This is a genomic window from Microbacterium sp. SMR1, assembly GCF_003289625.1.
Classification (GTDB): Bacteria; Actinomycetota; Actinomycetes; order Actinomycetales; family Microbacteriaceae; genus Microbacterium; species Microbacterium plantarum.
In genome coordinates this window covers 1-54,230 of record NZ_QMBN01000002.1, presented here as the reverse complement: position 1 = coordinate 54,230, position 54,230 = coordinate 1, and the positions used below count along the sequence as shown (strand labels likewise).

The window sequence follows — 54,230 nt, the reverse complement described above, 5'->3', positions numbered from 1 at the left end:
CGCCGTATCAGCATCGATCAGCGCACCCCCGACGGCTTCGGCGGGGTTCTCGTCACGCCCCATCAGCGTCTCTGCGGTGACGGCGACTTGCACGCGTGCCCGGATGGCGCCGAGCCCACCGGCCCGGTCGGTCCCATAAGTGGGGTCGACGACGGGTGCTCCGCCGAGGACGAGGTCTCCGAGGATGTCGGCCCGCAGCTGATCCATCGTCCGCGTGTCGGGGTCCGCGGCCAAGCCGGCGGCATCCGCCCCACCAGCATCCGCCGGGTCACCGGCACCGGTACCAGCACCATCCGACCCGCCCTCCGGACCAGTCGTGACCCGGGCATCCTTCACCGACTGCCCCATCTGCGTGAGCCGGTCGAGCATCCCTGTGGCGATCACCGTCGGGAGGTTCGCGACGAGGTTCGACATCCCGTCCGTCCCGTGGAACACCCGCACGCACCGTTCGGCGGCGGCAGCCTTGTGTCGCTCGGTAAACGTCTGCGGGTGCAGCCGGGCCGCCAGAGCTTCCAGCGTCCCGCGCACCCGGGAAGGCACATCCCGCTCGCACACCCCGATCGCGGCCTCCGCGAACGACTCCCGCACCTCATCCGGCACCCCCGCGCCGACCCGCACGACCACATCGACGTGGCCGCGTTCGATCCGCCGCTGCACCCACGCATCGAACACCGCGGGATAGTCGTCGATGACCGTCATCGCGTGGTCGATTTCACCCTGCAGGCGACGATCCGTCAGCCGCGCCATCCCCGCTGCCTCGGCCGCGACCGACCGCAGCTCCATGTCCGACGCCATCCCCTGCACGCCGTCACGCCGCGCCTCACGCAACGCCGACCGGCCCAGCTCCGCCAACGCCCGAACCCGCGCGACATCCCCGGCGTGGACCAGGTCGAGCGCCTCAGCGAACCCCGCGAAAGCCGCGGCGTGCGACGACCCACCCGAGGCGCCGTCACCCCCGAGCCCGCTACCGCTGTTCGATGTCATGTTCCCATGATGTCAGCACCCTCCGACATTCATGGCAAACATATGTTCGATGGTGGATAAGGCGCTGAGGACGCGAATTGTGCAGGAAACTCCTGACCCGCCGACGGCGGAAACCACGAAAAGGCGGCACGCCGCGCTGACCCATCGCGCTGTCAAGAGGATGCGGCCGGGGCGCCGCCGCGGGCACCATCGCACCATGAGCGACGACGACGACCAGACGCGGCACGACTTCCGCGACGCTGTGAACATGAGCCCCGCCGAGCTCGAGAAATGGCTCGAGACCGACGAGTCGAAGGAGGTCGGTCAGAAGGACGGCGGCGGTGAATCGACGGGCCACCAGTCGGGCCGGCGCATCGTCGACCTCCTGCGCACCAAAAAGGACGACCTCACCGAATCGGACCTGAAGCACATGCGCAAGGTCGTCGGCTACGTCAACCGGCACCTCGCACAGCGCCCCTCGGGCGACATCACCGAGACCGCCTGGCGCTACTCACTCATGAACTGGGGCCACGACCCCGCGAAGAAGTGACCGCCTCCGCCGAGCAGGCCTCCGCTGAGCGGGAGAATGGAACCGTGAGCATCCCCGCGTCCTCCGGTCTGACCGAGCTGCCCGAACCGCGATTCGTCCTCGTGGGCGAGGACGGCCACCGCATCGCCACCTACTCGTGGGGAGAGGACGACCTTCCGACGGTGGTCGTCGTGCACGGCTTCGCGTCGAACACGAAGGACAACTGGGTCTCGACCGGTTGGGTGCGCGACCTGCAGCGCGCCGGCTTCCGCGTCCTCGGCCTCGATCAGCGAGGACACGGTGCGAGCGACAAGCCGCATCGTGCCGCCGACTACGACCTGCACCAGCTCGCCTCCGACGTCGAAGCGGTGCTCGACACCTACCTCGTCGACACGGCGATGTACGTCGGATACTCCCTGGGAGCACGCGTGGGCTGGGAGGTGCTGCAGGACTTCTCCGCGCGCATCACGCGCGGCGTGCTGGGCGGCGTGCCCGACGGCATCCCGCTCGCGCGCCTCGACATCGATCAGGTGCGCGCGCTCGTCGAGAACGGCACCGAAGTGACCGACCCGGTCACGCAGAACTACGTGCGGCTCACCGAGCGCGTCCCCGGCAACGACCTGCGCGCGCTGCTCGCGATCGCCGGCGGCATGCGCGCCTCGGGCACGGTGGACCCCGACCCCGCCAACGCGCCGGAGCAGCCCGTGCTGTTCGCCACGGGTTCTCGCGACGCGATCATCGAGGGATCGAAGGCCCTCGCCGAGGCGACCCCGCAGGGACGCTTCGTCGAGATCCCCGATCGGCATCACTTCAATGCGCCCGGGTCGCGGGTGTTCCGTCAGACCGCGATCGAGTTCCTCACCGAGGGATGACGCGGCGTCACGACGACGCCCGGCGGTAGGCGTCGCCGAGCCAGCGGTCGTAGGCCAGCCACGGGTCGGATGCCGCTGCCCGCAGCGTTTCGACGTGCTCGGTCAGCGGGCTCACGAGGGTGAACCACTCGCCGCCCTCGCGCAGTGTGGCGAACTCGCGGTGCCGCTGCTGCTCGAGCGACCGCCCTCCGCGCTCGAATGCGAGGAGCTCGTCATGCCGGATGGCGGCGAGCCGCTGCCGTGGCCGCTCGCTCGTACCGATCTTCACGCGGGCGCCGAATCGCAGGTAGTAGACGACGCCGACGACGGGGCGCGGGAGGTCGGCGTCGACAGCGTCGCCGAGTCGCCACCCGCAGCGCCCGCAGATCCAGTGCTCCGTCGCGGTGCTGACCTCGCCCACGCGCCCGCCGCAGACGCGGCACGGGAACGGCATCTCGGATATCGAGGAGGCGGGCACGTCTTCAGGATCGCGCCCGCCTCCGACATCCACGCCCGTCAGACCGTGACGACGATCTTGCCGCGGGTATGCCCCTCTTCCAGACGGGCATAGGCCGCAGCGGCGTCGTCGAGCGGGAAGGTCTCGGCGACCTCGACCCGCAGCGAGCCGTCGGCCGCAAGACGCGCGAGCTCGGCGAGCTGGGAGGCATCCGGGCGCACCCAGATGTAGTTGCCGCCGAACTCGGATGCCGCGCGCGGGTCGGCGATCGAGGTGACGACGCCGCCCTCGCGCAGCAGGTCGTTCGTGGAGTCGAGCGAGCTTCCGCCGGCGAAATCGAGCACGACGTCGACGCCCTCGGGAGCGATCTCGCGCACCCGGTCGGCGAGGCCGTCGCCGTAGACCACGGGCTCGGCGCCGAGCTCGCGGAGGTAGTCGTGGTTGCGCTCCGACGCGGTGCCGATCACGCGCGCGCCGCGCAGGCGCGCGAGCTGCACGCCGAACGAGCCCACGCCGCCGGCCGCGCCGTGGATGAGCACGGTCGACCCCTCGCCGACGGCCGACCGCTCGATCGCCTGCAGCGCGGTCAGGCCGGTGAGGGGGATCGCGGCGGCCGCGGTGAACTCGAGACCCTCCGGCTTGCGCGTGGCGGTGCGCACGGGAACAGCCATGTATTCGGCGACCGATCCGCCGCTCACGACATCGGCGCGCGCGTAGGCCAGCACCGGGTCGCCGACCTGGAACTCGGGAGTGTCCAGTCCCACCTTCTCCACGACGCCCGCGACATCCCAGCCCGGCACCGCCGGCAGCTGAACGTCGAGCAGGCCCTGGAGGTAACCCTCACGCACCTTGTAGTCGACGGGGTTCAGGCCCGCGGCCACCACGCGCACCACGAGGGTGTCGGGTCCGATGTGGGGCATCTCCCGCTCGGTGATCTCGAAGCGGTCGTTGCCGCCGAACTCGTTGTACGTCAGTGCCTTCATGCGCAGGACAAACGCCGGGGCGGCCGGCAGGATTCCCGACGGGATGCCGCTGACGGGCGCTCTCTCGGGGCGGACGCGTAGAATCGGGGGCATCCCGTTCTGAAACGCGAGAGTCCGCCGTGTCTGCAGCATCCGCCGCCCGCACCTTCGAGGTGCGGCATGTCCAGCTCGCGCGCGCCCTTTTCGCGGCCGTCGCCGCCGTCATGATCACGTTCTCGCCCGATCACTCCGCCGCCGTGGGCATGTCGGTGTTCGGCGGGTTCGCCACCGCGACGGCGATCGTCTTCTTCGTCGGAGCGTGGCTGACGCGCCACGCGGGCCGCCGTGCGCTGCCGATCGCCCTCGGGGCGGTCACCCTCGTCGCCGCGATCCTCGCCGGCATCCCGCCGTTGCGGACGACGACCGGCTTCTTCGTCATCGTCATCTCGTGGGCCGCGATCACGGGGGCCATAGAGCTGATCGGCGGCATCCGCGGTCGCCGCTCAGGAGCTCCGGCCGCGCGCGACGAGGTGCTCATCGGTGCGATCACCCTCCTGCTGGTGGTCGGCCTGCTGCTGGTCAACCCGGCCTACCGCCTCGATTACGTCATCGAGGAGGCCGGCGCCTTCACGCTCACCGGCATCACCATCGGCGTCGGGCTGTTCGGCGGCTACGCCGCGGTCGTGGCGGTCTTCCTCGGAATCGCCGGCTTCTCGCCGCGGCGCGAGGAGCTCGCGCCCGCGGCATCCGTCCCGTCATCCCCCTCGTCCGATCCGGAGGTCGCATCGTGAGCGGCGAACACCCCACCCGCCGCGAGATCATGCGTCCGGTCCAGCTGCTGGGCCTCGCGTTCGTCGCGGCGATCTTCTCGGGTGTCATCACCCTCGTGTCGATGGGCGCGTTCCAGGCGCTCCCGCGCGAGTCGGTCGAGCGTGCCGTGGTCGTCGCCCTGATCGTGGCGGGGATCGCCTTCATCGCAACGCTCGTGATCATCGCGCTGCTGATGCTCGCCGTCGATCCTGCTCAGGTGAGCAAGCGCGTCGACCGCCCCGTGCTGTACCCCGACGAGTCGGAGACCCCCGACGACTCGGCGTCCGGCTCGTCGCCCCGGCGCTGATTCAGCCGCCGAGCGCGTACCGTTCACACGAAAACGCACCGCCCCCCGAGCGTTCTCGGCGGGGCGGTGCGTTTTCGGCGTCAACCGAGGCGTGAGACCAGGTCGTCGGCGAGGCCGGCGTAGCCGGCGGGGGTCAGGGCGAGCAGGCGCTCCTTGGCGGCATCGCCGATGTCGAGGCCGCGCACGAACTCGGCGAGCTCCGGTCCGCCGACGCGGCGACCGCGGGTCAGGTCCTTGAGGAGCGCGTACGGGTCGGTGATCCGCGAACGACCGGCGGCGATCTCGGCGCGGACGACGGTCTGGATCGCCTCGGCCAGCACCTCCCAGTTGGCGTCGAGATCGGCGAGCAGCACGTCGCGCGACAGCGAGATCTCGGTGAGCCCGCGCTGCAGGTTGTCGAGGGCGAGCAGCGAGTGGCCGAAGGCGACGCCGATGTTGCGCTGCGTCGTCGAGTCGGTCAGGTCGCGCTGCATCCGGCTCGTGACGAGCGTCTGCGCGAGCGTCGAGAACAGACCGCCGGAGATCTCGAGGTTCGCCTCGGCGTTCTCGAACCGGATGGGGTTGATCTTGTGCGGCATCGTCGACGATCCGGTCGCGCCGGCGACGGGGATCTGCGCGAAGAAGCCGAGCGAGATGTAGGTCCAGACGTCCGTGGCGAGGTTGTGCAAGATGCCGCCGGCGTGCCGCACCCGGTCGTAGAGCTCGACCTGCCAGTCGTGCGACTCGATCTGGGTGGTCAGGACGTTGAAGTCGATGCCCAGGCCCTCGATGAACGAGCGCGAGAGCTCGGGCCAGTCGACGTCGGGCTCGGCCGCGAGGTGCGCGGACCAGGTGCCGGTCGCGCCCGAGAACTTCGCGAGGTACTCGCCGCCCTCGATCTGCTTCGCGACGCGGGCGAGGCGCCACGCGAACACGGCGATCTCCTTGCCCATCGTCGAGGGCGTCGCGGGCTGGCCGTGCGTACGCGAGAGCATCGGGGCGTCGCGGTGCTCGCGGGCGAGGTCGCCCAGTGCGTCGATGACGGCATGCAGCTTCGGCAGCCAGACGTTCTCGACGGCGCGCTTGACGGTGAGGGCGTAGGAGGCCGAGTTGATGTCCTCGCTCGTGCACGCGAAGTGCGTCAGCTCGGCGATCGCGTCGAGGCCGAGGGCCGACAGCCGGTCGCGGACGAGGTACTCGACGGCCTTCACGTCATGGCGAGTGACGGCTTCCTTCGCGGCGAGCCAGTCGATCTCGGCCTGACCGAAGTCGCGGTAGAGCCCACGGAGCTGGGTTTTCTGCTCATCAGAGAGCGGTGAGCTGCCGAACAGGCTCCGGTCGGTGAGGGCGATGATCCACTCGACCTCCACCTCGACGCGGGCGCGGTTGAGACCGGCTTCCGAGAGGTAGTCGGCGAGGGATCCGACGGCGGCGGCATACCGGCCGTCGAGCGGGCTCAGGGGCTGCGGGGGCAGAGAGGTCACGAGGCTCCATTCAGTGTGAACGGGCGCTCAGGACGTGGTGCGGATCGCGGGTTCGAGCTGCCGGAAGAGCGCCCGGCTCGCGCTCTCGATCATAGCGAGCACCTCGTCGAACATTCCGGCGTCGCCGTAGTAGGGGTCGGGGACGTCCAGATCGCCTCCCGCTTGCGCGTCGAACGACATCAGCAACCCGAGCTTGTCGGTGTCGGCCGTCGTGCGCGCCCAGTTCGACAGCACGCGCTCGTGCGACCGGTCGAGCGCGACGATCAGGTCGGAGCGATCGAAATCCGTCAGCGTGAAGCGACGGGCCCGGTGCCCCCGGCCGTCGTAGCCGCGGCGTTCGAGCGCCTCGAGCGTGCGTCCGTCGGCGGGCTCGCCGACGTGCCAGTCGCCCGTTCCCGAGCTCGCCGACACGACGCGGTCGCCGAGCCCGGACTGGTCGATGAACCAGCGGAAGACCACGTCGGCCATGGGGGAGCGGCAGATGTTCCCCGTGCAGACGAACATGACGCGGAAGGGCTCGGCGCGTCGGGTCACCGTCCCATTCTGGAGGATGGAGCCTTTCCTGCACAGACGTATCGGCGCACGCGCTCGTCCCCGGTGGCGTCGAATGAGGATGCCGCGTCCGCGCGGGCGGGCATCGTGGCGGGATGACCTCGCCTCTCGTCTTCTCCTCCGGTCCCCTCTTCTCCGGTCTCGGACGCGAGTCCGCCGCAGCGCGGACCCTCGAGATGATCGCGTCGTTGCGGGCACGGCTTCCCGCTCTGCGCGACGAGCTCGACGTGATCCGTCGCGGCGCGGCGGATCTCGACCACGACACCGCCTGGCGCGCCCGCGCGGCCCGCGGCTACCGTGACCGCCTCGCCGACTGGCGCGCGCGAACGGATGACGCCTCCGCTCGAATCGAACGCCTCGACGACGAACTGCGCCACGTGCAGGCTCGCCTCGTGATGGGTGGCCCGTGAGCGATGACTCCCTCGACATCCGCGATGGCGGGGTCATCGCGGTCGACACGGAGCGGCTCCGGATGGCGGCCGCCGTGCTCGTGAGCCTGTCGACGGGCTGCGGTGGACTGGGCCGCGCCTTCGGGACCACGACGCGCGAGCTCGCCGCGCACGAGGCGACCGCGTGGCCGGCGGCGGCGCTCGGCGCCGACCTCGCACGACTCCTCGACGAGCTCTCGGCCGAGGCATCCGCCCTCGCCGGAAAACTGCGGGATGCCGCAGACGTCTACGACATCGTCGAGCTCGAGGCGGCGCGTCGGGCCGCTGCCGGCGGTGACCGCCGCGTGACGGATTCGCTCGACCGGCGCATCGACGAGGCGCGCGAGCGTTCGTCCGAGGCGGCCGCACGCGCCGACCTGCTGCTGACGACGTGGCCGCTGCTGCGGCACGGTGAGCTCCAGCGTCAGATCGGCGGCGCTGTCGTGCCGCTCGGGCTGCTGGGCGGGGCCGCCGTCGCGGGCAGCGGCCTCGCGTTGACGGCGCTCGGCGCCCTGGGCCTGGGGCGTGCGACGCCCGACCGGGGCGGGAACGCGTCGCCGCCGGCCGTCGAGGTGCCGCGATCAGCGGCGCCCGTGGCGGAGGCGGCTCCGACCACGCTCGCTGCTCTCGCTGCTCGCATCCCCCGAGAAGGCGACCAGATCCGTGTCGAGCGCTACGGAGGTGACGGAAGTGAGCGCCGCTTCGCCGTCTACGTCGCGGGGACCCGATCGCCGCTCGGGTTCGGCGGCCGCGAGCCCTTCGACATGTCATCGAACGTGCAGCTCTACGCGGGCCGCAGCTCGGCGTCGTATGAATCGGTGGTCAGCGCCCTCCGCGCAGCCGGCGCACGGCCGGGAGACGCCGTGCTCGCCGTCGGGTACTCGCAGGGCGGCGCGATCACGTCACGGCTCACCGTCGACGGGCCTTTCCGCGTCGTCGGCAACGTGACCTTCGGCTCTCCCGTGCAGGCGGATCCCGGCGACGCCACGCTCCAGGTCACGGTGCAGCACACCGACGATCTCGTCCCGGCCCTGCAGTCGGGCGGCCACCCCGATCGCGCCGGCGCGGCGGGCAGCATCGTCGTCGAACGGGTCGCCGATCCGCCGCCCGGCATGGCGGACGTCGCGCTCGGCGCTCACTCGATCGACGCCTACGGCGACACCGCCGCCCTCGCCGACGCCTCGGGCGATCCCCGCGTCGATGACGTCCAGGAGCGCATCGCGGCCTTCGGGGGCGACGAGCCCGGCGAGGTCACGACCTACCGCGTGCGGAGGCCCGACTGATGGTGCGTGCGTGTGCTCGTGCGGGCGTCAGCGGCGGTCGCGGTCGCGACGAGGACGGAACAGGATGCCGGCGACCCAGTTGATCAGCGCGATGACGATGGCCGCGAGCACCGCGAGCCAGAAGCCGCCGATGCGCAGGCCCCAGTCCCAGCCCGAGGTGACCCAGCCGGTGAGCCACAGCAGGAAGCCGTTGATGACGAACGAGATCAACCCGAGGGTGAGGATGTACAGCGGGAACGCCAGCACCTTCAACACGGTGCCGACGATCGCGTTGACGAGTCCGAAGATGAGCGCGATCAGCAGCAGCGTGAGGACGAGCTGCAGGTCGCCGCCCGGCGGGAACGCCACGACCGACACCTCCAGCGCCGGGATCAGCGTCACGATCCAGACCGCGAAGGCGTTGACGATCAGTCGGATGATGAGGCTCATAGTGCCGACAGTCTCCCACGGGGCCTCCGATCCGTCATCCGGCGGAGGTGGCGGCATCCGTAGACTCGCATCGTGACCGACCTGCCCGTGCGCATCCGACCCGAGATCGCGGCGCTGCCCGCATACCGCCAGGGCCGTCAGGCCTCCGCCGACGCCTTCAAGCTGTCGAGCAACGAGAACCCGTTCGACCCGCTGCCCGGCGTCGTCGAGGCCGTGCGCGCGGCGACGACCTTCAACCGCTACCCCGACGCCTCGGCGGGCCGGTTGCGCGCGCGGCTCGCGGATCGCTACGCGGTCGCGCCCGACGGCGTGCACGTCGCCGCCGGTTCGGTGTCGATCCTCTACCAGCTCGCTTCGGCGACGAGCGGCCCGGGCGACGAGATCATGTTCGCCTGGCGATCGTTCGAGGCCTATCCCGGGCTCGCCGCCGTCGCCGGGGCGACCGCCGTCGCGGTGCCGCTGACCGCCGACGCCGGGCACGATCTCGACGCGATGGCGGATGCCGTCACCGACCGCACGCGGATGATCATCGTCTGCAGCCCCAACAACCCCACCGGTCCCGTCGTGAGCCAGGCGGCGTTCGATGCGTTCGTGGCGCGCGTCCGCTCCGACGTCCTCATCGTCCTCGACGAGGCCTACGCCGAGTTCGTGACCGATCCGGATGCCGTGACCGGCGCTGCCGTGCTCGCCGCGGGCCACGCCAACGTGGTGGTCCTGCGCACGTTCTCGAAGGCATACGGTCTTGCCGGACTGCGCGTCGGGTACGCCATCGGCGACCACCGCATCCTCGATGCGGCGCGCAGCACCGGCATCCCGCTCTCGGTCACGGCCCAGGCTGAGGAAGCCGCGCTCGCGAGCCTCGACGCCGAGGACGAGCTGCTCGAGCGGGTGCGCCACATCGCCGTGCGACGCGATGCGCTCGCCGACCGGTTGCGCGAGGCGGGGTGGGACATCCCGGTCGCGCAGGGCAACTTCGTGTGGCTGCCCGCGGGCGAGCGAGCCCTCGAGATCGCCGAGGCTTTCGATGCGGCCGGACTGATCGTGCGAGCGTTCGCCGGCGACGGAGTGCGCATCTCGATCGGCGAGGAGGAGTCGATCGAGCGGATCGTCGCGGCCGCGGCATCCGTCGTCGGCTGAACGGCGCGGCGCGGCCGCGGCTCGCTAACGCCCGGTGCGGCCGCCTCGGCTCAAGGCGCTGAGGTAGCGCGTTCGCACAATCACCTGCACGACGCGGACCGCCGGATAAGCGAGCCGCCAGAACCAGGTCGGCGCCGGCCGCGAGAGTGATCGCAGCGTGAAGAGCACCTCGTCGCCGCGCCGGGTGATGAGGAACGTCTCCTCGCCTTCGAGCGGGTGGCCGGGCAGCGCGAGGTAGACGTACCCGACTCGATCCGGCTCGTCGACGAATGCGACGACCTCGACCGGCTCGCGGAGTGTGAGAGGCCCGTATCCGACCTCGAGCCAGTGCCGCCCGCCGACCACGGCAGGAACGTCGGGCACCACCCGGAATCCGCTGCGGGTCTTGACGCGCCAAGCCAGGAGGTCGGCCCGGGCCTGCCGCCACGCGGCATCCCCCGATCCCACGCGCACGGTTCTCTCGAATCGACGGAAGCCTCGCGGGCCGGCGTTCCACTCATCGCGGTGCGACAGGCTCATGCGACCAGCATCCCACCCCGCGCCCCCGGCGCCGGTGCGCGGATGCAAGACCCCGCCGGCGACACCCGGATCCGGATGCCGTGGCGGCGGGGTGTCGGTCAGGATCCCTTGCAACGGGGCACGCGCGCGACGCGGGTGCGCAGAGCCCCGGGTCAGCCGGACAGCGTCGTCGCGAGATGCTCGGCCCGCCGGGTGAGGAGCCGGCGCAGATAGGGCACCAGCACGAGGCGTTCGGCGAGTCGGCCGAGGACGGGCGACGCGAGGGTGACCCGGTCGGTCATGACCGTCATCCCGTCGCGCTCGACGTAGAGGTGCTCGTGCCGGAAGAGGCGGAACGGCCCGGTGGTCTGCTCGTCGACGAAGCGGTGGGGGCGTTCGAGCTCGGTGACCCGCGACGTCATCCGGAACGGGATGCCGAAGTGCCACGCCCGCCACGTCACCGTCTCGCCCAGGCCGATCAGGCCGCTCGTCACCCCATCGACCGCGCGCTCGCCGGTGCCGCGCATCGAGGCGACGTGGGCCCCGATGTCACGCGATGCGTCGAACAGCGCCTCCGCGGGCACCGCGGCGCGCGTCACGATCTCGAACGACGACGTCATCCGCCGATCCTCCCACCCGTGCCCGGATGCTCTGAATCTGGCGCGACACCCCGGTGCGGATGCCGCCGCCTCGGGGTGTCGTTCACGATCCCTTGCATCCCGGCACGGCAGTCGGACCGAGCGGAGAGGGCGTCCGGGTCAGTCGTCGAGCTCGGTGCGGAGGACCGAGCCGTCGGTGCCGACGGTGACGTCGACGACGCCGCGGTCGGCGGTGAGCACCGAGACGTCGAAGGGTGAGCGGGGGTCGTCGTCCGCGTCGACGTCGATGATGCGGCCGTCGGCCTCGCTCAGTGCCGCTTCGATCACGGTGCGCAGCGTCGCGACGTCGAGGACGTTCTCCGCCGCGGTGTCATCGGCCTCGGCTGCCTCGGTCGCTGTGACCGTCACGGTGCCGTCGACGTCCACGCGGACGTCCGTTTCGGAGCCGTCTGCTGCGACGAGCTGCACGTCCCACGTGCCGTCGCGGTCCGCATCGAGTGACACGACGTCGCCGTCGGCGGCCGCGCGCGCCGCGTCGGCGATGGCGGTGAGCTCGTCCGCGGATGCCGCACCGTAGGCCTCGGTCGAGATGGACCCGGCCTCGCCGCCGGTCGGCGCGTCGTCGCGGCCATCGTCTGCGCGAGCGCCGGCGAGGCCGTCCGACGATGACAGGCTGGCCGCTCGGTCCTCGTCGTCATCGTCGTCGGCGAGCGCCGCACCCACGGCCGCACCGCCTCCGACGAGCAGCGCTGCCGCGACGACGGCTCCGCCGGCGAGCAGCGCTGTGCGGCGACCGCGCCGACGCGGTTCGGCAGGCACAGCGGCAGGCACAGCGGCAGGCACAGCGACAGGCGCAGCGGAGGGCGCGTCAGCCGGCGCGTCAGCGGGCGCGGCGTCGGACGGCGAGAGGGGAAGGGTCGGTGCGTCGGCGGGGATCGGCTGGTCCTGGGGGGTGCGCTCGTTGTCGTTCATGCCACGATGGTGTCGACCGACCGCTGAAGCACGGCTGAAGCGACCTGAAGCCGCGTTCAGGGAACCTCGCGCTCCGCGCTCCTCGCTCAGTCGCCCGCGCGCAGGATCACAGTGAACCGCGCGCCTCCGAGCGGTGATGCGGAGACCGATACGGAACCGCTCGAGGCGTCCGCGATGCCGCGGACGATCGCGAGCCCGAGGCCGCTGCCGCCGGCATCCCGCGCGCGGGCCTCGTCCAGACGGACGAAGCGTTCGAACACCCGCTCGCGCTCCTCCGGCGCGATACCGGCGCCGTCGTCGTCGACGTGCAGCACGGCGTGACCGGCGTCGACATCGACGACCGTGGTCAGCGCGATCCGCGAGCGTGCGTGTCGCACGGCGTTGTCGGCGAGATTGCGCACCAGGCGCGCCAGCAGGCGGGGGTCGCCCATCGCGCGCGCTGCGCCGATCCCCGACGTGTCGACCGAGATCGCGTCCGCCCGGTCCCTCGCGGATGCCGCGCGGAGGCGCGCAGCCTCCGACAGGGCGAGGTCGTCGAGGTCGATGCCCTCGCGACGGGTCGGTGCGTGCTCGTCCAACCTCGCGAGCAGCAGCAGGCCGTCGACGAGATCCTGCATGCGGAGGCCTTCGGCCGAGACGACTTCCGCGAGATCGTCGAGTGACGTGGCCCCGGGGTGCGCTCGCGCGAGTTCGGCATGCTGGCGCATCGTCGCGAGTGGTGATCGGAGCTCGTGCGAGGCGTCGGAGACGAAGCGACGCTGTGCGGCAGCCGCGTCGTCGAGGCGCGCCAGCATCCGGTTCATCGTGCCCGCCAGGGCCGCGATCTCGTCGCCCGATGCCGGCTCGGCGATGCGCCGGTCGAGCCGGTCGGCGGTGATCTCGTCGACCTCGGCGCGGATGCGCGCGACGGGGCGGAGCGCCCGACCGACGACCCACCACGTGACGCCGGCGACCAGGGCGGTGACGAGGACGGTCGATGCCGCCAGCAGCGCGGCGACTGTCGCGAGGGTCTCGGCCGCGTCATCCGCGGGAACCGCCAACACGAGCCGGCGTCCGTCGTCGAGCTCCTCGGTCGCGATCAGCACCCGGTCGCCGTCGTACCTCGCTTCCTCCCCGTCGCGGTCTGCGGCGGGGAGCGGCCCGTCGTCGGCGTCGCTCGAGGCCACGACGACGACGCCCTCGGCATCCTGCAGCTGCACGATCTCGTCGTCGAGGGAGCGGACGGCTGCGGGTCCCTCGGCCTCGACACGTGCGGCAATCTCCTCGACGCGCACCTCCGCCGCACGATCCGCGGCGGCGTGGATGCTGGCGTTCAGCACGGCGTGGAAGGCGATCGAGCCGAGCACCATCACGAGCGCGACGGTCGCCGTCGCGAGCAGTGTGATGCGTCCCCGCAGTCCACGAGGCCGGCGCCGCCCTGCGTCGGACACCGTCAGCCCCCGTCCGCCGCGAGTCGGTAGCCGGCGCCGCGGATGGTCTCGATCGCCTCGCGCCCGAACGGTTGGTCGAGTTTGCGCCGCAGGTGTGCGACGTAGACCTCGACGATGTTGGGGTCGCCCGCGAAGTCGTCATCCCACACCCCCGCGATCAGGTCGCGCTTGGAGATCACCTGGCCGCGGTGCCGGATGAGGTGATGCAGCACGGCGAACTCGCGAGAAGTCAACTCGACCTCCGTCTCTCCCCTCCAGACGCGACGCGACGCGGGGTCGAGGCGCAGGTCGCCCGCCTCGAGTGCCACAGGCCGCGCTACCCCGCCCCGACGGATGAGGGCACGCAGCCGGGCGACCAGCACGGGATACGAGAACGGCTTCGTGACGTAGTCGTCGGCGCCGGCCTCGAGCGCCTCGACCTGGTCCCACTCGCCGTCCTTCGCGGTGAGCATGAGCACGGGCGTCCAGTTCTCCTCGGCCCGCAGCGTCTCGCACACCTTCCAACCGCTCATCCCCGGCATCATCAGGTCGAGGACGATCGCGTCGTACCGCGTCTCTCGCGCGCGCCAGAGTCCATCGACCCCGTTATGGGCGACGTCGACGGCGAAGCCCTCGGCCTCGAGACCCCGACGGATCCCGTCGGCGAGGCGGACTTCGTCATCGACCACCAGCACGCGCATCGCTCCCAGTGTGACGCGTCTCTGCTGAAGCGGGCCTGAAGCCGACCGGAAGCGCCGCGACGTCCCTGATGGGCCGCCCGGCTTGTGCCGCGCCCACCGCGAATCTCGACATCCGTTGTCGACCGCATGCAGATGGGGCCATACCGGGGGCGTTAGCGTGGGAGGGTGACCGACGCAGAACTCGATCCCGCTCTCGTCCGCGTCCTCGCGGCCGACGGCTCACTCGACCCGTCGCCCGAAGCCGAACGCTACCTGCCGGTGATCGAGGCGCTCTCCGAGGTCGAGCTCGAGACGTTCTACCGCGACATGGTGACGGTGCGGGCCTTCGACCGCCAGGCGACGAACCTGCAGCGCCAGGGGCAGCTCGCCCTCTGGCCGCCGTCCTTCGGGCAGGAGGCCGCTCAGGTCGGCTCCGCGCGTGCGGCCCGACCCCAGGACCACCTCTTCCCGTCGTACCGCGAGCACGTCGTGTGCACGATCCGCGGCGTCGATCCGATCGACATCATCCGGCTCATGCGCGGCCTCACGCACGGCGGGTGGGACCCGACAGACCCCAAGAACGGCAACACCCACATCTACACGCTGGTGCTCGGCTCGCAGACGCTGCACGCCTCCGGCTACGGCATGGGCATGGTCTTCGACGGACGCACCGGCACGGGCGACCCCGAGCGCGACGAAGCGGTCATCGTCTACTACGGCGACGGCGCGTCGAGCCAGGGCGACGTGCACGAGGCGATGGTCTTCGCCACGAGCTACAACACCCCGCAGGTCTTCTTCCTGCAGAACAATCACTGGGCGATCTCGGTGCCCGTCTCGACGCAGTCCAAGGTCCCGCTCGTGCGGCGCGGCGCCGGATACGGGATGCCGTCGATCCGCGTCGACGGCAACGACGTGCTCGCCAGCTACGCCGTCACCAAGCTCGCCCTCGACGAGGCCCGCTCCGGCGAGGGGCCGCGCGCGATCGAAGCGCTGACCTACCGCATGGGCGCGCACACGACGAGCGACGACCCGACGAAGTACCGCACGAGCGACGAAGAGGCCTTCTGGGCGCAGCGCGACCCGATCGCCCGCATGCGCGTCTATCTCGAGGGCCGCGGCGCGTCGGCATCCTTCTTCGACGACGTGGATGCCGCGGCCGCGGCCTACGCCGACGACGTCCGGGTCCGCACGAACCAGCTCACCGCTCCCGAGGCCGACAGCATGTTCGCGCACGTCTACAGCGAGCAGCATCCGCTCATCGACCGGCAGCGGAAGTGGCTCGCCGACTACGAGGCATCCTTCGAGGAGGGACGCGCATGAGCGTCGAGACGCTGCCGTTCAGCAAGGCGCTCAACGCGGGCATGCGCGCCGCGATGCAGCAGGACGACCACGTCCTCATGATGGGCGAGGACATCGGCCGCCTCGGCGGCGTGTTCCGCGTCACGGAGGGGCTGCAGGCCGAGTTCGGCGACCGCCGCGTGCTCGACACGCCCCTCGCCGAGTCGGGCATCGTCGGCACCGCGATCGGCCTCGCGATGGCCGGCTTCCGCCCGGTGTGCGAGATCCAGTTCGACGGGTTCGTCTTCCCCGCCTTCGACCAGATCACGACGCAGCTCGCGAAGCTCACCAACCGGCACGACGGGCGGATGTCGTTCCCCGTCGTCATCCGCATTCCCTACGGCGGTCACATCGGCGCCGTCGAGCACCATCAGGAGAGCCCGGAGGCGTACTTCACGCACACCGCGGGCCTGCGGGTCGTGTCGCCGTCGACGCCGAACGATGCCTACTGGATGATCCAGGACGCCATCGCCTCGAACGACCCGATCGTGTTCCTCGAGCCCAAGTCGCGCTACTGGTCCAAGGGCGAGGTCGACCTCACCGCACGCGCACTGCCGCTGCACGCCTCGCGCGTGGTCCGGCGGGGCACCGACGTCACGCTCGTCGGGCACGGCGCGATGGTGAACGTGCTGCTGCAGGCCGCCGCGCTCGCCGAGAGCGAAGGCGTGTCGTGCGAGGTCGTCGACCTGCGGTCGCTGTCGCCGGTCGACTACGGCCCGATCGTCGAGTCGGTGCGCCGCACGGGGCGGATGGTCTACGGGCAGGAGGCCCCCGGCTTCACCTCGCTGGGGTCCGAGATCGCCGCGACCGTCACGGAGCAGGCGTTCTTCTCGCTCGAGGCTCCCGTGCTGCGGGTGTCGGGCTTCGACGTCCCGTTCCCGGCGGCGAAGCTCGAGGGCGCCTACCTGCCCGACGCCGACCGCATCCTCGAGGCCGTCGACCGCGCCCTCGCCTACTGACCATCCGACGCGCCTGCGAGAGGATTCCCTCATGAGCACCCAGACCTTCCACCTGCCGGACGTCGGCGAAGGCCTCACCGAGGCCGAGATCGTGCAGTGGCGCGTGGCCGCGGGCGACGAGGTCGCGGTCAACGACGTCCTCGTCGAGATCGAGACCGCGAAGTCGCTCGTCGAGCTGCCGTCGCCGTTCTCGGGAACCGTCGGCGAGCTGCTCGTCGACGAGGGGACGACCGTCGAGGTCGGGGCCGCGATCATCACGATCGCCCCGGGGGGTGGGTCCGGAGGAGCGGATGCCGCGAGCAGCCCGGCCGTCCCTGCCGAGAAGCCTGCGGCAGCCGGCGACGCCTCGGAGGAGAACGGGTCGGTGCTCGTCGGATACGGCGGAGCCGGACAGGTGCAGTCGCGCCGCCGCAAGCCCGCCGAGCCCCCCGTGCGCGCGGCCGTGGGCGTCGTGGCGAAGCCCCCGATCCGCAAGCTGGCACGCGACCTCGGCGTCGATCTCGCCTCGGTCACGCCGTCGGGCGCCGCGGGCGAGGTGACGCGCGAGGACGTCGTGAACCACGCGTCGCAGGCATCCGTCTTCCGGAACCTCCAGACGCCCGCCCGACCCGAGGTGCGCGAGCAGACCATCCCCGTCCCGCCGGCCGTCATCTCGGCCGAGCCGGCCGACGACCGCGAGGAGACGATCCCCGTCAAGGGTGTCCGGAAGGTCACCGCCAAGCACATGGTCGACTCCGCGCACACCGCACCGCACGTGTCGGTGTGGACGGACGTCGACGCGACCCGCACGATGGAGGTCGTCAAGCGGATGAAGGCGTCGCCCGACTTCGCCGACATCAAGGTCTCGCCGCTGCTGATCATGGCACGCGCGGTCGTGTGGGCGGTGCGCCGGACGCCGATGGTGAACGCCGCGTGGGTCGAGACCGAGAACGGCGCCGAGATCCGGGTGCGCCACTACGTCAACCTCGGCATCGCCGCCGCGACCCCGCGCGGCCTTCTCGTGCCGAACATCAAGGACGCGCAGGACCTCAACATGCGCGGCCTGGCCCGCGCTCTCGAGAAGCTGACCCTCACTGCCCGCGAGGGCAAGACCGCGCCCGCCGAGCAGCAGGGCGGCACGATCACGATCACGAACATCGGCGTGTTCGGCATGGATGCCGGTACCCCGATCATCAACCCCGGCGAGTCGGGCATCGTCGCGATGGGCACGATCCGGCAGAAGCCGTGGGTCGTCGACGGCGAGGTGCGTCCCCGCTACGTGACGACCGTCTCGGGCTCGTTCGACCACCGCGTCGTGGACGGCGACGGCATGAGCCGGTTCATCGCCGACGTGGCATCCGTCCTGGAGGAGCCCGCGCTGCTGCTCGACTGAGCTGGATGCTCCCGAGAACGGTATGTTCTCGGCGGTGGGCGGGGGAGTAGCCTCGGCGCATGAGTGAGAAGGGGCCGGCGTCGTACTTCCCGAGCATCGAGAAGACCTACGGACTGCCGATTCAGCACTGGCTCGACATCGCGGCCGACCAGCTCTCGGCGGGGACGCCGCACATGCAGGTCGTCACGTCGCTCAAGACCGAGCACGGACTCGGCCACGGACACGCGAACGCCGTCGTCGCGTACGCGAAGGCGAAGCTCGCCGGCTGAGCCGCGGGGGGCTAGCCGGCGACCAGGTGCTCGATGAGGATCTGGGTGCCGATGCCGATGAGCACGATGCCGCCGATGATCTCGGCGGGCTTGCGCCAGCGCGTGCCGATGCGGTGGCCGATCAGCACGGCGACGAACGACAGGGCGAACGTGACGAGGCCGATCGAGATGACCGCGATCCACAGCGGCACGTCGAGGAAGGCGAAGGACAGCCCGACGGCGAGGGCGTCGATGCTCGTCGCGAGAGCGAGCAGGATGATCTCGCGCGCCGACAGGCCGGATGCCGCGTCCGCGTCGTCATCGTCGGGGCGGAACGCCTCCCACAGCATCTTCGCGCCGATGGCGGCGAGCAGGACGAAGGCGATCCAGTGGTCGAACGGGGCGATGGCCTCCGCGAAGGTGCTGCCGAGCAGCCAGCCGATCAGCGGCATCACGGCCTGCGCGAGGCCGAAGGCGCCGGCGATGAGGAGTGCGCCGCGCACGACGTGAGCCCGCAGCTGCAGGCCTTTCCCGAGAGCCACGGCGAAGGCGTCGGCCGAGACGCCGACGGCCAGGATGAAGAGCGCCCAGGGCGACATGGCTCCTCCTCGAAGCGGGATGACGGGATGGCGGGCGATCGTCCCGGGCACCGTCGAACGGAGATCGGCCGCTCTCGAGCTTGCCAGCCGCAGGCCGTCGAAAATGACGAAAAGCCCTGATTGACAGCATTTCGGGCGAGCGAATCCTTCGGGCCGCCGAAAGGTCGTCTCCCAGCGGACGTGTACGGAGAACGATTATCAGTAACGTACAATCGAGGGCATGACCCGTCGACTCCTCCCCGCAGCCGTGCTCGTGGCAGCGGCATCCCTCGCACTCGCCGGCTGCGCCGGCACCTCGTCGCCGGCCGCGAGCGGCTCGGACGGCGGCAAGCTCAGTGTCGTCGCCTCGACCAATGTCTATGGCTCGCTGGCCGCCGAGGTCGGCGGCGACGCCGTCGAGGTGACCTCGATCGTGACCTCGCTCGCGCAGGACCCGCACTCGTACGAGGCGTCGGCGCGCGACCAGCTGACGGTGTCGCAGGCCGATCTCGTCATCGAGAACGGCGGGGGCTACGACTCGTTCCTCGACGGGCTCGTCGAGTCGAGCGGCAGCACGGCACCGGTGCTCACGGCGGTCGAGTTCTCGCACGACTTCCCCGGCGCCGAGGGCCACGACGACCATGCCTCGGACGAGAGCGCCGAGGCCGAGCACGACCACGAGCACGAGCACGAGGGTCACGACCACATCGAGGGCTTCAACGAGCACGTCTGGTACGACCCGCACACGATCGCTCACCTCGTCGAAGACATCGCGCACGAGCTCGGTGAGCTCGACGCGGCCCAGGCCGACACGTTCGAGGCGAACGCGAAGGCGCTCATCGAGCGGATCGACGGCCTCGAGACATCCCTCGACACCATCTCGGCGGCGCACCAGGGCGAGAAGATCTTCGTGACCGAGCCGGTGCCGCTGTATCTCGCCGCGGCGGCGGGTCTGGAGAACGCGACTCCGGAGGCGTTCAGCGAAGCCGTCGAAGAGGGGCAGGACGTGCCTCCCGCGACCCTCCTCGAGGCGCAGCAGATCCTGCGTTCGGGTGAGGTCCGGATCGTGATCGTCAACGCCCAGACGGGCGGCGCCGAGACGACGGAGATCACGAAGCTCGCCGGTGAGCTGAACATCCCCGTGCTGGAGTTCACCGAGCTGATGCCCGACGGCGTCGACTACGTCGGCTGGATGCAGCAGAACATCGACGAGATCTCGGGCGCCCTCGCGGGCTGACCCGCCGCCGTCATCCCTCTCAGTCCGCCGTCGGGGCCCCGCCCTGGCGGCGGACGAGTGCGTTCAGGAGCGCCGCCTGCTCGTCTGCGGACGTGCGGGCGGCCGAGACGTTCTCGGTCTCGACGGCCGCCACGATCTCGGCGCGCTGGATGCGGGTCGACCGCGGCGCTTCGATGCCGAGCCGGATGCTGTCGCCCTTGACCTCGAGCACCGTGAGCTCGATGTCGTCGCCGATGAGCACCTTCTCACCGACTCGTCTCGTCAACACCAGCACTCGATCACCCTACTTTCCGGAAGCCGTGACCGCCCCGCGCGCTCGACGCGAGTCTCACGCGGGCGTGATGGCATGCGCGTCGCCGATCGTGTCTCGGACGACGCCCACCGTGTCGATCGCGAGACCCCCGGCCGTCGCTTCCGTGTACGAGAGCACCGGCAGCCCGTCGGTCTGCGACGAGATGAGGCGCCGCACGGCGGAACGCAGCGACGGCGCACACACGAGCACGGGCTCGGGGCCTGGGCCGGCCGCCTCGAGGGCGGCGCGAGCCGAGGCCACGACCGCCTCGAGCCGGTGCGGGTCCAGGGCGATGTGCGGACCGTCCTCGCTCGGTCGCATCGCCTCGAGCATCGACTGCTCCAGCAGCGGGTCGATCATGACGATGCGCAGCCGCCCCTGTTCGGCGAAGCGCGTCGCCACGGCGGGACCGAGCGCGAGACGTGCCGCCTCGATCAGGGCGTCGGGGTCGGTCGTCGTCTTGGCGCGCAGCGCGAGCGCCTCGTAGATCCGCGTGAGGTCGTTGATCGGGATGCGCTCGGCGAGCAGGCCCTGCAGCACGCGCTGCACCTCCGCCAGCGAGAGCAGCGCCGGCGTGAGCTCCTCGACCGCTGCCGGGCTGGACTGGCGCAGCGTCTCGGTGAGCTGACGCACGTCCTCTCGGCTGAGCAGCCGGGCGGCGTGGGCCTGAATGACCGCGGACAGGTGGGTGATGATGACGCTCGCGCGGTCGACGACGGTCGCTCCGGCGAGCTCGGCGCTGTGCCGCATCTCGAGGGGAACCCACTTCCCGTCGATGCCGAACACGGGGTCGGGCGACGCCCGCCCGGGCAGGGTCTCGAGGCCCGAGCCGAGCGCGAGGAGCGAGGCGCGGGGCGCGACGCCGCGACCCGCCTCGATCCCCGCGACCCGGATGACGTAGGTCGAGGGCGGCAGCTCGATGCTGTCGCGCGTGCGCACGGGCGGAACGATGAGCCCGAGCTCGAGCGCGGTCTTGCGCCGCAGCGACCGCACGCGTCCGAGCAGGTCGTCGGGACCGCCGGTGACGAGGTCGACGATGTCGGGAGCGAGCAGGATCTCGAGCGCGTGGACCCGCATCCGCTCGGCCAGCTCCTCGGGGGTGTCGACGGCGCCGCGCGGGTCGACGGCGGGGGCGTCCTCGGCCGCCTGCGTCTGCTCGCGTCGGCCGACCCGCTGTGCGATGAGCAGCAGGGTGGCGCCGATGACGAGGAACGGCAGCATCGGCATCCCGGGGATGAACGACATCACGATCGCCGCGCCGCCCGCGATCGACAGGGCGTTGCGCGACTGCGTCAGCTGCGCCGCCGCGGCCGTGCCCATGTCGGACTCCGCTCCCGAGCGGGTGACGATCATGCCCGTCGCGACCGCCATCAGCAGCGCGGGGATCTGCGTGACGAGGCCGTCGCCGATCGTCAGGAGGGCGTAGGTGTTGAGGGCCTCGCCCGCCTCCATGCCCTTCGAGAGCATGCCGATCGCGACGCCGCCGACGAGGTTGATGATGATGATGACGAGTCCGGCGATCGCGTCGCCCTTGACGAACTTCGAGGCGCCGTCCATCGCGCCGTAGAAGTCGGCCTCGGCCGCGATCTCGGCGCGCCGGCGCCGCGCTTCGGCGTCGCTGATGAGGCCGGCGTTGAGGTCGGCGTCGATCGCCATCTGCTTGCCGGGCATGGCGTCGAGGGTGAACCGGGCGCCCACCTCGGCGACGCGCTCGGCGCCCTTCGTCACGACGACGAACTGGATGACGATGAGGATCAGGAACACCACGATGCCGATGACGAGCGATCCGCCCACGGCGATCGCGGCGAACGCGTCGATGACCTGCCCCGCGTGCGCCTCGCCCAGCACGAGCTTCGTCGAGGCGACGTTCAGGCCGAGCCGGAACAGCGTCGCCACCAGCAGCAGCGAGGGGAAGACCGCGAAATCGAGCGGCCGCTTCACGAACATCGCCGTCAGCAGGATGAGCAGGGCGAACAGGATGTTGGTGATGATCAGGACGTCGAGGATCGGCGGTGGCACCGGCACGATCAGCAGCATGATGATGCCGACGACCCCGATCGGCACGAGCGACCTTCTCAGGATGTTCATCGGGGTGCCTTCCTCTCGGGAACGGTGTGGACGCCGCGCGCCGCGCCGCGGCGCTTGAGCCCGTCGACGAAGACGAGCACGCGGGCGACGGCGGTGTAGAGATCGCCGGGGATCTCCTGGCCGAGCTCGCACGCGCCGTGCAGGGCGCGTGCGAGCGGGATGTCGCGGACGAGCGGGACGCCGGCCTCGTGCGCCCGCTCGCGGATGCGCTCGGCGATGAGGCCCTGCCCCTTCGCGACGACGCGCGGCGCCGACTTGCCCGGCTCGTAGCGCAGGGCGACGGCGATGTGCGCGGGGTTCACGAGCACGACATCCGCATCTCCGACGGCGGCGATCATGCGGTTGCGGCTCATCGCCATCTGCCGGGCGCGGCGCTGGCTGCGGATGAGCGGGTCGCCCTCGGAGTTCTTGTGCTCGTCGCGCGCTTCCTTCTTGGTGACGCGGGTGTGCTTGCGGTTGCGCCGCATGACGACGAGGACGTCGATCGCGGCCAGCAGCACGCCGACGGCGACCGCGGTGATGAGCAGCGCGGTCACGACGTTCGAGGCGATCTCGAGCAGCCGGGTGATCGGGTGGGCGCCGCTCATCGTCAGCACGGGCATGAGCCCGGCGACGACGAACCACAGGGCGAGGCCGATCGCGGCGGTCTTGAGCAGCGCTTTCGCGCCCTCCCACAGTGCCTGCACGCCGAACAGCCGTTTGACGCCGTTCAGCACGTTGAACTGCTCGAAGCGCGTCGGCACCCCGCGCAGATGGATGCCGCCCTGGGCGACCGACCCGACGATCGCGACGATCGCGACGGCGAGCAGCGCCGTGCCCAGGATGGCCGGGATGCTGCCGAGCGCCGACGACAGGACGGCGACGGCGTGCTCGGGGTCGGGGTGGCGGATGACTGCGGCGATCTCGACGAACTGCGCGGCCCCGGCATCCGCACCCGCTCCGATCATGGCGGGGAGGACCAGCGCGACCGTGCCGATCGCGAGCCAGGCCGACAGGTCCTGGCTGCGCGACAGCTTGCCCTTGCGGTGTGCCTCGCGCAGCTGCCGGCGGCTGGCCTGCTCGGTGCGTTCCCCGCTGTCGCTGCTCATGACGCGCCGCCGTTCATCGGGTTCCGCCGATCAGCAGCCCGGTCGCCTGGTCGGTGAGCGCCCCGACGACGGCGGGCAGGGCGAGGATGACGCTTCCCGCGAGGAGGAAGGTCAGGATGATCTTCAGGGGAAAGCCGAGCGCGAACGCGTTGAGGGCGGGGGCGACGCGGCTGACGAGCCCGAGCGCGATGTCGGCGAGGAAGAGGACGAGCAGCAGGGGACCGGCGATCTGCAGCGCGGCGACGAGCAGCTGCGACGCGGTGTCGACCAGCAGCTCGGCCGGGCGGGCGAGGTCGAGGACCCCATCGACGGGGATCGCCGTGAAGCTCCGGGCGAGCCCCGCGAGGATGAGCTGGTAGCCGTTGCTCGCGAAGAGCAGGGCGAGGGCGATCATCTGGAACAGGCGCGTGAACTGGGCGCCGTTGACGTTCATCTGCGGATCGAAGGCCTGCGCGAGCTGAAAGCCGCCGAAGACGTCGATCAGCCCGCCGGCCGACTGCACGACGGCGAAGCACGTCATCACGAGGAATCCGAGCAGCGCCCCCGTGACGACCTGAGCGGTCAGGGCCAGGAAGAACGGGCCGGTGCCGAGGCTCTGGTAGCCCGGCGCCACCGTGCCGCTGAGAGCGAGGGCGACGCCGATCGCGACCATCGCCTTGATGCGCGCGGGGAAGGCGCCGTACGAGAAGGGTGGGGCGGTGAAGACGAAGGCGGTCGTGCGGACCGCGGCGAGTCCGGTGGCCTCGATCCAGGCGAAGTCGAGCAGCAGCTGCATCTCAACCGCCCGAGAGCAGGTGCGGGATGCGGTCGAACATGGTGTGGGTGAAGGCGATCGCCTCGGCGATCATCCAGTGCCCGCACACGACGAGTGCGATCGCGACGGCGACGGCCTTCGGCACGAACGAGAGCGTGACCTCCTGGATCTGCGTGATCGACTGCAGGAGCGAGATGGCGAAGCCGACCACGAGTGCCGTGATGAGCAGCGGAGCGGCGAGCTTCGCGGCGAGCACGACGCCCTCCATGCCGATGTCGAGGACGGCCTCAGGGTTCACGCGTACCCCCGGTCATCCGCCCGCTCCGTAGCTCTCCATCAGGGTGCGGAGGATGAGTCCCCACCCGTCGACGAGCACGAACAGCAGGATCTTGAAGGGAAGCGAGATCATCACCGGCGGGAGCATCATCATGCCCATCGACATCAGCGCTGCGGCGACGACGAGGTCGATGACGAGGAACGGCACGAAGATGACGAAGCCGATGATGAAGGCCGCGCGCAGCTCCGAGATCATGAACGCCGGGATGAGGGTGATCATCGGGACGCTCGCCGGGTCCTCGGGGTTCTCGGCGCCCGCGAACCGGGTCATGAGCGCGAGATCCTCCTCGCGCGTGAACGACAGCATCCAGGTGCGCAGTGGGTCGGCGCCGACGCCCACGGCATCGGTGAACGTGATCGAGCCGTCGACGTAGGGCTGGACGGCGGCCGTGTTGATCTCGGTCAGCACCGGCCACATCACGAAGAGGGTGAGGAACAGGGCGAGGCCGGCGAGCACCTGGTTGGGCGGGATCGTGGGCAGCGAGAGGGCGTTCCGGGTCATCGCCAGCACCACGAAGATCTTCGTGAACGACGACATCATGAGCAGCAGTGCCGGGGCCACCGACAGCAGCGTGATGCCGATGAGGGTCAGGACCGACGACGAGGGTGTGCCGTCGATGCCGTTGATGTCGACGGAGATGCCGCCGTTCGGCGGGGGCGTCGAGGCGGCGACGAGCACGAGCGCGCCGAGCGCGCCGCCGGAGATCACGCGCCCAGGGCCCGGCGCAGCACCTGTGCGGCATCACGCGCGGTCATGGTCGCCGGGCGGGTGGTGCGGGCAGTGCGTTCGGCGCGGGCCTGCGCACGGAGCAGGGGCACGGGCGGTGCGAGGGGCGCGTCGTCCGCGACATCCCGCAGGACCGGGCGCGCCGTGTCGTCGCCGTGCGCGGCATCCGCTGTCGCGTGGGGCCCCGACGTGGTGCCCGGCGTCGGGTCGATGCGGTCGAGCATCGACACCCCGCCCTCGGTGATGCCGAGCACGTAACGGGCCCCATCGATCTCGACCACGGCGACCTGGGCCTTCGGCCCGATGCCGCGCTTGGCGACGACGGTGATGTCGGCGACGGCATCCGAACGTGTCGACTTGAGGCCTCGCGGGCGGTTCGCGCGTGCTCCGTTAGCGCTGCCGCGAGAGAAGCGACGCTGCAGCACCCACACGATCGCGAGCACGACGCCGAGGGAGACGACGACGCGCAGCGCGAGCAGCAGATCGTCGATCTCAGGCCTCCGCGTTCTCGATGATGCGCGTGATGCGCACCGCGTAGTCCTGGTCGACGACGACGATCTCGCCATGGGCGATCAGCCGCCCGTTGAGCTTGACGTCGGCGGGGGCGCCGGCCGAGCGGTCGAGCTCGATGATGCGCCCGGGCTCGAGATCGAGCACGTCGCGGACGGTCATGCGGGTGCGACCGACCTCGACGGTCAGCTCCATCTCGACGCCGGCGATGCGCTGCAGGCGGCGCGGCGAGGCCGCCGCGGGGTGCGACACCCGCACGGCGAGGCGTCCGATCACGCGGGCGTCCTCGTCGACGAGGTCGAACACCTGCGCGGCGGGGTGCGCGAAGAGCGCCGAGGCGTCTCCGAGCGTCGCCTCGCCGAGCACGCTCGGGCCGAAGGCGGTCGCCGCGGCGTCGAGCGCGTCGCGGAGTCGTTCGGGCAGCGGCAGGGCGGCGTCCGCGCCGAGGAGCGCCGACTCATCGAGGACCACGACCGCGAGCGCGGCGCTCGTGTCGCCGACCGACGAGACGATGACCGCGTCGCCGGTCTCGCCCGCGCTCGTCCCGGGGCGGGCGGTGATGCGCGAGGCGGTGGGCAGCCGGTCGGCGAACGCGGCTGCGGCTGCTGCCTCGTGGGTGGTGGTGCTGGTCATGGCGACTCCTCGGACAGTGCGGGGGAGAGATCGGATGCCGTCACGACGCACGCGAGCCGCGCGCCATGAGATCCCACGGCGGCGGAAGCGACGACCTGCTCGTCGACGGTGAGATCGAGGGGGCGGTCGGCGGCGTGCGCGAGCGAGATGACATCGCCGACGGCGAGGTCGAGCACCTCGGCGGGGCGGACGGCACGCGGCGCGAGCCGCAGCGTCACCTCGACGGGCGTCTGCTCGACGTGCCGGCGGACGAGGCCCGGGTCGTTCGTCGCCCGCGGCGCCGAGGCGCTGTCGGACAGGCGCTCGAGCAGTGTCGCGGCGGGGAGGGCGATCGTCGCGGTCTCGGTGCGGTCGGCCAGACGCATCGAGAAGCGGGCCACGACCACGAGGTCCTGACCGCCGACGACCTGAGCGAAGGCCGCGTTGTACTGCACCGCGCCGACGCTCAGCTCGCGAGGCAGGAGGGAGCCGAGGGCTGTGCGCAGGTGGCCGAGGGTCTCGTCCATCAGCGACCGGATGAGCGCCTGCTCGATCGCCGTGAGGGCGCGGGCCTCGGGGCGCTGCGAGCCGTCGCCGCCGAGCATCTTCACGATCCACGACAGGGCCGACGGCAGCGGGAACTCGATGACCGCACGATCGTCCGAGGTCGCATCCGAGCACAGCACGAGCGTCGTGGTCGGCGGGATCGTCGCGACGTACTCGTCGTAGGTCTCGAGGCTCACCCGTTCGAGGGCGATGTGCGCGCGCACGCGGGCCTTCGCGGCGAGGAGCATCGCCCACTGGCGCGCGAACGCGTCGAAGGCCCCCGCCAGAGCGCGCGTGTGCTCACGGGACAGCGCCGCGGGTCGGCCGAAGTCGTAGCGTTCCGGGGCCGCGGTCGCGGCATCCTCGGTTCGCACGCTCGGGGCGGTCGGCACGGTCTGCACGCCACGGACTATCGGTCGCGTGTCGCCCGCGGTTAGGCCCGGGCCTCGCGGGTGGGCGCGGGCTCAGGCTGGGTTGGCAGGCTGAGCCCACTCAGCGCACGGGATGGGGCGGGGGCTGCCAGGTGAAGGCCGAGCCCGGAGTCAGCCGTCGGCGGCGGCGAGAGCGGGGAGCTCGCCGCGCACCTGGGCGTCGGCGTCCGAGAGCACGACGATGTCGACGCGACGGTTCTGCGCGAGGGCCTCGGCGCTCGAGCCCTCCGCGAGCGGTCGCGACGACCCGAACCCGACGGAGCTGATGCGCTCTCTCGCGACCCCGCGTGCCTCGACGAGGTAGCCGAGCACACCGTTGGCCCGCGCGGTCGAGAGCTCCCAGTTGTCGGCGAACGGTGCGATGGCGGGGCGGGCGTCGGCGTGGCCCTCGACCGAGATGAGGTGCGCGTCGGCGGCGAGGACGGACCCGGCGGCGTCGAGCACGGCCCGGGCCCGGTCGCTCAGGTCGGTGCTGTTGGTGTCGAAGAACGTCTCGGCGCTGACGAGACCGATGGTGAGGCCCCGGTCGTCGATGGTGAAGGTCGCGGCGTCGCCCAGGCCGTGCTCGGCGAGAGCGCCCTCGAGGCGTGAGCGCAGGTCGTCGAGCGAGCTGTACTCCTGCTCGGCCGGGGTCGGGGCGGTCGGGGTCTCGACGAATCCCTCGCCCTCCTCCTCGACCAGCTCGGGCGGCACGACGACGCCTTCCGAGACGTCGCGGGTCTCGGAGATCTCCGAACCGAACCCGGTCGCGAGCGAAGCGCGCAGCTGCTCGAACTTCTCCTGGTCGACGTTGGACATCGCGAACATGACGATGAACATGCACATCATCACGGTGATCATGTCGAGGTACGACGCCATCCAGCGCTCGTCGGGACCCTCGTGCGAGGACTCCATGACCCGGCGGCGACGCGGCGCGCTCATACTCCGGCGTCCGCTGGCTCGTCGGCCGCCGCCTTCGCGCGGCCGCGGCCGGGCTTGGTCTCGGGCGCGAGGGCCCGCAGGCGCTCGGCGACCAGCATCGGCGGGTTCCCCGCCTGGACGGCGAGCATCCCCTCGGTCACGAGCGTCATGCGGTCGACCTCGATCTCGGCGAGGCGCTGCAGCCGCGTGCCGATCGGCAGCCAGATGAAGTTCGCCGACAGGAGGCCCCACAGGGTCGCGACGAAGGCGGCGGCGATGAGGGGCCCGAGCTGGTCGGGCTTGTCGAGGTACTCGAGCACGTGGGTGAGCGAGACGACCGTGCCGACGATGCCGACCGTCGGGGCGTACCCGCCGAGGGCCGAGTAGAAGCGCGAGGCCGTGCGGCGCTCCGCGGCGACGGTGGCGACGCGGTCTTCGAGGACGACGCGCAGGTCTTCGGCATCCGTTCCGTCGGCGATGCTCTGCAGGGCATGGCGCAGCAGCGGGTCCTTCTCGTCTGCCACGGCGCTCTCGAGCGCGAGCAGCCCCTCGGCGCGAGCCTTCTCGGCGTATCCCACGACGGTGTCGATGAGCGCCTCGGTCGATCCCTTGATGCCGACGAAGGCTCGCGGCAGGGCGCGCACCGCCCCCGCGGCATCCCGGAGCGTGCCTCCCGCGATGCCGATCGCGATGGTCGCGCCGAAGACCAGCACCATCGGCGCAGGAAGGAGCAGGGCGTTGAGGCTCGCCCCCTCGAGCTGGATCATCGCCCACAGGCCGCCGAAGGCCAGCAGGATGCCGATGAGGAGTGACGGATCCATCAGCGCTCACCCCCCGGTGCGGCGGCGGCCGTGGAGGCCGACTGGGATGCGGGCCCGGATGCCGCGGCATGGCCGAGGGCCGTCGCGAGCACGCGGGCGCGGAACTCGACGATGCTCTGGATGACGGCATCCATCGTCTCGGCGACGACGAACGTCGCCCCGTCGACCAGGGTGAGCGTCGTGTCGGGACTCGCCTGGATGCGTTCGACGAGGTCGGGGTTCACGGCGAACCGGTGACGGTTCAATCGTGTGAGAACGATCATGTCGCCCTTCTCGTCGGTCAGCGCGCGGGGGAACGGGTCGTCGCGGGTACGGCGGCTCCGAGGAGACTGTCGGCAGAGGGCGGCGGTCGGTTAGCGTCGCGGCCGCGTGCACAACTCCTCAGAAACCGGCGCGCTCGGCACCGCGCGCGGGCCGCGAGGCCGAACCAGGACGGATTCTGAGGAGTTGCGGGCCGCCGCGATCAGCGCTTGAGGTTGGTCAGCTCTTGCAGCACCTCGTCGCTCGTGGTGATGATGCGGGCGTTCGCCTGGAAGCCCCGCTGAGCGACGATCAGGTTCGTGAACTCCTGCGAGAGGTCGACGTTCGACATCTCCAGAGCCCCGCTGACGAGCCCGCCGCGGTCGTCGGTGCCCGCGGTGCCGACGGCGGCCGCGCCCGAGTTGGCACCGGCGCGGTACTGCGACGACCCGGCCTTCTCGAGCCCTTCGGGGTTGTCGAACGAGGCGAGGGCGATCTGCGCGAGCACCGATGTCGCTCCGTTGCTGAACGCGCCGACGAGGCTGCCGTCGGCCGACAGTGTGTACGACACGAGGCTTCCGGGCGCGCGGCCGTCCTGACCGCCGAGCTTGACGGTGCTGAGGTCGGCGTAGCCGGTGATGGCCGAAAGGTCGACCGCGACACCGCCCGAGACGATCGTCGCGGGCGTCGTCGTCAGGCGTCCGTCGGCGAAGGCGAGCTGCGTCGTCGTGGCGCCGTCGGTGACGTCCCAGCCGCCCGCGGTGCGGGTGAAGGTGAGTGCGAGCTGGCGGGACTCGCCCTGCGCGTCGTAGACGGTGACGTCGCGGACGAGCTTCTCGCCGACCGCGGCGCCCGAGGGCAGGTTGCCGGTCACCGCGGCGGACGTCGTCGCGCGCCCGGGCGAGGTCGCGCCCACCGGGAGCGCGATGTTGCCGACCGGCCCGCCCGTCGGCACGACACCGTCGACGGCGGTCCAGCCCTGCACGAGCGCGCCGTCCTTGGTGGTCAGGCGCCCCGCGGAGTCGAAGCCGAACGAGCCGTTGCGCGTGTAGAGCGTCTCGGCGCCGTTGCGGACGACGAAGAAGCCGTCGCCCGCGATCATGAGGTCGGTGGGCACGCCGGTGGCCTGCTGCGATCCCTGCGTGAAGTTCGTGCGGACCGCGGCGACCTGGGTACCGAGGCCGACCTGCGCGGCGTTCGTGCCTCCGGCGTCCGCCTGAGCGGCGCGGGAGTTCTGGACGATCTGCGAGAGCGTGTCCTGGAACTGCACCGAGCCCGCCTTGAACCCGACGGTGTTGACGTTGGCGATGTTGTTGCCCGTGACGTCGAGCATGGTCTGGTGCGAGCGGAGACCGGAGATTCCGGCGTAGAGCGAGCGGAGCATGGGGTGTCCTTCGGTGAGGGGCTGACGTGGTCGTGGGGTAGCCGGAGTGGCCGTGGCTCAGGATGCGGATGCCGCGGGCGGCGCCGTCGCGGCATCCGACACCGCGATGCCCGAGACGACGTCGAGGGGGACCGCGGTGCCGCCGATCGTCACGAGCGGCACGCCCTTCTCGAACGACACCTGGGTCACGCGACCGCTGCGGGTCGTGCCGTCGGCGTCGACGTACGAGGCCTGCTGGCCGACGAGCGCGGCGGCGGTCTGGCGCATCGTGAGGGCGAAGTGCTCCGACGAGGTGGTGGTGAGCGCGACGAGCTGCTCCATCATGGCGAGCTGCGTCGTCTGCGCCATCATCTCGTTGGTGTCGAGCGGCGAGCTCGGGTCCTGGTTCTTCATCTGCGCGACGAGCAGCTGCAGGAAGACCTCGGAATCGAGGGTCTGCTTCGGTGCGGGAGGGGCGGATGCCGTGGGCGTGGCACCCACGACGCCGACGGGCGGAATGCTGCTCATGGTGATTCTCCGATTCAGGCGTAGAGGTCGATGCGACCGGCCTCGAGAGGCACGGGCTGGGCGGGGTCGTGCGGGCGGTCCGCGGGAGCAGCGGGTGCGTGACCGGAGCGCCCGCCGCGACCCGGGTCGTCGGGGGTGTGCTGCGGCGTTCCGTCGGACGCTCCGCCGTCCGAGGGCTGGCCGGCCGACCCGCCTGCTCCGCCCGTTGCGGCGTGCTGCGCCAGGGCCGGGAGCGACGACGACACCCGTGACGGATCGTCACCTGCGGTCAGGCTCACGGACGAGAAGGGCGCGAGCACGGCGAGATCGCGGCGCAGGTCACCGAGGACCGCCCGGATCGCATCGTGCGCCGCCGCCGTACCGGAGGCCAGCTCGACGGTGATCGACGACCCGGAGATGTGCGCCGTGACGGTGATCGGCCCGAGGCTCTCGGGCGAGACGCGCAGCACCATGGTGTGCCGGCCCGGCTCGGCCGCGACGAGGGAGAGGACGGGGCCGCGCAGCTGAGGCGCGAGGGCCGGCGCGGATTGCGCATGAGCGCCTTGCGTGGGCGTGGGCGCGGGCGTGGGCGCTTGCGCCGGCGCGGACTGAGCCGGGCCGGGCTGAGCGGGCGCGGGCTGCGAACCGGGCGTCGGCGTCACGGATGCCGCTGCGGACACCTCCGCGGATCCCGGCACGGGCTCCGGTGCGGTCCGCGCGGTCGGCGCGGCCACGGCGGGGATCGTGCTCGCTGCGTCCGGCGGTGACGCGCTCATCGCCGCGGGTGTCGCCCCGGCGGACGTCGTCTCTCGTGCTGGTGTTCTCTCGGGTGCCGTCGTCGGGGCTGCGTCGGTCGCCGTCGCCGTCGCCGTCGCGGCTGCTGTCTCCGTCGCGGCTGCCGTCGCTGCTGTCGCCGTCGCGGTTGACGTCTCCGCCGTCGCTGCCGTCTCCGGCGCTTTCGGCGCCTCTGCCGTCGCCCCTGCCGCTGGCGCGCCCGTCGTCCCTGCCAGCGCTCCTCCGGCCATCGGTGTCGCGCGATCGGCGCCGACCGGCACAGTCCCGGTCGACGTCAGCGTCTCGGTGCCGAGTTCTCTGCTCGTCATCCCCGCAAGCGGACCCGCATCATCCGAGATTCCGATGCCCGACATTCCGCCAGTGGGCCCGGCGCCCGTGCCCGCACCCATGACGGCGAGCAGCGCTGCCGCATCGCCCGTTGCCGCGTCCGCGTCGTCGTCGGGAGCTGCCGCCTCCGCCGCGTCTGACGAGTCGATGCCGAGCGCCCCGCCGAATGCCCCGCCGCCCGCTCCGACGCCGGCCCCGGCAGCTTCCACTCCGCCCACGGGCACCGCGACCGCGGCCTGCCCGGCGAGGACGAGCGCGAAGGCATCCGATGCCGTCGCGCCGTCGCCCCCCTCGTTCGAGGCTCCGCCGCCCCGCGGACGCACCGCAGCGCTCGTCGTTCCGAGTGCCAGGCCCCACAGACTCATGACGCCCCCTCGGTCCGGTCCGGCGCGTCCGGTGCGCCCGACGTCCCGCTCGCCGGGCGCAGCGCGATTTCGTCGAGAACGGCCTGCTCGGCGGCATCCCGTCTCGCGCGTTCCCGTTCGTGGAAGGCATCGGCCAGCCGCTCGATGCCTCGCTCGGCCCGGCGGGCGTCGTCGAGCCCCGCGCGAGCCGCGTCGACTTCCGCGCGCTGCGCTCGCCGGAGCGTGTCGAGGTCGGTCAGCAGGCTGCGCGCGGCCACACGGCTGGCGGCGAGGGCCGCGAGCGTGCGGATGTCGCCGGGCGTCTCGGCCGACGTCGTCAGGGCCGCGCGCAGCTGCCGATCGCGCGCCTCGGTGCGCTGCTCCTCCATCGCGGCGCGCGAGAGGTGCGCTGCCGCGGCACGCTGCTGGATGCCGCGGATGCGCAGCAGCCCGGCCAGGGGGAAGCCCCGCTTCATGAGACGTCCCCGAACGATGCGACGAGCTCCCCGAGGCGGCGCCACGACTCGGCTGCGGGGGAGCGGTCGTCGAGGTCCTGCCGGAGGAAGGCGTCGATCGCCCGAGCGGAGGCGACCGCGGCGTCGACCCGCGGGTTCGATCCCGCCTGGTAGGCGCCGACGCCGATGAGGTCCTGCGCCTCCTGGCGTGCCGCGAGCACGGCCCGCAGCGTCGTCGCGAGGCGTCGCTGATCACCGGTCGCGACCTTGCCCGCGAGCCGGGACACCGATCCGAGTACGTCGATCGCGGGGTGGTGCCCGGTGACGGCGAGCGTCCGGTCGAGCACGAGGTGTCCGTCGAGGATCGAGCGCGCGGTGTCGGCGACGGGCTCGTTGTGGTCGTCTCCCTCGACGAGCACCGTGTAAATGCCCGTGATCGAGCCGTGCCGGTCGGTGCCGGCGCGCTCGAGCAGCCGCGCGAGCACCGGGAAGGTCGAGGGCGGGTAGCCGCGGGTCGCGGGTGGTTCGCCGACGGCCAGTCCGATCTCGCGCTGCGCCATGGCAACGCGGGTCAGCGAGTCCATCATGAGCACGACGTGCTGACCGTCGTCGCGGAACGACTCGGCGATGCGCGTCGCGGTCGAGGCCGCCCGCAGGCGCGCCATGGCGGGCTGATCGGAAGTCGAGACGACGACGACCGAGCGTGCGAGCCCCTCCGGCCCGAGATCGTCCTCGAGGAACTCGCGCACCTCGCGGCCGCGCTCGCCGACGAGCGCGATGACGTTGGCCGAGGCCGACGACCCCCGCGCGATCATCGACAGCAGGGAGGACTTGCCGACGCCAGATCCGGCGAACAGCCCCACGCGCTGGCCGCGGCCGAGCGGCGTGAGGGTGTCGATCGCGCGCACGCCTGTGACGAGCGGCTCGGTGATGCGCTCGCGTCCCATCGCCGAGGGAGGCGCATGGTCGAGGTCGACGCGAGGCGCGACGAGAGGGCCGCGACCGTCGATGGGTCGGCCGAGCCCGTCGAGCACGCGCCCGAGCACGGCGGCGCCGACCGGCACGCGGGCGCGGCCGGAAAGAGCGCGGGCCGTGTCGCCGACGCGCAGTCCGTCGGTGACGCCGAGCGGCATGCAGCGCAGGATGCCGCGGTCCGCGGCGACGACTTCCGCGGGGATGCCGGCGGCCCCGCGATCGGTCGTCCCGCCGAGTTCGACCAGGTCGCCGACGGCCCCGTGCACGCCGCGGATGTCGACACCGAGCCCGACGATGCGCGAGACCGTGCCGGTCCGCAGCGGACGCGCCGCCTCGATGACCGCCGGCCAGCCCCCGCTCACGCGCTCTCCTCGAGAGCCCGGCGGGCCCGCGCGAACGCGGCGGCGATCCGCAGGTCGATCGCGCCATCGGCGAGACGGACCGTCGCGTCGCCGGGGGCGAGTCCCGGGTCGACCTCGACCTCGACCGATCGCGGCAGCGTGGCGGTCCCGCTCTCGGCGGCATTCGCGGCGCCGGTGAGGATCGCCGCGTCCGCGGGGGAGAGCCGGACCACGGGCGCCTCCGCAGCCTCGAGGTCCGAAACGGCGTTCCCCACGCGGGCCGCGGTCGTGAGCGCCGCGCGCACGGGGTCGGACAGCTCGCGCTCGACGATCGCCTGCGCCAGCTCGATCGCCATCGCGTGAAGCTCGGCGACGACGGGCGCCGTCAGTTCGGTCGCGCGCGCGTCGAACCGGGCGGACGCGCGCTCGAGCGCCGCGAGGGCGGCAGACACGCGCGCCCGGGCGGCTGCGTCCGCCTCCTGCTCCCGTTCGGCACGTTCCGCTGCCTCGCGTTCGGCGTGGGCCGCGGCCTGCCGCATCCCCTCGGCGTACCCGGCGGCGTGACCGCGGGCGCGGGCCCGATCGCGTTCCTCGGTGAGAGCCGGGCCCGACAGTCGGGGGATCTCGAGGCGGGTGAAGGCGTCAGACGACATACTCCTCCTCGACCCGTTGCACTCGGATGTCGCCGGCGGCCTCGAGCTCGCGGATCGTCCGGACGATCGCCGCGCGCGCCTCCTCGACCTGCGAGACGCGCACGGTGCCGAGCAGACGCGACTCCTCCTGCAGCGCCTCGCGGTTGCGCTCGGTCATATTGCGGAGGATCACGTCGGCCACCGGGCCCGACGAGCCCTTCAGTGCCAGAGCGAGCACGCGGACGTCGATGCCGCGCAGCACGCGCTGGGCGTCGCGATCGTCGAGCACGACGATGTCGGCGAAGGTGAACATGCGCGAGCGGATGTCTTCGGCCAGGGCGCTGTCGCGGGCCTCGATGCTCGCGAGCAGGGCCTTCTCGACGGTCGCATCCGACCGGTTGATGATGTCGACGAGGGGCTGCACGCCGCCGAGGGTCTCGCGGGCGTCGCGAGTGGTCAGCGCCCCCGAGCGAGCGCGCAGCGCCGTGGCGACGACGGCGACGGCATCCTGTGTCGCGGTTCCCATCGTCGCGATCGCCTGCGCGACATCGGTGCGGGCGGGGTCGGTGATCTCGGCCAGGACGGCCGCGGCACGCTCCACCGGCAGGTGCGCGATGACGAGCGCGACGGTCTGGGGCAGCTCGCCGTCGAGGATGCTCGCCACCTGGGCCGGCTCGACGGCGGTGAGGAACTCGAACGACGAGCTCGTCATCGACGACGACACCTTCGTCAGCACACCGGCGGCGCGCTCGGGGCCGAGCGAAGCCTCCAGCAGTCCCGTTGCGAGGTCTCGCCCGCCGCGGACGGGCGGCAGGTGTCCCCGCACGACCCGCTGGAAGTCGGTCAGGGCATCGCGCGTGGTCTCGAGGTCGAGGTCGCGCAGCCGGATGATCTCCGCCGCGATCGCCTCGGCCTCGTCGTCGGAGAGGTGCTTGAGGACTTCGACGGCCTGCGCCCGGTCGAGGTTCATGATGACGACGGCAGCCGTCTGGGTTCCGGTGAGCTCGCTCATGCGTCGGTCGAGTCCCGGACGAGCCGGCGCAGCAGGTCGGCGGTGCGGGCGGGGTCGCGGCGGGCGAAGTCGCCGATCTCGGCGCGACGGCGGTCGAGGGCGACCTGCACGGGCTCCGGGTCGGGCTCCGGCTCGGGATCGACCGACATCGCGGGCAGGGGGACCGTCGGCGCCTCGTCGAGGAGCGGGGTCGCGAGGCCCCGGGTGAGCGCGTCGAACCGGTCGAGCGGCTCGTCGACCGGCGTGAGCGTCATGACCGGCTCTTCCGCCGCGGCGGCGCGTCTGCGGCGGACGATCACGACGCCCGCGATCGTCGCTCCGATGAGCCCGAGCACCACCACGACGGCGATGATCGCGGTGCGGAGCGTCTCGGCGGCGCGCTCGGCCTCCTCCGCCTCGCGCGCGGCGTCGAGTGCCGCCTGGGCGGCCGCGGCGCCCTGATCGCTGAAGGCGACGAGCTCGACGGTCACCTGGTCGCCGCGGGCCCGGTCGATGCCGGCGGCCGAGGTCACGAGGGCCTCGAGCTGCGCGACGTCGACGACATCGGTGCCGTCGGCGTTGACCGCGACGGCGACGGTCTGCCGCGCGACGGCCCCCGCCGGCGTCGAGGTGCTCTCGACGGTCTTGTTGACGACGTTCGAGCGGTTGGTCTGGGTCGATTCGTAGGTGCCCGCACCGCCGACGCCAGCCGGAAGCTCGGTGCCCAGCACGCCGGTCTGTCCGCCGGTGCCCGTGTAGGTCTCGGTGCTCGACTCCTCGGTGGCCGGCAGGGCACCTTCGACCGGCGTGTAGGTCTCGTCGACGCGCTCGGTCGCGGCCTGCTGCATCTCGGCGGCGACCGACACGGTCGCATTGCCGGTGCCGAGCACGGTGTCGAGCATCTGCTGCACGCTGGCGGCCATGCGGGTCTCGTAGGCCCCCGCCTGCTGGTCGGCGTTGCGCGTGCCATCGCCGCCGATCGCCGAAAGGGTGCGCCCCGCGGCATCCACGACCGCGACGTTCTCGGGCTTCATCCCGCTGACGGCCGCCGAGGTGAGGTGCACGATCGCCTCGACCTGCTCGGGCGGCAGCGCGACTCCGCGGGAGGTCTCGATGAAGACGGATGCCGTGGGCTCGACCTTCTGCGAGACGAACACGCTCTCCTCGGGCAGCGCGAGCTGCACCGAGGCCGTCGTCACGTTCTCGAGGGCGCCGATCGTGCGGGCGAGCTCGCCCTCGATCGCGCGCTTGTAGGTGACCGACTGCTGGAACTCCGAGCTGGTCACGCCCATCTTGTCGAAGAGCGAGTACCCCGACGACTCGGCGCTGGGAAGTCCGGCCGCGGCCGCGGCGAGGCGCTGCTCGTACACCGCGGTCTCGGGCACGAGCACGGTCGAGCCGCCGTCGGTCAGCTCGTAGGGGATCGAGCCCGAGCGCAGCTGCTCGACCACGGCGCTGGCGTCCGAGGCCGACAGACCCGAGAACAGCGGGGTGAGGGTCGGACGCGACATCCAGCTCGCCAGGGCGAACACGCCCATCGCGAGCACCGCGATGCCGATGATCGCGATCGTGCGCTGAGCCAGGGTGAACCCGGCGATGGTCGTGCGCAGGCGCGTCCAGAGCGACGTGACGGCGGCGGGCATCAGGCCTGCATCCGCATGATGTCGTTGAACGCCTCGATGCCCTTGTTGCGCACGGCGGCGACGAGCTCGAGGGTCACCGACGCGCGCGACGACGCGATCATCGCGGAGTGGATGTCGTCGAGGTCACCGGTGACGGCCGCGACGGCCAGCTCGTTCGACGTCGACTGCATCGCGCGGAGCTCGTCGACGGCGCCGGTGATGCTCGCGCCGAACTCGGCGCCGTCGGTCTGCTGGGGCGGGCGGGTGCTCGACGTGAGGGCGGATGCGGCCGCGCCCAGGGCGTCGATGCCCGACAGCGGCGGCATCAGCGGCGTCCGATCTGCAGCGCGGCCTCGTAGGTGGTCTTCGCGCGGTCGACGACCGCCGCGTTGGCCTGGTAGCCGCGCTGCGCGAGGATCAGGTGGCTCATCTGCTCGCCGAGATCGATGTCGGGGTAGCGCACGTAGCCGTCGGCGTCGGCGAGCGGATTGTTGGGCTCGTGCACGAGCCGGCCCTCCGTGCCGCCCCAGACGGCGCCCGCGACGCGCACGCCGCCGGGATCGCCGGCCGACTCGACCGCGATGTAGCGCTGGCGGAACGCGTCGTCGCCGGGCGCGACGGCGGTGTTGATGTTGGCGATGTTGTCGCTGAGGGCGTCGAGCCAGGTGCGGTGGGCCGTCAGGCCCGACCCGGCGATGCCGATGGCGTCGAAGGTCATGAGGTCCTCATCGCGGTCTGGAGCGAGCTGAAGGTGCCGCCCACGGCCTGCGCTGCGAACTGGTACCGCAGCACCGCCTCGATGTTGGCGAGCGTCTCGGTGTCGAGGTTGACGTTGTTGCCGTTCAGTCGGGTGGGGGCGGTCGACTCGCGGACGGTCGCCGTCACGGCGCCGTCGCCGCGCTCGACCGAGCGAGCCAGAGCGCTCTCGAAGCTGACGACCTTGGCCCGGTAGCCGGAGGTGTTGACGTTCGCGATGTTGTCCGCGATGGCGCGCTGGCGCTCGGCGAGGCCCGAGAGGGCGCTCGTGAGCGCGGTGGTGGTCACAGATTCGAGCACGAAGGCGTCTTCCGTCGAACGATGTGGCCGATCCCTGGCCGATGGATGAGCGATCCGTGCTCAGCATCCCCTATCGGCCGCCGCAGCGACGCCGTTAGACGGGCATCCGGCGATCCGCGCGCCCGGTCAGCCGTCGACGTCGAGGTAGACGGCGTCCGGCTGTGACTGCGGGATGCGATCGAGCGCGTCGAGGTGTCCGCGCAGGGCGTCCTGTTCGGCGTGCAACGCCCGCGCGCGATCGGCCTGCGCGCGCAGGATCGCCCGGGCCCGGTCTTCGAGGTGCGCCGGGATCGGGCCGAGATTCGCGGGCGCGTGCCACGGCTGAGCCGGGGAGGTGTCTGCAGCGAGCTCCGCCTCGAGCCCGTCGAGCAGGTCGGACCAGGTCACGCGGGCGCCGCTTCCGCCGCGCCGTGCCACGCCTCGCGCAGGGGGGCGATGAGATCGCGGCATTCGCGGGTGCGCTCGGGATCGCGCCCGATGTTCGCCCCGATGAGCGTGCGGGTGATGTAGTCGTAGACGGCCCGGAGCGCCGCCGATCCGCTCCAGCTGTCGTCGAGCGAGCCGGTCAGCTCGACGAGGATCCGCTGCGCGTGCTGCAGCTGCTCGTTGGCCGTCTGCCAGTCCCCCGACCGCTGCGCCGCCTCTCCGCGTTCGACGTCGAGGAGCAGCCGGTCGAACAGGAGCGTGACGAGGCGCGACGGGCTCGCCGAGAGGATCGTCTCTTCGCGATAGCGCTGCTGCGCGCGGAGGGCGGCGTTCACTTCTTCGCCGTTCCCGACAGGGCCGACAGCTGCGACTCGAGGTACGACGACTGGGTCTGCAGCCGCGAGAGCATCGTCTCCATTGCGGCGTACGTGCGTTCGAGGGTCTCTCGGCGCTGCTCGAGCCGCAGGTCCCAGCGCGCCAGCTGCTCGCCGAGCATCTTCACCTCGGACTCCTGCCCCGTGATGCGGGCCGTGAGCAGGCCCTCGTACTTGTCGGAGTAGCGCTCGGCGACATCCTGGACCCGCGCCGCGACCCCCGCGAAGACCTGCTGCACGCCGGCGGGGTCGTCGGCGAGGGCTTTCGCGAACGCCTCCTGGTCGAAGGTCAGCGCGCCCCACCGGTCGACGCTCAGGCCCATCGTCGAGGGGGCGACCCCGTCGAGCGGCAGCTGCACGGCGCCGGTGAGCGCCTGGTGGAGCGCGCGCACGGTGCTGTCGCCCGTGAACACGCCGAGGGTCGTCTGCTGGCCCGGGTTCGTGGCGGCCGTGGCGGTGGACCCGCGGGCGATGCCCGCCAGCAGCGTGCCGATCTGGGTGACGAACGCCTTCGCGGCGGCCGCGCTGCCATCGGCGTCCGCGGCCACGGTGACTGAGACCGGCGTGGCCGCCGCCCGGGTCACCGTCACGTCGACGCCGGCGAACAGGGACGTGAAGGTGCTGCTCGCCGAGGTCACGGTCTGCTCGGCGGCGGTTCCCGCCCACAGACGCACCTGCGCATCCGCGCCCACCGTCACGATCGCCGATCCGGGTTCCGTGGCGAGGTCGCTCGCCGTGCCTGCCGCGACCGCTGCCGCGTCGCCGCGGAACACCTGGAACGCGTTCTCGGCGCCCGTCTCGGTCGCGGTGATCTGCAGGCGCCACAGGGCCTGACCGTCCGCATCGACGCCCGCCGACACCGCCGACGCGGTGATGCCGGTGCCGGTCGCGCTCAGCGCGTGCGCGATGTCGGCTGCGGCGCCCGAGGTCGGTCGGACCTCGACGGGCTCGCCGTCGGCGCCGAGCACCGTGAAGACGAGCGGATCGTCCGTTGCCGAGCCGAAGGCCCCCGTGACGACGCTGTGGGCGGTGGCGACACGGTCGACGACGACGTCGGCGCGCAGGACCGGGGCCCCCGCGGATGCCGTCACCGTGAGGCTGTCGTCGGAGCTCGTCGCCGTCCGTTGCAGGAGCGCCGTCGGGCCGGCGGCATCCTTCGCCTTCGTCGCCAACGACTGCAGCGACGCGTTGAGCGCCTGCAGCTGGGCGATGACGGCTTTGCGGTCGTCGGACTTGGCGCTGAGGATCGTCCGCGGCAGGCGCTCGACGTTCATGAGCGCGTCGATGATCGCCTTGGTGTCGAGTTTCGAGGCGAGGCCGTCGATCGAGATCGCCATGTGCCCGTCCTGTCGTTCGTCGGTGCGGCCGCGTGCGCGCCGTCCGTTCGCTCTATCGACCGTGCGGGCGGGATCGTTAGCCGGCGCGACGCGTCAGAGCGCGACGGATGCCGCCGGCGCCACGCCGCGGCCGCTGCGGGGCACCATCGCGGTGATGCGGGCGAAGTACGCCTCGCGCGTCTCGACCGAGACCCGTGAGATGGGTTCGGCCTGCTCCTCGGCCGCGAACCGCTCCAGGGCGTCGCGGAGCAGCCGGATGGCTTCGGCACGCTGCTGCGAGACGGCGGAGTGCGAGACGCCCAGCTCGGCCGCGATCTCCTTGACGGGGCGCTCGTCGATGTAGACAGCCTGGACGATGGCCCTCATGCGGTCGGGGAGAGCCGCCACGGCGCGCTCGAGCACGTCGCGCCGTTCGCGGAGCACGGCGGCCTCGTCGGGCAGGACCATCGGGCTCGGCACCTCGAGCGCCGTCGCGTCGTCGATGCTCGTCACCGTGCGCGCCGCGTCGTCGAGGGCTTCGACGACCGCCGCACGCGGCAGGCCCATCGTGGCCGCGATCTCGTCGACACCGGCGACACGGCCGAGGCGAGCGGTCAGGGTGTCGCGGACGGCCGTGGTCTCCTTGATGCGCTTGCGGATGCCGCGCGAGGCCCAGTCCATCGATCGCATCTCATCGGCGAACGCGCCGAGGATGCGGCGCCGTGCGTACGCGCCGAAGGGAACACCGAGGGCGGGGTCGAACGCGTCGGCGGCCGTCACGAGGGCGAGGGCGCCGACCGACGCCAGCTCATCCAGCGGCACGTGCGTGGCCCGCGAGTGCAGATCCCGCGCCAGATAGCCCACGAGGGGCAGGTTCTCTTCGATGAGTCGATTGCGTTCCGCGTGACCGAGGATGTGCAAGGGGGGCCTCTTTCGTGGCGTGCACCCGCTTCCGCGGCCCGAATTCGCGGAAGCCGTCACGCCGGCTGAGGCCATCATAAGCAAAATGAGAAACATCTCATACGGAATCCTGAGCAGATGTAACGGGATCGACTCATCGGCCGATAGACGAGGATGATCGCTTCAGAACGGTTCGTCGGAAGAGCGAGTCGTTCGATGCGGTCCATGGGGGGCTGCTCAGGTAAGGGGGACACCTTGGGAGCTAATGAACTGTCGATGCAGCTGTGGCGCGAACGCGAGCTGCTCGAGATGCTGATCTTCAAACTCGAGGAGCAGCGCCTGCTGCTCGAGGCCGGGAACACGCGCTGGATCCATCTCGCGTCGCGCGAGATCGAGCGCGTCCTGGAGGAGCTGCGCGAGTCGGGCCTCGGCCGCGACGTCGAGGTGGCCGCCGTCGCGCGCGAGTGGGGCGTGCCCGAAGCCGCCACGCTGTCGGAGCTGCTCGATTCGGCCCCGACCGGCACGTGGCGGGATGTCTTCGCCGAGCACCGCGCCGCGCTCACCGAACGCATGGCCGAGGTCTCGCAGCTGAAAGAGGCGAACGAGACGCACCTGCGCGCAGCCAGTCGCGCAGTGGACGAGACGCTCGCCGGACTCGAGTCCGGCACGGGCGAGTACACCACGGGCGGTGGGCGAGTCCGCGAGGACACCGCGCGCATCGTCGACCGGGAGATGTGAGGACGCAGATGTCGACATTCAGCGGGTTGGGGACGGCCGCGAGTGCGCTCGCCGCGGCGCGGCGCGGCATGGACCTCGCGGGACAGAACGTCGCCAACCAGCTGACGCCCGGATACACGCGGCAGCGGCTGGAGACGTCCGCGGTCGCGCCGCCGGCGGGCGCGACGCGCTTCGGACCGGTCGCCGGCCAGGGCGTCTCCGTCGACGGGATCGCGCGGCTGGGCGATGCGGTGCTCGATGCGCGGGTCCGCGACACCCTCGCGGCATCCGGCTACTGGTCCGCCCGTGCACAGGCCGCGGTGCGCGCCGAGGCCTCGCTCGCCGAGCCGGGCAAGAACGGCCTCGCCGACCAGCTCTCGCAGCTGTGGACCGCATGGCAGGACCTGTCGAACGCTCCCGACTCCACGGCGGCTGCCGCCGCCGTCGTGACCCGGGGTGAGACCCTCGTCGCACGGATCGCCGACGGATACCGCTCCGTCGCCGAGCAGTGGTCGTCGGCGCGCGACGCCGCCGAGCTGACGGTCGATCAGATCAACGCCGCCGCGGCCGAGATCGCCGAGCTCAACGCCGGGATCCGCGAGGTCGGCGTCGCGGGCGGCTCCGCGAACGAGCTCATCGACCGGCGGAACCTGCTCGCGCAGACCGTCTCGCGGCTCTCGGGCGCCGTCGGCACGGTGGAGTCCGACGGCACCCTCACCCTGAGGGTCGACGGGAACGCCCTCGTCTCGGGCACGCGAGCCCGCGAGCTCGAGGTCATCGGTCCCCGCTCCATCGGCGCGGATGAGCCGGTCGTGCTCGCCTGGCGCGAGCCCGGTGCTCCGCCCGTCGGGGTCTCCAGCGGTGAGCTGGCCGGCACCCTGTCGGTGCTCGCCCCCGCCGAGTCCGGCGGAGTGCTGGCGGGGCTCGCGGCGTCGTACAACGACCTCGCGGCATCCCTCGCCACGACGGTGAACGCGCAGCACCGGCTCGGGTCGACCGCGTCGGGCGCCGCGGGAGGAGACTTCTTCGCCGTCGCGGCGGACACGCCCGCTGCGCTCGCGCTCAGCGTCGTACCCCGCGGCCGCGACGACTTGGCGATCGCCGCTCCCGGTGCGGGCGCTCTCGACGGCGGGAACGCCGACGCCCTGTCGGGCATCGGGAAGCGGTCTGACGGACCCGACGCGCTGTGGAGCGATGTCGTCTCGCGTCTCGCGGTCGCCACCGCCGCCGAATCGGGACGGGCCGCGCGCGCCGAGACGACGGCGGTCGCCGCGGCGGCCGCGCAGCAGTCGGTCGCCGGCGTCGACAACGACGAGGAGACCATGAGTCTGCTGACGTACCAGACCGCCTACCAGGCAGCGGCGCGTGTGCTCACCGCCGTCGACGAAGCCCTCGACATCCTCATCAACCGCACCGGCCTCGTCGGCCGCTGACATCCGGAGCGCCATGATCAGCCGAGTCACATCGCAGACGCTCGCGCAGTCCGCCCTGCGGAACCTGCAGTCGGGCCTGAACGACCTGTCCCGCCTCCAGAACCAGGCGACCTCGCAGCGGGCGTTCGCCGCCCCGTCCGACGACCCCGCCGCCGCGTCGGCCGCTCTCGACCTCCACGCGGCCCAGCACCGGAACGCCCAGTACGCGCGCAACATCGGCGACGGCCTCACTTGGGTGACGACCGTCGACAACGCCATCTCGGCCTCGACGTCACTGCTCGGGCGTGCGCGCGACCTCACCCTGCGCGGCGCGAACTCGGGGGCACTCGACGCCAACGCGCGCGAGGCGATCGCGCTCGAGCTCGAGACCATCGCCGATGAGCTCTTCGCCCAGGCGAACACGACGCTGCTCGGACGCTCCGTCTTCGCCGGCACCACCGAGGGCAGCGCCTTCGCAGCCGACTTCACGTTCGCGGGCGTGCCGGGCAGCGAGGTGCGCCGACGCGTCGCCGACGGCGAGACGGTGCGCGTCGACGCGAGCGGCGCGGAGGTGTTCGGCTCGGGCGAGGACTCGGTCTTCGCCCTGATCGGATCGATCGTCGCCGATCTGCGCGGCGGAGCCGACATGCGCGGCCGCATCGACCAGATCGACGACCGCATGAACGCGATGCTGGGGGTGCAGGGCACGGTGGGGGCGAGGCAGAATCAGATCATGCGAGCCAAAGACGCGGCGGCCGACGCGACGGTGTCCCTCGAGGCGCAGCGCGCGGCGGTCGAGGACATCGACACCGTCGAGGTGCTCGTCGCCCTGAAGTCGCAGGAGCTCGTCTACCAGTCAGCCCTCGCGGTCACCGCGCGGGTGATGCAGCCGACGCTGATGGACTTCCTCCGATGACCGCGCTCCAGTTCGTGACGCCGCCCCCCGGGCTGTCGCCGCACACGTCGTTCTCCCTCGACGAGGTCGACAGCGCCGGAGGCCTCTACGCGCTGACGGCCGCCGACGACCCGGGGGTGCGGCTGTTCGCCGTCGATCCGGGGGCCGTCATCGACGACTACGCGCCGACGCTCTCCGACGCGAACGTCGCCGACCTGGGACTGTCCGAGCCGGCGGATGCCCGGGTGCTCGTGGTGGCGCGGATGACGGACGAGGGCATCGGCGTGAATCTCCTCGCCCCCGTCGTGATCAACCGGCGCACCGGCGTCGCGGCGCAGGTCATCCTCGAGGGGCAGGACCTGCCCGTCCGTGCCCTGTTGGCCTGACCCCGGCCCGGCCCGTCTCAGGCCGCGGCGCGCGCCGCGGCCGTCCGCGGAAGCGATGACCCCGACCCGGCGGCATCCGCATCGATCGCCGCGAGGTAGCGCGGCTTGTGTCCCGTGCGGATCCCGGTCGCGCTCGGCTTGTTCTCGTAGACGCCCGCCGCCCAGTTGCCCTCGACGAGCACGGGGCCGGTCGGGGAGACCGCGATGTCCCAGCCGACGTAGCGCACCTGCGGCACGACGCGCGCGAGTCGGTCGACGAAATCGAGCACCTCGTCGAACATCGGCAGGCGGAAGTCGGCGATGCGGATGCCGCTGTCGGGATGTGTCGGGTACACGCGGTCGTTCGAGTCGTAGCCGTCTCCCGTGGCGCGGCCGGTCTCGTCGAGCATTGCGTAGAAGCCGCCGAAGGCGTTCTGGTCGCTCACCGCGCCGCGGCCGAACTTCTGGGCCATCGCGAGCACGTGCGTCCGCTCGCCGTCGAAGTAGGTCGTCACGCGCGTCGTGTTGACGGTGCCGCGGCAGAGGGCCGCGAGCTCGTCGTGCTGGCGGATGACCTCTTCGACGAGTGTCTCGCCCCGCTCCAGCAGTCCGCGGTGGAACCGCGTCCAGTCGGTGACGTCGTGGGCGACGTAGCGATGCACGCCGAGGCCTGCGCGTCCCATCGGCTCCTTCGTGACGATCGTGCCGTGCCGCAGTGCGAAGGCGCGCACGTCGTCGGCGTTGTCGGCAGTCACGACCAGCCACTCGCGCTGCAGGTGCGGGGCGAAGGTGTCGTTGAAGGCGATCTTGTCGTGGAAGAGGTGCCGGTAGGCCGGATCGTCGAACCGCACTGCGAGGCGGTGCGAGACGGGGCTCGTCATGTAGGTCGCGCGCTCAGCACGGGTGAGCATGGCGAAGTCGTAGTCGATGTAGTCCTGGAACCCGACGCCCCGCGCCCCGGCCTGCCAGAGCATGTCGACGACGACGCCGAGCGTGCTGCGGCCGTGCCGCTGTCCGGCCCGCCGCGCGCGGGCGACGAGGCTGCTCGGGTTGACGCGTCGAGCCCGCTCCCACAGGAAGGGGAGACCGGGCGTCAGGGTTCGGGGGGATGTCATCGGGTTCCTCGTGTGGTTCTCAGGCGCGTTCCCGCGGTGCGCCCGCGACGGCGATGGGTCCTGCGTCGGGCGGCGCAGGACCCACCGTCGCGAGGCTTACCGGAGCAGCTGGAGCACGCCCTGGTTGGCCTGGTTCGCCTGCGCGAGCATGGCGGTGCCCGCCTGCGACAGGATGTTCGCCGCGGTGTACTTGACCATCTCGGCCGCCATGTCGGTGTCGCGGATGCGGCTGTTGGCCGCCGACAGGTTCTCCGCCGACACGTTCAGGCTGTTGATGGCCGACTCGAAGCGGTTCTGCGACGCACCGAGGCTCGACCGGGCGGTCGAGATCGCGTTGATCGCCGCGTCGATGTCGTCGACGGTGCCGCGCGCGGCCTCGTTGTCGGTGATCACGAAGCCTTCGCCGACGGCGGTGCCGTCAGCAGAGGCGAGCGTGCCGACCGCGGTCGAGACGTTCGCCAGGTTGATCGTGATCGCGTCGTTGTCCGTGCCGCCGGCGCCGACCTGGAACGTCAGGTCGCCGCCCTTGAGCAGGTTGATGCCGTTGAAGTTGGTCGACTCGGCGATGCGACGCAGCTCGAGGCTGAGCTCACCGGCCTCCTTGGTGATGGCGGCGCGCGAGTTGTCGTTGTTCGAGCCGTTGCCGCCCTGGACAGCCAGGTCGCGCATGCGCTGGAGGATCGAGTGGACCTCCGTCAGGGCGCCTTCCGCGGTCTGGATGACCGAGATGCCGTCCTGAGCGTTGCGCGCGGCCACGTTGAGCCCGTTGACCTGAGACTTCAGGCCCTCCGAGATCGCGAGGCCGGCGGCGTCGTCCGCGGCGCGGTTGATGCGCAGACCGCTCGAGAGCTTCTCGAGCGACTTCGACACATCGTTCTGCGTGTTGGACAGGTTGCGGTAGGCGTTGAGCGCGCCCACGTTGGTGGCGATCTGCATTCCCATGGTTCATTCCTCCGTGATTGGGATGAGCGGGAGCCCGTCCTGGGCTCCCGGAGTCCGTCCGTGGACTCCTGGATGCCTCTATCGACCGCTCATCGTCATCGGTTAGGCGGGTACGCTGACCCGGTGAGCCTGCTCGATATCCGTGGTGTTGCGCTGCGGCGTTCGGGCCGCGAGCTGTGGAGCGGTCTCGACCTCACCGTCGAGCCGGGCGAGCTCATCGCGGTCCTCGGTCCGAGCGGTTCGGGCAAGACGACGCTGCTGCGCGCGATCCTCGGTCTCGAGCGTCTGAGCGAGGGGTCGATCACGGCGCTCGGCCGGCCCGTCAAGCACAAGGGCAACCGATCGATCGGCTACCTGCCGCAGGCGCGGCCCCTGCCGCGCGACACCGCGCTGCGCGCCCGCGACCTCGTCGCCCTCGGCGTCGACGGTCACCGCTTCGGTCTGCCGCTCCCGCGGAAGCGCGACCGCGAGCGCGTCGATCGCCTGCTCGACGGCGTCGGAGCGGCGTCCTTCGCCGATCGCCCGGTGGGGGTGCTGTCGGGCGGCGAGCAGCAGCGCCTGCGCGTCGGCCAGGCTCTCGCCGACGACCCGCAGCTCCTGCTGTGCGACGAGCCGCTGACGAGCCTCGACCTGGCGAACCAGCAGGCCGTCGTCGGGCTCATCGACCAGCATCGGCGCTCGGGCGCCGGCGTGCTGCTCGTTACCCACGACATCAACCCGGTGCTCGGCAAGGTCGACCGCATCCTCTACATCGCGAACGGCCGCTTCACGCTCGGCACCCCGAAGGAGGTGCTGACCTCGCCCGTGCTCACCGACCTGTACGGCGCGCCGGTCTTCGTGCTGCGGGCGGGCGACCGGCTGGTCGTCGTCGGGGCCCCTGACGCCGACGCGTCGCACCACCACCACGACCACGGAGACCACGCATGAACTGGGCCGACGTCTGGGACGCGATGTTCGGCGGCCTCCCCGTCTACGGCGACATCCTCGCGCTCGTGCAGAACTCGGTGTGGGCCGGAGCCGTCCTCGGGCTCGTCGGCGGGCTCATCGGGGTCTTCGTGCTGCAGCGCGACATGGCCTTCGCCGTCCACGGCATCAGCGAGCTCTCTTTCGCGGGAGCCGCCGCCGCGCTCCTCATCGGCGTCGATGTGGTGACGGGATCGATCGTCGGGTCGATGATCGCCGCCGCCCTCATCGGGTGGCTCGGGTCGCGCGCCCGCGATCGCAACTCGATCATCGGCGTGCTCATGCCGTTCGGTCTGGGGCTCGGCATCCTGTTCCTCTCGCTCTACGACGGCCGCAGCGCCAACCGGTTCAGTCTGCTGACCGGACAGATCGTGTCGGTGCAGTCCGGTCAGCTGGGGTGGCTCATCGGCATCGGCGCGTTCGTGCTCATCGCCCTGCTGCTGATCTGGCGTCCGCTGCGCTTCGACTCGCTCGACCCGCAGTCGGCCGCGGCGCGCGGTGTTCCGACGGTCGCCGTCTCGCTCGGGTTCATGCTGCTGCTCGGCCTCATCGTCGCCGTCGCGGTTCACATCATCGGCGCACTCCTCGTGATGGCGCTGCTCGTCACGCCCGCCGCCGCGGCCGTGCGGGTCGCGACGGGGTCCCTCGCCGTTCCGCTGCTTGCCGCCCTGTTCGGCGTCGTCTCCGCCGTCGGCGGCATCCTGCTGGCGGTCGCGGGAACGCTGCCGGTCAGCCCCTACATCACGACCATCTCGTTCACGATCTACGTGGTGTGCCGCATCGTCGGCGCGCGCCGCGGGCGGGTGCTGCGCACCCAGCCGACCCTGAGGCGCGCCGAGTAGACTCGCCGCCATGGCTCAGCGGAACACCTGGCAGCGCGAGCGCGTGCGCACGGCGCTGTCCGACGCCCGCGGGTTCGTCTCGGCCCAGGATCTCCACGCGTCGCTGCGCGACGACAACACCGGCATCGGGTTGGCGACGGTCTACCGTGCCCTCGCGACCCTGGCCGCCTCGGGTGAGGCCGATCAGCTCCAGAGCCCCGACGGCGAGGCCATCTACCGCGCCTGCTCGAGCGACGGTCACCACCACCACCTCATCTGCCGGTCCTGCGGTCTGACCGTCGAGATCCAGGCGACGGATGTCGAGGAGTGGGCGCACCGCACCGCCGCCGCCAACGGTTTCACGCAGGCCGAGCACATCGTCGACATCTTCGGCGTCTGCGCCGCGTGCTCCGCGGCCCGAGCCGATGAGAAGCGTGGCGGGGCCTAAGACCGCACGGCTCGCGCCCTCTCCCGCGACGCGTTCCGCCGTCGCGCTCGGGATCGGTGCGGCCGTCGTCGTCGCCCTCGTCGCCCTGGCCGCGCTCACCCCCGGGCCCGCGCTGCCCACGCGTGCGCAAGACGGGGTCACCCTCGGGCTCAGCGTGCTCATCGAGTCGCTGCCGTTCGTCCTGCTCGGTGTCGCGCTGTCGATCATCGTGCAGGTGTGGGTGCCGCCGGGAGTCATCGAGCGCTGGATGCCGCGCCGGGCGTGGGCTCGCCGCGCCGTGCTCTCGCTGCTGGGAATGCTCATCCCCGTCTGCGAGTGCGGCAACCTGCCGTTCGCGCGCGGCCTCATGATCCGCGGTTTCTCGGTGCCCGAGACGATGACCTTCCTCATCGCGGCGCCGATCGTGAACCCCATCGTCATCATCACGACCCACCAGGCGTTCGGATTCGACGACGGCATCCTCATCGCCCGGCTTCTCGGCGGGTACGCCGTCGCGAACCTCATCGGGTGGCTGTACTCGCGGCATCCCGATCCCGACGGCCTGCTGACCGATCGGTTCCTCGCGGCCTGCGAGCTCGCGGCTGAGGACCCGGGCGGGAAGGGCCGCCGGAGCCTCGCCCAGTTCGTGGTCGAACTGCGGGCCGTGATGCCGGCGCTGATCCTCGGCTCGGCGATCGCGGGCGCCGTCCAGGTGCTGGTGCCGCGCGACACGCTGCTCGCGATCGGGTCGAACCCGGCCCTGTCGATCCTCGCGATGATCCTGCTCGCGATGATCGTGTCGATCTGCTCGAACGTCGACTCGTTCTTCGCCCTGTCGTTCGCCTCGACCTTCACGCCCGGCTCGATCGTGGCGTTCCTCCTCGTCGGCCCGCTCGTCGACGTGAAGATGCTCGCGCTGATGCGCACGACGTTCCGCTCGCGGGTGCTCGTCGCGCTCGTCGTGATCGTCGTCCTCTTCGCGATCGCCGTCGGAGGGATGGTGAACCTCCTTGCCTAAGTCATCGGCCCTACTGACCCGGCTCTTCGGCGTCGGGCTCGCCGCCGCGCTCGCCGCGATCACCGTCGCTCTCGCCGCCACGGGCCGTATCGGGCTCTACATCAACCCCGAGTCGGCCTGGTTCGCCGTCGGCATGTCGGTGCTCGGCCTCATCGGAGCCGTCGTGAGCTTCGCGCTGCCGCTCGGCGCCGAGGCCGATCACGGGCACGACCACGGCGAGCTGCACGGGCACGGACGCGAGCACTCGCACGAATACGAGCACTCGCACGAGCACGAACACATGCCGGCGGATGCGGTGCCGACCTCCCGTCGCGCCGCCCGCGCCGCGTCGCTCGCCGATGCCGCTGCTCTCGCCGGTGACACCAGCGCGCCCGGCGCCGCGGTCGCACCGGTGCGTCCGCGCCCCGACTGGCGCCTCGTGCTGGGGTCCGCGGCTGCGGGAACCGGTGGGCTGCTCGCGACCGGCATCGTCGCGGTCGTCCTCGTGACGCCGCCGGCGACCCTGTCGGCCGAGCTCGCGATATCGCGCGACACCGGGACGCCGCCGCTGTTCCAGGGCGCCGACACGGTCGCGCTCGCAACGACCGGTGACACCTCGTCGTTCGGCGTCGGCGAGTGGGCGAGCGTCTTCGCGACGGCGACGAATCCGGAGGCCTTCGAAGGCGACGAGATCAGCCTGACGGGCTTCGTGACTCCGTCGAGCGCGGGAGGCTTCGGGCTGACGCGGCTCGTGATCACCCACTGCGTCATCGACGCGCAGCCCGCCAGCATCCCCGTCGGCGAGACAGCCGACATCCCCGCGACGGGGGAGTGGGTCACCGTCACCGGCGTGATCCGCGACCGGGACGGCGCGCTCGTCGTCGAGGCCACGGGCGTGCAGTCCGTCGGCGAGCCCGAGGACCCCTATGAGTACTGATCGACGGGCCGGGGCCTCGCGCCGGGCGCGCACGCAGGAGCGCCGATCGCGGCGCTTCGTCGTCGCGATGGCTGCGGTGATCGGCGCGCTCGCGCTCGTCGGCGGAGCGAGCGGCGTGCTGACGACCGTTCAGGGGCCGCGGGCGACGGCGACGAGCGTCGACCCCCGGGCCGGGATCGAATCGGCGGGGTCGCGGCTGATCGTCACGACGACTCAGTCGCTCGAGGAGATCGATCCGGCGCAGGTGCACATCGAGCCGGCCGCGGACTTCACCGTCGACACATCGGGGCGGCAGATCGGCATCCGATTCACCCTGCCGCTGCGGGACGAGACCGACTACACCGTGCGGATCGACGGCGTGCAGGGCCTCGGCGGAGGGCCGGCGGCGACGATCGAGGAGTCGTTCTCGACGCCGGCGCTCGAGACCTACATCCTGCAGCGCGGCGGCGACGAAGACACCATCTTCCGCACCGGGATCGACGGTGAGAACGCGGTGCCGGTGTTCGCGGATCCGCACATCGAGGACTTCCGCGCCACGTCGACGCATCTCGCGATCGTGACCGCCGATGACGAGGGCGTCTCGACGCTGATCGTCACGGACCGCGACGGCGAGGGCGCGCGCGAGCTCGGCCTGCCGGGTCGCGGGTTCGTGACCAACCTGCAGACCGCCGACCGCGGCGACCTCATCGGTTACACCTACACCGACGCGGGCATCGGGTCGGCGGGCGGTCTCGAGAGCGCCCTGTTCACCGCGTCTCTCGCCGACGGCAGCGCCGACGATGAGCCCACGCAGCTGCAGTTCGCCGGCGGTGACGCGCGCGTCGACGACTGGCGCTTCGTGCCGGGGACGGATGCCGTGCTCCTGCTCGGATTCGACGGGGCCCTGACGCTCGTTTCAGCTGCCGGAGGCGAGCCTGTCTCGCTCGGCAATGCGATCACGATCGACGGCATCGCCCGCGGTTCGACGGAAGCCATCGTGCAGCGGGCGACCGGCCTCGTCGCGATCGATCTCGCGACGGCGGAGGAGCGGCCGTTGAGCGCCGCGGATGCGGCAGCCGGCGAGACCCAGTCGGTCACGGCGTTGCCCGGCAACGCGGATGAGACGCTGCGCGTGCTCTCGCGGCTCGACGGGTTCACGGTGCTGTCGACGACGGCTGCCGTCGTCGGAGCCGACGGTGCGACCCGCGACGTGTTCACGGTCGCGCCGGATGACCTGCTGCTGCACACGTGCGTGTCGCCGAGCAGCCGGTACGCCGCGTTCCTCATCGCGCCCGATGCGGTCTCGAACTCGTATGACGCGTATGCGCTACCGCTGCCTGAACGCGTGCAGACGCACATCGTCGACCTCGGCACCGGGGAGGAGGTGTCGGCGCTCACCGGTTTCGACATCTCGTGGTGCCAGAGCGCGCCGCGGCCGTGAGCGCCGGGTTCCATCCCGCGACCCGTGAGGAGCTCGCAGCGCTGCCCGTGCAGGTCGCGCCGCGCCTGCTCGGCGGGCTGCTCGAGGTCGCGGTCGACGGTGCGCGCGTCGTCGCGCGGCTGACGGAGGTCGAGGCGTATCACGGTCGCGATACGGGAGACCTGCCCGACCCCGGGTCGCACGCGCGCATGGGTCAAACCGCGCGCAACGCCACGATGTGGGGCGAACCCGGCCACCTGTACGTCTATCTCAGTCACGGCATCCATTCGTGCGTCAACGTCGTCTGCGGGCCGGCCGGGGTTGCCGGCGGTGTGCTGCTGCGCGCCGCGGAGATCGTGGAGGGCGCGGATGTCGCCCAGCTGCGGCGGGCTGCGGCCCGGACCCACCGGGATCTGGCTCGGGGGCCCGGGAGGCTCGGCGAGGCGGTCGGTCTGCGGCATCCTGCGCACGACGGCATCGACGCTGTTTCCGGGCTCGAGCGCGCCGGCGCAGTCGCCCGGCTGCTGCTTCGGGACGAGCCGGAGCGCGACGTTCTGACGGGCCCGCGCGTCGGGGTGGCCGGTGTCGCGGGAACGGAGGCGTTCCCGTGGCGATTCTGGATCGCCGGTGACCCGACGGTCTCGCCGTTCCGCTGGGGGCGCGGTGCCGCCGAAGCAGCCGCAGAGGCCGGTTCGTCCGCCCGCTGATCGCCGCGCTCTCGTGGCCCTCGTGGCGCTTGCGGCGCTCGTGGCGCGCTCGCGATTGATCGCGGACCACTGACGACCGCAGACGTAAGGGCAACGTGGGAACGCGGCTCGCGGTCGAGGCGTGACCTCGAGGGGTGCGTCGCTGCAGCACGGGGTGAGGGGCGCACCCCGTCAGAACGGCGGCGCAGATCCCGGAGGCGTATCGAGGCGACCCGGTGATCGCGGTGGTGGGGAGGGCGCGCCGGGCGGTTGTTGATCGTCCCGTCCATCGGGTGGACTCGCGGCGGTGAAGGCGACCGTGAAGGCGACGAGGGGTGGTGGTGCGTCTTCGCGGTAGATCCGCCCGGTCGGTGAGGTCCAGATCAGCCTTCCGCCCGGGAGTTGTCGGACATGCCATCGGGTGTGGTGTTTGACGTCGTGATGGCGTTTGCAGAGGTTGGCGAGGTTGCACACGTGCGTCGCGCCGGCGTCGGATGCGGCGATGGTGTGGTCGAGTTCGCAGCGGATGGCGGGTTGTCGGCATCCGGGGAACCGGCAGTGCCGGTCCCGTGCCCGCAGCAGCCGCACCATCGCCGCCGTGGGCCGGTAGCTGTCGCATTCGAGCACGGTTCCCGTGACCGGGTGGGTAAGCAACCGATCCCACGAGGTGGCGTTGCCCGCGAGTTCGCGTGCGGTGTTCGCGTCGATGGGGGAGCGCCCCGCG

Annotated in this window: 65 protein-coding genes; 23 read left to right on the top strand and 42 right to left on the bottom strand. The window is 71.7% G+C overall.

Translation table 11 applies throughout. The features are described from left to right. Positions 1-984: 13E12 repeat family protein (locus tag DO944_RS04925; protein ID WP_258524574.1), on the bottom strand; the 984-nt coding region annotated here is incomplete at its 3' end. Between the two features lie 196 nt (positions 985-1,180). Between DO944_RS04925 and DO944_RS04920 the strand changes: the two genes are divergently transcribed. Continuing rightward, the gene (locus DO944_RS04920) at positions 1,181-1,513 is read left to right on the top strand and encodes a DUF3140 domain-containing protein (RefSeq protein ID WP_112615287.1); all 333 of its coding nucleotides are present in this window, start codon (positions 1,181-1,183) and stop codon (positions 1,511-1,513) included. Between the two features lie 44 nt (positions 1,514-1,557). Next, positions 1,558-2,364, top strand: coding sequence for an alpha/beta fold hydrolase (locus tag DO944_RS04915; protein ID WP_112616903.1), 807 nt, complete (start codon positions 1,558-1,560; stop codon positions 2,362-2,364). Between the two features lie 7 nt (positions 2,365-2,371). Here the strand turns inward: DO944_RS04915 and DO944_RS04910 are convergent, their stop codons facing one another. Further along, complete coding sequence (locus DO944_RS04910) at positions 2,372-2,821, bottom strand: GIY-YIG nuclease family protein (RefSeq protein WP_112615285.1); 450 nt, start codon at positions 2,819-2,821, stop codon at positions 2,372-2,374. Between the two features lie 38 nt (positions 2,822-2,859). Next, positions 2,860-3,783 carry an NADP-dependent oxidoreductase gene (locus DO944_RS04905; protein WP_112615283.1) on the bottom strand — a complete coding sequence of 308 codons (924 nt, stop codon included), beginning with the start codon at positions 3,781-3,783 and terminating at the stop codon, positions 2,860-2,862. A 119-nt stretch (positions 3,784-3,902) separates the two neighbouring features. Between DO944_RS04905 and DO944_RS04900 the strand changes: the two genes are divergently transcribed. Together DO944_RS04900 and DO944_RS04895 are read left to right on the top strand one after the other, a co-directional pair. Continuing rightward, a complete protein-coding gene (locus DO944_RS04900) occupies positions 3,903-4,553 on the top strand; it encodes an acyl-CoA synthetase (RefSeq protein WP_112615281.1) in 651 nt (216 codons plus the stop codon). Continuing rightward, positions 4,550-4,879 carry an amino acid transporter gene (locus DO944_RS04895; RefSeq protein ID WP_112615279.1) on the top strand — a complete coding sequence of 110 codons (330 nt, stop codon included), beginning with the start codon at positions 4,550-4,552 and terminating at the stop codon, positions 4,877-4,879. The genes DO944_RS04900 and DO944_RS04895 overlap by 4 nt, the downstream gene beginning before the upstream one ends. Positions 4,880-4,959: 80 nt before the next feature. On the opposite strand, the gene purB is transcribed toward DO944_RS04895, so the two are convergent. Together purB and DO944_RS04885 are read right to left on the bottom strand one after the other, a co-directional pair. After that, complete coding sequence (gene purB / locus DO944_RS04890) at positions 4,960-6,342, bottom strand: adenylosuccinate lyase (RefSeq protein WP_112615277.1); 1,383 nt, start codon at positions 6,340-6,342, stop codon at positions 4,960-4,962. A 27-nt stretch (positions 6,343-6,369) separates the two neighbouring features. Continuing rightward, entirely contained in the window at positions 6,370-6,846 is a 477-nt protein-coding gene (locus DO944_RS04885; RefSeq protein ID WP_112616901.1) for a low molecular weight protein-tyrosine-phosphatase, read from the bottom strand. Positions 6,847-6,989: 143 nt separating this feature from the next. Between DO944_RS04885 and DO944_RS04880 the strand changes: the two genes are divergently transcribed. Further along, positions 6,990-7,304: a hypothetical protein gene (locus DO944_RS04880; RefSeq protein ID WP_112615275.1), complete on the top strand. Its 315-nt coding sequence runs from the start codon at positions 6,990-6,992 to the stop codon at positions 7,302-7,304. Next, a complete protein-coding gene (locus DO944_RS04875) occupies positions 7,301-8,605 on the top strand; it encodes a hypothetical protein (protein WP_112615273.1) in 1,305 nt (434 codons plus the stop codon). Before DO944_RS04880 ends, DO944_RS04875 begins: the two co-directional genes overlap by 4 nt. Before the next feature lie 27 nt (positions 8,606-8,632). On the opposite strand, the gene DO944_RS04870 is transcribed toward DO944_RS04875, so the two are convergent. After that, the gene (locus tag DO944_RS04870) at positions 8,633-9,034 is read right to left on the bottom strand and encodes a phage holin family protein (RefSeq protein WP_112615271.1); all 402 of its coding nucleotides are present in this window, start codon (positions 9,032-9,034) and stop codon (positions 8,633-8,635) included. Between the two features lie 72 nt (positions 9,035-9,106). On the opposite strand from DO944_RS04870, the gene DO944_RS04865 reads away from it, so the two are divergent. Continuing rightward, the gene (locus DO944_RS04865; RefSeq protein ID WP_112615269.1) at positions 9,107-10,171 is read left to right on the top strand and encodes a histidinol-phosphate transaminase; all 1,065 of its coding nucleotides are present in this window, start codon (positions 9,107-9,109) and stop codon (positions 10,169-10,171) included. Between the two features lie 24 nt (positions 10,172-10,195). On the opposite strand, the gene DO944_RS04860 is transcribed toward DO944_RS04865, so the two are convergent. From DO944_RS04860 to DO944_RS04840, 5 genes are all read right to left on the bottom strand, one after another. Next, complete coding sequence (locus tag DO944_RS04860; RefSeq protein ID WP_112615267.1) at positions 10,196-10,690, bottom strand: DUF1990 family protein; 495 nt, start codon at positions 10,688-10,690, stop codon at positions 10,196-10,198. A 152-nt stretch (positions 10,691-10,842) separates the two neighbouring features. Then, the gene (locus tag DO944_RS04855; protein WP_112615265.1) at positions 10,843-11,289 is read right to left on the bottom strand and encodes an SRPBCC family protein; all 447 of its coding nucleotides are present in this window, start codon (positions 11,287-11,289) and stop codon (positions 10,843-10,845) included. Between the two features lie 138 nt (positions 11,290-11,427). After that, on the bottom strand, positions 11,428-12,240 hold the full coding sequence (locus tag DO944_RS04850) for a hypothetical protein (RefSeq protein ID WP_112615263.1): 813 nt from the start codon (positions 12,238-12,240) through the stop codon (positions 11,428-11,430). 86 nt (positions 12,241-12,326) lie between these two features. Beyond that, a complete protein-coding gene (locus DO944_RS04845) occupies positions 12,327-13,670 on the bottom strand; it encodes a cell wall metabolism sensor histidine kinase WalK (RefSeq protein WP_240309751.1) in 1,344 nt (447 codons plus the stop codon). A 2-nt stretch (positions 13,671-13,672) separates the two neighbouring features. Further along, positions 13,673-14,350: a response regulator transcription factor gene (locus DO944_RS04840; protein ID WP_112615261.1), complete on the bottom strand. Its 678-nt coding sequence runs from the start codon at positions 14,348-14,350 to the stop codon at positions 13,673-13,675. Between the two features lie 165 nt (positions 14,351-14,515). On the opposite strand from DO944_RS04840, the gene DO944_RS04835 reads away from it, so the two are divergent. Genes DO944_RS04835 through DO944_RS04820 form a run of 4 tightly spaced genes read left to right on the top strand, consistent with a single transcriptional unit; the run spans position 14,516 to position 18,267 of the window. Further along, a complete protein-coding gene (locus DO944_RS04835; RefSeq protein ID WP_112615259.1) occupies positions 14,516-15,649 on the top strand; it encodes a thiamine pyrophosphate-dependent dehydrogenase E1 component subunit alpha in 1,134 nt (377 codons plus the stop codon). After that, positions 15,646-16,626 carry an alpha-ketoacid dehydrogenase subunit beta gene (locus tag DO944_RS04830; RefSeq protein WP_112615257.1) on the top strand — a complete coding sequence of 327 codons (981 nt, stop codon included), beginning with the start codon at positions 15,646-15,648 and terminating at the stop codon, positions 16,624-16,626. The genes DO944_RS04835 and DO944_RS04830 overlap by 4 nt, the downstream gene beginning before the upstream one ends. A gap of 31 nt (positions 16,627-16,657) precedes the next feature. Beyond that, complete coding sequence (locus DO944_RS04825) at positions 16,658-17,998, top strand: dihydrolipoamide acetyltransferase family protein (protein WP_112615255.1); 1,341 nt, start codon at positions 16,658-16,660, stop codon at positions 17,996-17,998. Between the two features lie 59 nt (positions 17,999-18,057). Then, positions 18,058-18,267, top strand: a complete 210-nt coding sequence (locus tag DO944_RS04820; protein WP_112615253.1) for a DUF4287 domain-containing protein — start codon at positions 18,058-18,060, stop codon at positions 18,265-18,267. A gap of 11 nt (positions 18,268-18,278) precedes the next feature. On the opposite strand, the gene DO944_RS04815 is transcribed toward DO944_RS04820, so the two are convergent. Next, the gene (locus tag DO944_RS04815) at positions 18,279-18,845 is read right to left on the bottom strand and encodes a manganese efflux pump MntP family protein (protein WP_112615251.1); all 567 of its coding nucleotides are present in this window, start codon (positions 18,843-18,845) and stop codon (positions 18,279-18,281) included. Between the two features lie 220 nt (positions 18,846-19,065). On the opposite strand from DO944_RS04815, the gene DO944_RS04810 reads away from it, so the two are divergent. Then, positions 19,066-20,061, top strand: coding sequence for a metal ABC transporter solute-binding protein, Zn/Mn family (locus DO944_RS04810; protein ID WP_112615249.1), 996 nt, complete (start codon positions 19,066-19,068; stop codon positions 20,059-20,061). Positions 20,062-20,080: 19 nt separating this feature from the next. On the opposite strand, the gene csrA is transcribed toward DO944_RS04810, so the two are convergent. From csrA to DO944_RS04670, 27 genes are all read right to left on the bottom strand, one after another. After that, a complete protein-coding gene (gene csrA, locus DO944_RS04805) occupies positions 20,081-20,329 on the bottom strand; it encodes a carbon storage regulator CsrA (protein ID WP_307225170.1) in 249 nt (82 codons plus the stop codon). A 60-nt stretch (positions 20,330-20,389) separates the two neighbouring features. Further along, complete coding sequence (locus DO944_RS04800; RefSeq protein WP_112615245.1) at positions 20,390-22,441, bottom strand: flagellar biosynthesis protein FlhA; 2,052 nt, start codon at positions 22,439-22,441, stop codon at positions 20,390-20,392. Then, positions 22,438-23,529, bottom strand: coding sequence for a flagellar biosynthesis protein FlhB (locus DO944_RS04795; RefSeq protein WP_112615243.1), 1,092 nt, complete (start codon positions 23,527-23,529; stop codon positions 22,438-22,440). Before DO944_RS04795 ends, DO944_RS04800 begins: the two co-directional genes overlap by 4 nt. A 13-nt stretch (positions 23,530-23,542) precedes the next feature. Next, positions 23,543-24,304, bottom strand: coding sequence for a flagellar biosynthetic protein FliR (locus DO944_RS04790; RefSeq protein ID WP_112615241.1), 762 nt, complete (start codon positions 24,302-24,304; stop codon positions 23,543-23,545). Between the two features lies 1 nt (position 24,305). Beyond that, positions 24,306-24,581 carry a flagellar biosynthesis protein FliQ gene (gene fliQ, locus DO944_RS04785; RefSeq protein ID WP_023953659.1) on the bottom strand — a complete coding sequence of 92 codons (276 nt, stop codon included), beginning with the start codon at positions 24,579-24,581 and terminating at the stop codon, positions 24,306-24,308. Between the two features lie 12 nt (positions 24,582-24,593). Then, positions 24,594-25,328, bottom strand: a complete 735-nt coding sequence (gene fliP, locus DO944_RS04780; protein WP_112615239.1) for a flagellar type III secretion system pore protein FliP — start codon at positions 25,326-25,328, stop codon at positions 24,594-24,596. Continuing rightward, complete coding sequence (locus DO944_RS04775; protein ID WP_162815476.1) at positions 25,325-25,789, bottom strand: flagellar biosynthetic protein FliO; 465 nt, start codon at positions 25,787-25,789, stop codon at positions 25,325-25,327. The genes fliP and DO944_RS04775 overlap by 4 nt, the downstream gene beginning before the upstream one ends. Before the next feature lie 49 nt (positions 25,790-25,838). Then, positions 25,839-26,489 (bottom strand): flagellar motor switch protein FliN, encoded by a 651-nt coding sequence (fliN, locus tag DO944_RS04770; RefSeq protein WP_112615235.1) that lies wholly within the window; start codon positions 26,487-26,489, stop codon positions 25,839-25,841. Continuing rightward, positions 26,486-27,415, bottom strand: a complete 930-nt coding sequence (locus DO944_RS04765; protein ID WP_112615233.1) for a flagellar motor switch protein FliM — start codon at positions 27,413-27,415, stop codon at positions 26,486-26,488. Before DO944_RS04765 ends, fliN begins: the two co-directional genes overlap by 4 nt. Before the next feature lie 141 nt (positions 27,416-27,556). Then, entirely contained in the window at positions 27,557-28,366 is an 810-nt protein-coding gene (locus tag DO944_RS04760; RefSeq protein ID WP_112615231.1) for a flagellar motor protein MotB, read from the bottom strand. Next, on the bottom strand, positions 28,363-29,166 hold the full coding sequence (locus tag DO944_RS04755; protein ID WP_023953665.1) for a motility protein A: 804 nt from the start codon (positions 29,164-29,166) through the stop codon (positions 28,363-28,365). Before DO944_RS04755 ends, DO944_RS04760 begins: the two co-directional genes overlap by 4 nt. Continuing rightward, positions 29,166-29,429 carry a flagellar FlbD family protein gene (locus DO944_RS04750; protein ID WP_112615229.1) on the bottom strand — a complete coding sequence of 88 codons (264 nt, stop codon included), beginning with the start codon at positions 29,427-29,429 and terminating at the stop codon, positions 29,166-29,168. The genes DO944_RS04755 and DO944_RS04750 overlap by 1 nt, the downstream gene beginning before the upstream one ends. A gap of 200 nt (positions 29,430-29,629) precedes the next feature. After that, the gene (locus DO944_RS04745; protein ID WP_112615227.1) at positions 29,630-30,790 is read right to left on the bottom strand and encodes a flagellar hook protein FlgE; all 1,161 of its coding nucleotides are present in this window, start codon (positions 30,788-30,790) and stop codon (positions 29,630-29,632) included. Between the two features lie 57 nt (positions 30,791-30,847). Further along, complete coding sequence (locus DO944_RS04740) at positions 30,848-31,297, bottom strand: flagellar hook assembly protein FlgD (protein WP_112615225.1); 450 nt, start codon at positions 31,295-31,297, stop codon at positions 30,848-30,850. A gap of 14 nt (positions 31,298-31,311) precedes the next feature. Further along, the gene (locus tag DO944_RS04735; protein ID WP_146752008.1) at positions 31,312-32,763 is read right to left on the bottom strand and encodes a flagellar hook-length control protein FliK; all 1,452 of its coding nucleotides are present in this window, start codon (positions 32,761-32,763) and stop codon (positions 31,312-31,314) included. After that, positions 32,760-33,218 carry a hypothetical protein gene (locus tag DO944_RS04725; RefSeq protein WP_112615221.1) on the bottom strand — a complete coding sequence of 153 codons (459 nt, stop codon included), beginning with the start codon at positions 33,216-33,218 and terminating at the stop codon, positions 32,760-32,762. The genes DO944_RS04735 and DO944_RS04725 overlap by 4 nt, the downstream gene beginning before the upstream one ends. After that, entirely contained in the window at positions 33,215-34,534 is a 1,320-nt protein-coding gene (locus DO944_RS04720; protein ID WP_112615219.1) for a FliI/YscN family ATPase, read from the bottom strand. Before DO944_RS04720 ends, DO944_RS04725 begins: the two co-directional genes overlap by 4 nt. Further along, entirely contained in the window at positions 34,531-35,166 is a 636-nt protein-coding gene (locus tag DO944_RS04715) for a FliH/SctL family protein (RefSeq protein WP_112615217.1), read from the bottom strand. The genes DO944_RS04720 and DO944_RS04715 overlap by 4 nt, the downstream gene beginning before the upstream one ends. Further along, positions 35,156-36,157, bottom strand: a complete 1,002-nt coding sequence (gene fliG / locus DO944_RS04710) for a flagellar motor switch protein FliG (RefSeq protein WP_112615215.1) — start codon at positions 36,155-36,157, stop codon at positions 35,156-35,158. The genes DO944_RS04715 and fliG overlap by 11 nt, the downstream gene beginning before the upstream one ends. Beyond that, positions 36,154-37,779 carry a flagellar basal-body MS-ring/collar protein FliF gene (gene fliF, locus DO944_RS04705; protein WP_112615213.1) on the bottom strand — a complete coding sequence of 542 codons (1,626 nt, stop codon included), beginning with the start codon at positions 37,777-37,779 and terminating at the stop codon, positions 36,154-36,156. Before fliF ends, fliG begins: the two co-directional genes overlap by 4 nt. Then, positions 37,779-38,084: a flagellar hook-basal body complex protein FliE gene (gene fliE, locus DO944_RS04700; RefSeq protein ID WP_112615211.1), complete on the bottom strand. Its 306-nt coding sequence runs from the start codon at positions 38,082-38,084 to the stop codon at positions 37,779-37,781. The genes fliF and fliE overlap by 1 nt, the downstream gene beginning before the upstream one ends. Continuing rightward, on the bottom strand, positions 38,084-38,476 hold the full coding sequence (locus tag DO944_RS04695) for a flagellar basal body rod protein FlgC (protein WP_023953675.1): 393 nt from the start codon (positions 38,474-38,476) through the stop codon (positions 38,084-38,086). The genes fliE and DO944_RS04695 overlap by 1 nt, the downstream gene beginning before the upstream one ends. After that, a complete protein-coding gene (locus tag DO944_RS04690) occupies positions 38,473-38,814 on the bottom strand; it encodes a flagellar basal body protein (protein WP_023953676.1) in 342 nt (113 codons plus the stop codon). Before DO944_RS04690 ends, DO944_RS04695 begins: the two co-directional genes overlap by 4 nt. A 126-nt stretch (positions 38,815-38,940) precedes the next feature. Continuing rightward, the gene (locus DO944_RS04685) at positions 38,941-39,201 is read right to left on the bottom strand and encodes a hypothetical protein (RefSeq protein WP_146752007.1); all 261 of its coding nucleotides are present in this window, start codon (positions 39,199-39,201) and stop codon (positions 38,941-38,943) included. Further along, a complete protein-coding gene (fliS, locus tag DO944_RS04680; protein WP_112615207.1) occupies positions 39,198-39,575 on the bottom strand; it encodes a flagellar export chaperone FliS in 378 nt (125 codons plus the stop codon). The genes DO944_RS04685 and fliS overlap by 4 nt, the downstream gene beginning before the upstream one ends. Beyond that, complete coding sequence (fliD, locus tag DO944_RS04675; protein ID WP_112615205.1) at positions 39,572-40,951, bottom strand: flagellar filament capping protein FliD; 1,380 nt, start codon at positions 40,949-40,951, stop codon at positions 39,572-39,574. Before fliD ends, fliS begins: the two co-directional genes overlap by 4 nt. A gap of 93 nt (positions 40,952-41,044) precedes the next feature. Next, positions 41,045-41,845 (bottom strand): sigma-70 family RNA polymerase sigma factor, encoded by an 801-nt coding sequence (locus DO944_RS04670; RefSeq protein ID WP_112616898.1) that lies wholly within the window; start codon positions 41,843-41,845, stop codon positions 41,045-41,047. Positions 41,846-42,085: 240 nt separating this feature from the next. On the opposite strand from DO944_RS04670, the gene flgN reads away from it, so the two are divergent. From flgN to DO944_RS04650, 4 genes are read left to right on the top strand one after another with little or no spacing between them, the layout of a single operon-like run. Beyond that, positions 42,086-42,568, top strand: coding sequence for a flagellar export chaperone FlgN (gene flgN / locus DO944_RS04665; RefSeq protein WP_036304750.1), 483 nt, complete (start codon positions 42,086-42,088; stop codon positions 42,566-42,568). Positions 42,569-42,576: 8 nt separating this feature from the next. Next, complete coding sequence (gene flgK, locus DO944_RS04660) at positions 42,577-43,980, top strand: flagellar hook-associated protein FlgK (RefSeq protein ID WP_112615203.1); 1,404 nt, start codon at positions 42,577-42,579, stop codon at positions 43,978-43,980. Positions 43,981-43,993: 13 nt separating this feature from the next. Beyond that, positions 43,994-44,875, top strand: a complete 882-nt coding sequence (locus tag DO944_RS04655) for a flagellin (RefSeq protein ID WP_112615201.1) — start codon at positions 43,994-43,996, stop codon at positions 44,873-44,875. Further along, positions 44,872-45,240 carry a flagellar assembly protein FliW gene (locus DO944_RS04650; RefSeq protein WP_112615199.1) on the top strand — a complete coding sequence of 123 codons (369 nt, stop codon included), beginning with the start codon at positions 44,872-44,874 and terminating at the stop codon, positions 45,238-45,240. The genes DO944_RS04655 and DO944_RS04650 overlap by 4 nt, the downstream gene beginning before the upstream one ends. Before the next feature lie 17 nt (positions 45,241-45,257). Here DO944_RS04650 and DO944_RS04645 read toward each other — a convergent pair whose 3' ends face one another. Both DO944_RS04645 and DO944_RS04640 read right to left on the bottom strand, forming a co-directional pair. After that, positions 45,258-46,334, bottom strand: coding sequence for a sugar-transfer associated ATP-grasp domain-containing protein (locus tag DO944_RS04645; protein ID WP_112615197.1), 1,077 nt, complete (start codon positions 46,332-46,334; stop codon positions 45,258-45,260). A 96-nt stretch (positions 46,335-46,430) separates the two neighbouring features. Next, entirely contained in the window at positions 46,431-47,276 is an 846-nt protein-coding gene (locus DO944_RS04640) for a flagellin (RefSeq protein WP_309300096.1), read from the bottom strand. Positions 47,277-47,348: 72 nt separating this feature from the next. On the opposite strand from DO944_RS04640, the gene DO944_RS04635 reads away from it, so the two are divergent. Genes DO944_RS04635 through DO944_RS04605 form a run of 7 tightly spaced genes read left to right on the top strand, consistent with a single transcriptional unit; the run spans position 47,349 to position 53,527 of the window. Next, a complete protein-coding gene (locus DO944_RS04635) occupies positions 47,349-48,203 on the top strand; it encodes a metal ABC transporter ATP-binding protein (RefSeq protein WP_112616896.1) in 855 nt (284 codons plus the stop codon). Beyond that, positions 48,200-49,081 (top strand): metal ABC transporter permease, encoded by an 882-nt coding sequence (locus DO944_RS04630; protein ID WP_112615193.1) that lies wholly within the window; start codon positions 48,200-48,202, stop codon positions 49,079-49,081. Before DO944_RS04635 ends, DO944_RS04630 begins: the two co-directional genes overlap by 4 nt. 10 nt (positions 49,082-49,091) lie before the next feature. Continuing rightward, positions 49,092-49,508: a Fur family transcriptional regulator gene (locus DO944_RS04625; RefSeq protein WP_112615191.1), complete on the top strand. Its 417-nt coding sequence runs from the start codon at positions 49,092-49,094 to the stop codon at positions 49,506-49,508. Beyond that, entirely contained in the window at positions 49,486-50,505 is a 1,020-nt protein-coding gene (locus DO944_RS04620) for a permease (RefSeq protein WP_112615189.1), read from the top strand. Before DO944_RS04625 ends, DO944_RS04620 begins: the two co-directional genes overlap by 23 nt. After that, the gene (locus tag DO944_RS04615; RefSeq protein ID WP_112615187.1) at positions 50,498-51,421 is read left to right on the top strand and encodes a DUF1980 domain-containing protein; all 924 of its coding nucleotides are present in this window, start codon (positions 50,498-50,500) and stop codon (positions 51,419-51,421) included. Before DO944_RS04620 ends, DO944_RS04615 begins: the two co-directional genes overlap by 8 nt. After that, positions 51,411-52,841, top strand: a complete 1,431-nt coding sequence (locus DO944_RS04610; RefSeq protein WP_112615185.1) for a hypothetical protein — start codon at positions 51,411-51,413, stop codon at positions 52,839-52,841. The genes DO944_RS04615 and DO944_RS04610 overlap by 11 nt, the downstream gene beginning before the upstream one ends. Next, positions 52,817-53,527, top strand: coding sequence for a DNA-3-methyladenine glycosylase (locus DO944_RS04605; protein WP_258524572.1), 711 nt, complete (start codon positions 52,817-52,819; stop codon positions 53,525-53,527). The genes DO944_RS04610 and DO944_RS04605 overlap by 25 nt, the downstream gene beginning before the upstream one ends. 171 nt (positions 53,528-53,698) lie before the next feature. Here DO944_RS04605 and DO944_RS15625 read toward each other — a convergent pair. Then, positions 53,699-54,230: HNH endonuclease signature motif containing protein (locus DO944_RS15625; protein ID WP_181574147.1), on the bottom strand; the 532-nt coding region annotated here is incomplete at its 5' end.

Coding starts and splice junctions, on each gene's coding strand:
- DO944_RS04815 (WP_112615251.1), bottom strand. CDS start 18,845: ATGTCGCCCTGGGCGCTCTTCATCCTGGCCGTCGGCGTCTCGGCCGAC.
- DO944_RS04625 (WP_112615191.1), top strand. CDS start 49,092: ATGGCTCAGCGGAACACCTGGCAGCGCGAGCGCGTGCGCACGGCGCTG.
- DO944_RS04750 (WP_112615229.1), bottom strand. CDS start 29,429: ATGATCGTTCTCACACGATTGAACCGTCACCGGTTCGCCGTGAACCCC.
- DO944_RS04635 (WP_112616896.1), top strand. CDS start 47,349: ATGCCTCTATCGACCGCTCATCGTCATCGGTTAGGCGGGTACGCTGAC.
- fliD (WP_112615205.1), bottom strand. CDS start 40,951: ATGGCGATCTCGATCGACGGCCTCGCCTCGAAACTCGACACCAAGGCG.
- DO944_RS04830 (WP_112615257.1), top strand. CDS start 15,646: ATGAGCGTCGAGACGCTGCCGTTCAGCAAGGCGCTCAACGCGGGCATG.
- DO944_RS04860 (WP_112615267.1), bottom strand. CDS start 10,690: ATGAGCCTGTCGCACCGCGATGAGTGGAACGCCGGCCCGCGAGGCTTC.
- DO944_RS04760 (WP_112615231.1), bottom strand. CDS start 28,366: ATGAGCGCGCCGCGTCGCCGCCGGGTCATGGAGTCCTCGCACGAGGGT.
- DO944_RS04880 (WP_112615275.1), top strand. CDS start 6,990: ATGACCTCGCCTCTCGTCTTCTCCTCCGGTCCCCTCTTCTCCGGTCTC.
- DO944_RS04695 (WP_023953675.1), bottom strand. CDS start 38,476: ATGACCTTCGACGCCATCGGCATCGCCGGGTCGGGCCTGACGGCCCAC.
- DO944_RS04655 (WP_112615201.1), top strand. CDS start 43,994: ATGATCAGCCGAGTCACATCGCAGACGCTCGCGCAGTCCGCCCTGCGG.
- DO944_RS04790 (WP_112615241.1), bottom strand. CDS start 24,304: ATGCAGCTGCTGCTCGACTTCGCCTGGATCGAGGCCACCGGACTCGCC.
- DO944_RS04725 (WP_112615221.1), bottom strand. CDS start 33,218: ATGAAGCGGGGCTTCCCCCTGGCCGGGCTGCTGCGCATCCGCGGCATC.
- DO944_RS04850 (WP_112615263.1), bottom strand. CDS start 12,240: ATGAACGACAACGAGCGCACCCCCCAGGACCAGCCGATCCCCGCCGAC.
- flgK (WP_112615203.1), top strand. CDS start 42,577: ATGTCGACATTCAGCGGGTTGGGGACGGCCGCGAGTGCGCTCGCCGCG.
- DO944_RS04610 (WP_112615185.1), top strand. CDS start 51,411: ATGAGTACTGATCGACGGGCCGGGGCCTCGCGCCGGGCGCGCACGCAG.
- DO944_RS04755 (WP_023953665.1), bottom strand. CDS start 29,166: ATGGATCCGTCACTCCTCATCGGCATCCTGCTGGCCTTCGGCGGCCTG.
- DO944_RS04800 (WP_112615245.1), bottom strand. CDS start 22,441: ATGAACATCCTGAGAAGGTCGCTCGTGCCGATCGGGGTCGTCGGCATC.
- DO944_RS04825 (WP_112615255.1), top strand. CDS start 16,658: ATGAGCACCCAGACCTTCCACCTGCCGGACGTCGGCGAAGGCCTCACC.
- DO944_RS04855 (WP_112615265.1), bottom strand. CDS start 11,289: ATGACGTCGTCGTTCGAGATCGTGACGCGCGCCGCGGTGCCCGCGGAG.
- DO944_RS04630 (WP_112615193.1), top strand. CDS start 48,200: ATGAACTGGGCCGACGTCTGGGACGCGATGTTCGGCGGCCTCCCCGTC.
- DO944_RS04620 (WP_112615189.1), top strand. CDS start 49,486: ATGAGAAGCGTGGCGGGGCCTAAGACCGCACGGCTCGCGCCCTCTCCC.
- DO944_RS04715 (WP_112615217.1), bottom strand. CDS start 35,166: ATGTCGTCTGACGCCTTCACCCGCCTCGAGATCCCCCGACTGTCGGGC.
- DO944_RS04650 (WP_112615199.1), top strand. CDS start 44,872: ATGACCGCGCTCCAGTTCGTGACGCCGCCCCCCGGGCTGTCGCCGCAC.
- fliE (WP_112615211.1), bottom strand. CDS start 38,084: ATGCCGCCGCTGTCGGGCATCGACGCCCTGGGCGCGGCCGCATCCGCC.
- DO944_RS04795 (WP_112615243.1), bottom strand. CDS start 23,529: ATGAGCAGCGACAGCGGGGAACGCACCGAGCAGGCCAGCCGCCGGCAG.
- DO944_RS04905 (WP_112615283.1), bottom strand. CDS start 3,783: ATGAAGGCACTGACGTACAACGAGTTCGGCGGCAACGACCGCTTCGAG.
- DO944_RS04810 (WP_112615249.1), top strand. CDS start 19,066: ATGACCCGTCGACTCCTCCCCGCAGCCGTGCTCGTGGCAGCGGCATCC.
- DO944_RS04745 (WP_112615227.1), bottom strand. CDS start 30,790: ATGCTCCGCTCGCTCTACGCCGGAATCTCCGGTCTCCGCTCGCACCAG.
- fliF (WP_112615213.1), bottom strand. CDS start 37,779: ATGCCCGCCGCCGTCACGTCGCTCTGGACGCGCCTGCGCACGACCATC.
- DO944_RS04820 (WP_112615253.1), top strand. CDS start 18,058: ATGAGTGAGAAGGGGCCGGCGTCGTACTTCCCGAGCATCGAGAAGACC.
- DO944_RS04640 (WP_309300096.1), bottom strand. CDS start 47,276: ATGGGAATGCAGATCGCCACCAACGTGGGCGCGCTCAACGCCTACCGC.
- fliN (WP_112615235.1), bottom strand. CDS start 26,489: ATGACCAGCACCACCACCCACGAGGCAGCAGCCGCAGCCGCGTTCGCC.
- fliG (WP_112615215.1), bottom strand. CDS start 36,157: ATGAGCGAGCTCACCGGAACCCAGACGGCTGCCGTCGTCATCATGAAC.
- DO944_RS04740 (WP_112615225.1), bottom strand. CDS start 31,297: ATGAGCAGCATTCCGCCCGTCGGCGTCGTGGGTGCCACGCCCACGGCA.
- DO944_RS04735 (WP_146752008.1), bottom strand. CDS start 32,763: ATGAGTCTGTGGGGCCTGGCACTCGGAACGACGAGCGCTGCGGTGCGT.
- DO944_RS04885 (WP_112616901.1), bottom strand. CDS start 6,846: ATGTTCGTCTGCACGGGGAACATCTGCCGCTCCCCCATGGCCGACGTG.
- DO944_RS04645 (WP_112615197.1), bottom strand. CDS start 46,334: ATGACATCCCCCCGAACCCTGACGCCCGGTCTCCCCTTCCTGTGGGAG.
- DO944_RS04870 (WP_112615271.1), bottom strand. CDS start 9,034: ATGAGCCTCATCATCCGACTGATCGTCAACGCCTTCGCGGTCTGGATC.
- DO944_RS04920 (WP_112615287.1), top strand. CDS start 1,181: ATGAGCGACGACGACGACCAGACGCGGCACGACTTCCGCGACGCTGTG.
- DO944_RS04840 (WP_112615261.1), bottom strand. CDS start 14,350: ATGCGCGTGCTGGTGGTCGATGACGAAGTCCGCCTCGCCGACGGGATC.